At 68.1% G+C, this 53872-nt stretch carries 57 protein-coding genes (2 of these 57 running past the window's edge); 38 read left to right on the top strand and 19 right to left on the bottom strand.

Going from position 1 to position 53872, the window contains the following annotated elements; translation table 11 throughout:
- Positions 1-562, top strand: partial view of a beta-propeller fold lactonase family protein gene (locus tag MRBLWO13_RS04275; RefSeq protein WP_341976566.1) — the 3' portion only. 542 nt of this gene lie to the left of the window's left edge; only the last 562 of its 1104 coding nucleotides appear in the window; the start codon falls outside the window, past its left edge; it ends in the stop codon at positions 560-562.
- A 150-nt stretch (positions 563-712) separates the two neighbouring features.
- Here the strand turns inward: MRBLWO13_RS04275 and soxR are convergent, their stop codons facing one another.
- Entirely contained in the window at positions 713-1258 is a 546-nt protein-coding gene (gene soxR / locus MRBLWO13_RS04270; RefSeq protein WP_341978274.1) for a redox-sensitive transcriptional activator SoxR, read from the bottom strand.
- Positions 1259-1310: 52 nt separating this feature from the next.
- Between soxR and MRBLWO13_RS04265 the strand changes: the two genes are divergently transcribed.
- The 8 genes from MRBLWO13_RS04265 to MRBLWO13_RS04230 all read left to right on the top strand — a co-directional run bounded on the left by MRBLWO13_RS04265 (position 1311) and on the right by MRBLWO13_RS04230 (position 9143).
- Positions 1311-2663 (top strand): MFS transporter, encoded by a 1353-nt coding sequence (locus tag MRBLWO13_RS04265; RefSeq protein ID WP_341978272.1) that lies wholly within the window; start codon positions 1311-1313, stop codon positions 2661-2663.
- A complete protein-coding gene (locus MRBLWO13_RS04260) occupies positions 2660-3682 on the top strand; it encodes a zinc-binding dehydrogenase (RefSeq protein ID WP_341976565.1) in 1023 nt (340 codons plus the stop codon). The genes MRBLWO13_RS04265 and MRBLWO13_RS04260 overlap by 4 nt, the downstream gene beginning before the upstream one ends.
- Positions 3683-3771: 89 nt before the next feature.
- Positions 3772-5196, top strand: coding sequence for an NAD(P)/FAD-dependent oxidoreductase (locus MRBLWO13_RS04255; protein ID WP_341976564.1), 1425 nt, complete (start codon positions 3772-3774; stop codon positions 5194-5196).
- 212 nt (positions 5197-5408) lie between these two features.
- The gene (locus MRBLWO13_RS04250; RefSeq protein WP_341976563.1) at positions 5409-6284 is read left to right on the top strand and encodes an ATP-binding cassette domain-containing protein; all 876 of its coding nucleotides are present in this window, start codon (positions 5409-5411) and stop codon (positions 6282-6284) included.
- The gene (locus MRBLWO13_RS04245) at positions 6281-6970 is read left to right on the top strand and encodes an ABC transporter permease (protein ID WP_341976562.1); all 690 of its coding nucleotides are present in this window, start codon (positions 6281-6283) and stop codon (positions 6968-6970) included. The genes MRBLWO13_RS04250 and MRBLWO13_RS04245 overlap by 4 nt, the downstream gene beginning before the upstream one ends.
- Complete coding sequence (locus MRBLWO13_RS04240) at positions 6967-7698, top strand: ABC transporter permease subunit (RefSeq protein ID WP_341976561.1); 732 nt, start codon at positions 6967-6969, stop codon at positions 7696-7698. The genes MRBLWO13_RS04245 and MRBLWO13_RS04240 overlap by 4 nt, the downstream gene beginning before the upstream one ends.
- Before the next feature lie 55 nt (positions 7699-7753).
- On the top strand, positions 7754-8677 hold the full coding sequence (locus MRBLWO13_RS04235; protein ID WP_341976560.1) for an ABC transporter substrate-binding protein: 924 nt from the start codon (positions 7754-7756) through the stop codon (positions 8675-8677).
- A gap of 100 nt (positions 8678-8777) precedes the next feature.
- Positions 8778-9143, top strand: coding sequence for a hypothetical protein (locus MRBLWO13_RS04230; protein ID WP_341976559.1), 366 nt, complete (start codon positions 8778-8780; stop codon positions 9141-9143).
- On the opposite strand, the gene MRBLWO13_RS04225 is transcribed toward MRBLWO13_RS04230, so the two are convergent.
- Positions 9140-10324, bottom strand: a complete 1185-nt coding sequence (locus MRBLWO13_RS04225) for an AI-2E family transporter (RefSeq protein ID WP_341976558.1) — start codon at positions 10322-10324, stop codon at positions 9140-9142. The two genes, MRBLWO13_RS04230 and MRBLWO13_RS04225, sit on opposite strands and share 4 nt — an antisense overlap.
- A 62-nt stretch (positions 10325-10386) precedes the next feature.
- On the opposite strand from MRBLWO13_RS04225, the gene MRBLWO13_RS04220 reads away from it, so the two are divergent.
- The 4 genes from MRBLWO13_RS04220 to MRBLWO13_RS04205 all read left to right on the top strand — a co-directional run bounded on the left by MRBLWO13_RS04220 (position 10387) and on the right by MRBLWO13_RS04205 (position 12168).
- Positions 10387-10686: a chorismate mutase gene (locus tag MRBLWO13_RS04220; protein ID WP_341976557.1), complete on the top strand. Its 300-nt coding sequence runs from the start codon at positions 10387-10389 to the stop codon at positions 10684-10686.
- A gap of 108 nt (positions 10687-10794) precedes the next feature.
- The gene (locus MRBLWO13_RS04215) at positions 10795-11133 is read left to right on the top strand and encodes a metalloregulator ArsR/SmtB family transcription factor (protein ID WP_341976556.1); all 339 of its coding nucleotides are present in this window, start codon (positions 10795-10797) and stop codon (positions 11131-11133) included.
- Positions 11126-11599 (top strand): SRPBCC domain-containing protein, encoded by a 474-nt coding sequence (locus MRBLWO13_RS04210; RefSeq protein WP_341976555.1) that lies wholly within the window; start codon positions 11126-11128, stop codon positions 11597-11599. Before MRBLWO13_RS04215 ends, MRBLWO13_RS04210 begins: the two co-directional genes overlap by 8 nt.
- On the top strand, positions 11599-12168 hold the full coding sequence (locus MRBLWO13_RS04205) for a dihydrofolate reductase family protein (protein ID WP_341976554.1): 570 nt from the start codon (positions 11599-11601) through the stop codon (positions 12166-12168). The genes MRBLWO13_RS04210 and MRBLWO13_RS04205 overlap by 1 nt, the downstream gene beginning before the upstream one ends.
- Positions 12169-12220: 52 nt before the next feature.
- On the opposite strand, the gene MRBLWO13_RS04200 is transcribed toward MRBLWO13_RS04205, so the two are convergent.
- The 4 genes from MRBLWO13_RS04200 to MRBLWO13_RS04185 are packed head-to-tail and all read right to left on the bottom strand — an operon-like array spanning position 12221 to position 16362.
- On the bottom strand, positions 12221-13135 hold the full coding sequence (locus MRBLWO13_RS04200; RefSeq protein ID WP_341976553.1) for a carbohydrate ABC transporter permease: 915 nt from the start codon (positions 13133-13135) through the stop codon (positions 12221-12223).
- Positions 13132-14151: a sugar ABC transporter permease gene (locus MRBLWO13_RS04195; protein WP_341976552.1), complete on the bottom strand. Its 1020-nt coding sequence runs from the start codon at positions 14149-14151 to the stop codon at positions 13132-13134. The genes MRBLWO13_RS04200 and MRBLWO13_RS04195 overlap by 4 nt, the downstream gene beginning before the upstream one ends.
- Entirely contained in the window at positions 14148-15563 is a 1416-nt protein-coding gene (gene ngcE, locus MRBLWO13_RS04190; RefSeq protein WP_341976551.1) for an N-acetylglucosamine/diacetylchitobiose ABC transporter substrate-binding protein, read from the bottom strand. The genes MRBLWO13_RS04195 and ngcE overlap by 4 nt, the downstream gene beginning before the upstream one ends.
- Positions 15564-15612: 49 nt before the next feature.
- Entirely contained in the window at positions 15613-16362 is a 750-nt protein-coding gene (locus MRBLWO13_RS04185; protein ID WP_341976550.1) for an SIS domain-containing protein, read from the bottom strand.
- A gap of 184 nt (positions 16363-16546) precedes the next feature.
- Here MRBLWO13_RS04185 and MRBLWO13_RS04180 point away from each other — a divergent pair, with 184 nt between their 5' ends.
- The 6 genes from MRBLWO13_RS04180 (at position 16547) to MRBLWO13_RS04155 (ending at position 22184) form a co-directional block, all read left to right on the top strand.
- Positions 16547-17524, top strand: a complete 978-nt coding sequence (locus tag MRBLWO13_RS04180; protein WP_341976549.1) for a BadF/BadG/BcrA/BcrD ATPase family protein — start codon at positions 16547-16549, stop codon at positions 17522-17524.
- Between the two features lie 108 nt (positions 17525-17632).
- Positions 17633-18529 (top strand): sugar isomerase, encoded by an 897-nt coding sequence (locus tag MRBLWO13_RS04175; RefSeq protein ID WP_341976548.1) that lies wholly within the window; start codon positions 17633-17635, stop codon positions 18527-18529.
- Between the two features lie 11 nt (positions 18530-18540).
- On the top strand, positions 18541-19530 hold the full coding sequence (locus MRBLWO13_RS04170; protein WP_341976547.1) for an ROK family protein: 990 nt from the start codon (positions 18541-18543) through the stop codon (positions 19528-19530).
- Positions 19527-20522, top strand: coding sequence for a hexose kinase (locus tag MRBLWO13_RS04165; RefSeq protein ID WP_341976546.1), 996 nt, complete (start codon positions 19527-19529; stop codon positions 20520-20522). The genes MRBLWO13_RS04170 and MRBLWO13_RS04165 overlap by 4 nt, the downstream gene beginning before the upstream one ends.
- Entirely contained in the window at positions 20519-21373 is an 855-nt protein-coding gene (locus MRBLWO13_RS04160; protein ID WP_341976545.1) for a class II fructose-bisphosphate aldolase, read from the top strand. The genes MRBLWO13_RS04165 and MRBLWO13_RS04160 overlap by 4 nt, the downstream gene beginning before the upstream one ends.
- Before the next feature lie 34 nt (positions 21374-21407).
- Entirely contained in the window at positions 21408-22184 is a 777-nt protein-coding gene (locus tag MRBLWO13_RS04155) for a DeoR/GlpR family DNA-binding transcription regulator (protein WP_341976544.1), read from the top strand.
- Positions 22185-22312: 128 nt separating this feature from the next.
- Here MRBLWO13_RS04155 and MRBLWO13_RS04150 read toward each other — a convergent pair whose 3' ends face one another.
- The 3 genes from MRBLWO13_RS04150 to MRBLWO13_RS04140 are packed head-to-tail and all read right to left on the bottom strand — an operon-like array spanning position 22313 to position 24883.
- The gene (locus MRBLWO13_RS04150) at positions 22313-23113 is read right to left on the bottom strand and encodes a MerR family transcriptional regulator (RefSeq protein ID WP_341976543.1); all 801 of its coding nucleotides are present in this window, start codon (positions 23111-23113) and stop codon (positions 22313-22315) included.
- A 33-nt stretch (positions 23114-23146) separates the two neighbouring features.
- Positions 23147-23536 carry a hypothetical protein gene (locus MRBLWO13_RS04145; protein ID WP_341976542.1) on the bottom strand — a complete coding sequence of 130 codons (390 nt, stop codon included), beginning with the start codon at positions 23534-23536 and terminating at the stop codon, positions 23147-23149.
- A gap of 33 nt (positions 23537-23569) precedes the next feature.
- Positions 23570-24883, bottom strand: coding sequence for an MFS transporter (locus MRBLWO13_RS04140; RefSeq protein WP_341976541.1), 1314 nt, complete (start codon positions 24881-24883; stop codon positions 23570-23572).
- A 74-nt stretch (positions 24884-24957) separates the two neighbouring features.
- Here MRBLWO13_RS04140 and MRBLWO13_RS04135 point away from each other — a divergent pair, with 74 nt between their 5' ends.
- Positions 24958-25539, top strand: a complete 582-nt coding sequence (locus tag MRBLWO13_RS04135; protein ID WP_341976540.1) for a helix-turn-helix domain-containing protein — start codon at positions 24958-24960, stop codon at positions 25537-25539.
- Between the two features lie 92 nt (positions 25540-25631).
- Here the strand turns inward: MRBLWO13_RS04135 and MRBLWO13_RS04130 are convergent, their stop codons facing one another.
- From MRBLWO13_RS04130 to MRBLWO13_RS04120, 3 genes are read right to left on the bottom strand one after another with little or no spacing between them, the layout of a single operon-like run.
- Entirely contained in the window at positions 25632-26318 is a 687-nt protein-coding gene (locus MRBLWO13_RS04130) for a hypothetical protein (RefSeq protein WP_341976539.1), read from the bottom strand.
- Positions 26318-27217 (bottom strand): ABC transporter ATP-binding protein, encoded by a 900-nt coding sequence (locus MRBLWO13_RS04125; protein ID WP_341976538.1) that lies wholly within the window; start codon positions 27215-27217, stop codon positions 26318-26320. The genes MRBLWO13_RS04130 and MRBLWO13_RS04125 overlap by 1 nt, the downstream gene beginning before the upstream one ends.
- Positions 27214-27603, bottom strand: coding sequence for a GntR family transcriptional regulator (locus MRBLWO13_RS04120; RefSeq protein ID WP_341976537.1), 390 nt, complete (start codon positions 27601-27603; stop codon positions 27214-27216). The genes MRBLWO13_RS04125 and MRBLWO13_RS04120 overlap by 4 nt, the downstream gene beginning before the upstream one ends.
- 148 nt (positions 27604-27751) lie before the next feature.
- Here MRBLWO13_RS04120 and MRBLWO13_RS04115 point away from each other — a divergent pair, with 148 nt between their 5' ends.
- Together MRBLWO13_RS04115 and MRBLWO13_RS04110 are read left to right on the top strand one after the other, a co-directional pair.
- The gene (locus MRBLWO13_RS04115; protein ID WP_341976536.1) at positions 27752-27991 is read left to right on the top strand and encodes a hypothetical protein; all 240 of its coding nucleotides are present in this window, start codon (positions 27752-27754) and stop codon (positions 27989-27991) included.
- A 37-nt stretch (positions 27992-28028) separates the two neighbouring features.
- Positions 28029-29066: a LacI family DNA-binding transcriptional regulator gene (locus MRBLWO13_RS04110; protein ID WP_341976535.1), complete on the top strand. Its 1038-nt coding sequence runs from the start codon at positions 28029-28031 to the stop codon at positions 29064-29066.
- A gap of 45 nt (positions 29067-29111) precedes the next feature.
- Here MRBLWO13_RS04110 and MRBLWO13_RS04105 read toward each other — a convergent pair whose 3' ends face one another.
- The 3 genes from MRBLWO13_RS04105 to MRBLWO13_RS04095 are packed head-to-tail and all read right to left on the bottom strand — an operon-like array spanning position 29112 to position 32170.
- Positions 29112-29822 (bottom strand): FCD domain-containing protein, encoded by a 711-nt coding sequence (locus MRBLWO13_RS04105; RefSeq protein WP_341976534.1) that lies wholly within the window; start codon positions 29820-29822, stop codon positions 29112-29114.
- Positions 29823-29871: 49 nt separating this feature from the next.
- The gene (locus tag MRBLWO13_RS04100; protein WP_341976533.1) at positions 29872-31341 is read right to left on the bottom strand and encodes an APC family permease; all 1470 of its coding nucleotides are present in this window, start codon (positions 31339-31341) and stop codon (positions 29872-29874) included.
- Between the two features lie 49 nt (positions 31342-31390).
- On the bottom strand, positions 31391-32170 hold the full coding sequence (locus MRBLWO13_RS04095) for a carbon-nitrogen hydrolase family protein (protein WP_341976531.1): 780 nt from the start codon (positions 32168-32170) through the stop codon (positions 31391-31393).
- 213 nt (positions 32171-32383) lie between these two features.
- Here MRBLWO13_RS04095 and MRBLWO13_RS04090 point away from each other — a divergent pair, with 213 nt between their 5' ends.
- The 10 genes from MRBLWO13_RS04090 (at position 32384) to MRBLWO13_RS04045 (ending at position 44742) form a co-directional block, all read left to right on the top strand.
- Positions 32384-33595, top strand: a complete 1212-nt coding sequence (locus MRBLWO13_RS04090) for a methyltransferase (protein WP_341976529.1) — start codon at positions 32384-32386, stop codon at positions 33593-33595.
- 372 nt (positions 33596-33967) lie between these two features.
- Positions 33968-35284, top strand: coding sequence for a glycine betaine/L-proline ABC transporter ATP-binding protein (locus MRBLWO13_RS04085; RefSeq protein ID WP_341976527.1), 1317 nt, complete (start codon positions 33968-33970; stop codon positions 35282-35284).
- A complete protein-coding gene (locus tag MRBLWO13_RS04080) occupies positions 35281-36231 on the top strand; it encodes an ABC transporter permease subunit (protein ID WP_341976526.1) in 951 nt (316 codons plus the stop codon). Before MRBLWO13_RS04085 ends, MRBLWO13_RS04080 begins: the two co-directional genes overlap by 4 nt.
- Positions 36224-37150 (top strand): glycine betaine ABC transporter substrate-binding protein, encoded by a 927-nt coding sequence (locus MRBLWO13_RS04075; RefSeq protein ID WP_341976524.1) that lies wholly within the window; start codon positions 36224-36226, stop codon positions 37148-37150. Before MRBLWO13_RS04080 ends, MRBLWO13_RS04075 begins: the two co-directional genes overlap by 8 nt.
- 91 nt (positions 37151-37241) lie before the next feature.
- Complete coding sequence (locus MRBLWO13_RS04070) at positions 37242-38333, top strand: substrate-binding domain-containing protein (protein ID WP_341976522.1); 1092 nt, start codon at positions 37242-37244, stop codon at positions 38331-38333.
- A gap of 100 nt (positions 38334-38433) precedes the next feature.
- Complete coding sequence (locus tag MRBLWO13_RS04065; protein ID WP_341976521.1) at positions 38434-39738, top strand: sugar ABC transporter substrate-binding protein; 1305 nt, start codon at positions 38434-38436, stop codon at positions 39736-39738.
- A 67-nt stretch (positions 39739-39805) separates the two neighbouring features.
- Entirely contained in the window at positions 39806-40735 is a 930-nt protein-coding gene (locus MRBLWO13_RS04060; protein WP_341976519.1) for a sugar ABC transporter permease, read from the top strand.
- Positions 40732-41646 carry a carbohydrate ABC transporter permease gene (locus MRBLWO13_RS04055; RefSeq protein ID WP_341976518.1) on the top strand — a complete coding sequence of 305 codons (915 nt, stop codon included), beginning with the start codon at positions 40732-40734 and terminating at the stop codon, positions 41644-41646. The genes MRBLWO13_RS04060 and MRBLWO13_RS04055 overlap by 4 nt, the downstream gene beginning before the upstream one ends.
- Positions 41643-42647, top strand: coding sequence for a hydroxyacid dehydrogenase (locus MRBLWO13_RS04050; protein ID WP_341976517.1), 1005 nt, complete (start codon positions 41643-41645; stop codon positions 42645-42647). The genes MRBLWO13_RS04055 and MRBLWO13_RS04050 overlap by 4 nt, the downstream gene beginning before the upstream one ends.
- Before the next feature lie 52 nt (positions 42648-42699).
- Entirely contained in the window at positions 42700-44742 is a 2043-nt protein-coding gene (locus MRBLWO13_RS04045; RefSeq protein WP_341976516.1) for a hypothetical protein, read from the top strand.
- 29 nt (positions 44743-44771) lie between these two features.
- Here the strand turns inward: MRBLWO13_RS04045 and MRBLWO13_RS04040 are convergent, their stop codons facing one another.
- Both MRBLWO13_RS04040 and MRBLWO13_RS04035 read right to left on the bottom strand, forming a co-directional pair.
- Entirely contained in the window at positions 44772-46040 is a 1269-nt protein-coding gene (locus tag MRBLWO13_RS04040; RefSeq protein ID WP_341976515.1) for an ATP-binding protein, read from the bottom strand.
- A 5-nt stretch (positions 46041-46045) separates the two neighbouring features.
- The gene (locus MRBLWO13_RS04035) at positions 46046-46711 is read right to left on the bottom strand and encodes a response regulator transcription factor (RefSeq protein ID WP_341976514.1); all 666 of its coding nucleotides are present in this window, start codon (positions 46709-46711) and stop codon (positions 46046-46048) included.
- A gap of 137 nt (positions 46712-46848) precedes the next feature.
- Here MRBLWO13_RS04035 and MRBLWO13_RS04030 point away from each other — a divergent pair, with 137 nt between their 5' ends.
- Genes MRBLWO13_RS04030 through MRBLWO13_RS04015 form a run of 4 tightly spaced genes read left to right on the top strand, consistent with a single transcriptional unit; the run spans position 46849 to position 50679 of the window.
- The gene (locus tag MRBLWO13_RS04030; protein WP_341976513.1) at positions 46849-47607 is read left to right on the top strand and encodes a hypothetical protein; all 759 of its coding nucleotides are present in this window, start codon (positions 46849-46851) and stop codon (positions 47605-47607) included.
- Complete coding sequence (locus tag MRBLWO13_RS04025) at positions 47604-48662, top strand: peptidoglycan-binding protein (protein ID WP_341976511.1); 1059 nt, start codon at positions 47604-47606, stop codon at positions 48660-48662. The genes MRBLWO13_RS04030 and MRBLWO13_RS04025 overlap by 4 nt, the downstream gene beginning before the upstream one ends.
- Positions 48662-49474 (top strand): ABC transporter ATP-binding protein, encoded by an 813-nt coding sequence (locus tag MRBLWO13_RS04020; protein ID WP_341976510.1) that lies wholly within the window; start codon positions 48662-48664, stop codon positions 49472-49474. The genes MRBLWO13_RS04025 and MRBLWO13_RS04020 overlap by 1 nt, the downstream gene beginning before the upstream one ends.
- The gene (locus tag MRBLWO13_RS04015) at positions 49471-50679 is read left to right on the top strand and encodes an ABC transporter permease (protein ID WP_341976509.1); all 1209 of its coding nucleotides are present in this window, start codon (positions 49471-49473) and stop codon (positions 50677-50679) included. Before MRBLWO13_RS04020 ends, MRBLWO13_RS04015 begins: the two co-directional genes overlap by 4 nt.
- Before the next feature lie 86 nt (positions 50680-50765).
- Here MRBLWO13_RS04015 and MRBLWO13_RS04010 read toward each other — a convergent pair whose 3' ends face one another.
- On the bottom strand, positions 50766-51404 hold the full coding sequence (locus MRBLWO13_RS04010; protein WP_341976508.1) for a response regulator transcription factor: 639 nt from the start codon (positions 51402-51404) through the stop codon (positions 50766-50768).
- Positions 51392-52624 (bottom strand): sensor histidine kinase, encoded by a 1233-nt coding sequence (locus tag MRBLWO13_RS04005; protein WP_341976507.1) that lies wholly within the window; start codon positions 52622-52624, stop codon positions 51392-51394. Before MRBLWO13_RS04005 ends, MRBLWO13_RS04010 begins: the two co-directional genes overlap by 13 nt.
- Before the next feature lie 108 nt (positions 52625-52732).
- Between MRBLWO13_RS04005 and MRBLWO13_RS04000 the strand changes: the two genes are divergently transcribed.
- Both MRBLWO13_RS04000 and MRBLWO13_RS03995 read left to right on the top strand, forming a co-directional pair.
- Complete coding sequence (locus MRBLWO13_RS04000) at positions 52733-53503, top strand: ABC transporter ATP-binding protein (RefSeq protein WP_341976506.1); 771 nt, start codon at positions 52733-52735, stop codon at positions 53501-53503.
- Positions 53503-53872: the 5' portion of an FtsX-like permease family protein gene (locus tag MRBLWO13_RS03995; protein WP_341976505.1), read on the top strand. The gene runs 2138 nt beyond the window's last position; 370 of the gene's 2508 nt are visible here — the first part of the coding sequence; it begins with the start codon at positions 53503-53505; its stop codon lies beyond the right edge, outside the window. The genes MRBLWO13_RS04000 and MRBLWO13_RS03995 overlap by 1 nt, the downstream gene beginning before the upstream one ends.

Raw genomic sequence — 53872 nt, 5'->3', positions numbered from 1 at the left:
CGGCCGCATCGCGACCACCGACCTCGGCTTCGATCTGGTGCGCATCTGGCGTGCCTCAGCGAGCGGGCTCATCCTCGATCACGAGGTCGTGCTGCCGCAGGGCACGGGGCCCCGTCACATGGTGGTGCATCCGAGCGGACACCTGCACGTCGTCACCGAGTACTCGTGCGAGGTGTTCACGCTCGCGGCGTCCCGCGAAGGCCAGTGGGGTGTGGTCTCGTCGACGCTGTCGGCCCCCATCGCCCAGGTCGGATTCGACTTCCCCGCCGAGCTCGCCCGCACTCGCGATGGCGCCTTCCTCTACACGGCGCTGCGCGGCAGCAACACGATCGCGGCGCTTCGAGTCCGTGACGGCGGTGCGGCCCTGGAACCGATCGCCCTCGCCGACTCCGGCGTGGACTGGCCGCGGCACCACCTCGTGCACGAGGGCAAGCTGCTCGTCGCAGGGCAGCGGTCCGACACGATCAGCCTGCTCGACCTCGACGAGCGCACGGGCGCGCCCCTGGGCATCCGCCATCAGGCACCCGCCCCGACGCCGACGCACTTCCTGCCGGTGCGCTGAGGCGCCCCTCCCGCCCTCTCACCCGAGCCCGTCACCCGCTCGGTACGTTCACAACTCAGGAAAAGTGCGGCGAATCAGTCTGGAACGCCCGGGTGCACCGGGTGTCGCTGCCGTTCTTCCTGAATTGTGAACAGTCGGCGGCGGGAGCCGTCACTCCGCGACGGGGTGTCCGCCCTTCGCGAGCCAGCGGATCGGGCCGGCACCGTTGCGTCCGAGCACATCGCCGGGGTTCTGCAGCGCGCAGGAGTTCAGGCTCAGGCAACCGCACCCGATGCATCCGTCGAGGTCGCGCCGCAGGTGCTCCAACTGTCGGATGCGCGCGTCGAGCTCGTCGCGCCAGCGCTGCGAGAGTCGCGCCCAATCCCGCTTGGTGGGTGTGCGGCCTTCGGGAAGGGATTCGAGCGCCGTACGGATGTCCTTGAGCGGGATGCCGACGCGCTGCGAGACCCTGATGAACGCGACGCGACGCAGGGTGTCGCGGCCGTAGCGGCGCTGGTTGCCCGCGGTGCGCTCGGAGAAGATCAGGCCGTTTCGTTCGTAGAAATGAAGGGCGGATGCGGCCACCCCGCTGCGGGCGGAGAGCTCGCCGATCGTGAGCTGACGGTTCTTGTCGCCGACCAATTGGGGCATGCTCTTCTCCTCGCCACGCCGGTCACTTGACCTCAACCATAGTTGAAGTCTTAGCGTCGTCCTCATGACAACGAACACCGAAGAAGTGCGGACGGCGAAGACCTCCGCGCCGGGGATCATGAGCAGCGGGTATCTCTGGATCACCATCGGCGCGTGCGCGCTCGTGTTCCTCGGCGCATTCGAATCCCTGGCCGTGACCACCGTGATGCCCGTTGTGAGTGCCGATCTGAACGGCGAGAGCCTGTACGCGCTGGCGTTCGCAGGCCCGCTCGCCACCGGCGTGATCGGTATGGTCGCAGCGGGCAACTGGGCGGATCGGCGCGGGCCGAAGGGGCCGCTGTACACGGCTGTCACCGTCTTCGTCGTCGGTCTGCTGATCGCCGGACTCGCGCCCAGCATGGAGGTCCTGGTCGCGGGACGCTTCGCCCAGGGTCTGGGAAGCGGAGCGCTGATGGTGGCCCTGTATGTCGTCGTCGCCCGGGTGTACCCGCCCGACCTCCATCCGGCGATCTTCGCTGGGTTCGCAGCCGCCTGGGTCGTGCCCTCGTTGATCGGACCGACGCTCGCTGGCGCGGTGACGGAGCTCTGGAGCTGGCACTGGGTGTTCCTCGGCGTCGTCATCCTCGTCTTGGCGGCACTGCTCATGGTGATCCCCGCGCTCCGAGGACTGTCCGATGACGCCGGCGACCCGTCGACGCCGTGGGCATACGGCCGCCTCGGCTGGTCGGTGCTCGCGGCGCTGGCCGTGCTCGCACTCGACCTCCTGAGCGATGTGCCCGGCCTCGGGCCCGTACTCGCGATCGGCGCGGTGATCATCGCCCTCGTCGCGGTGCGGGCACTGGTTCCGCCGGGAACCCTGCGCGCGCGCCGCGGTCTTCCGGCGGTCATCCTGGTCCGCGGACTCGGTGCCGCCGCCTTCTTCGGCACGCAGGTCTACCTGCCGTATCTGCTGACCGATCGGTACGCCCTGTCACCCACGCTCGCGGGGCTCGCGCTGACCGGTGGTGCGCTGGCATGGTCCACGGCTGCGACGGTGCAGGGGCGGATGGGTGCACGCCTGTCCAGCGTGACGGCGGTGCGGGTCGGCACCCTGCTCGTGCTGGCGGGCATCCTTCTGACGGTGCTGACGGCGGCGTTCCGCTGGGATGCCGCGACGATCGCCGTCGCGTGGATCATCGCGGGCACCGGGATGGGGCTGATGAGCCCGAGGTCGAGTGCGCTGACGCTCGGCATGTCGACCCCGGAGACCCAGGGGTTCAACAGCGCGGCGATGACGGTCGCCGACTCCTTCGGGAGCGCTCTGGCTCTCGCCATCACCGGGGCGTTGTTCGCCGCTGTGGCGACCAGCGGAGATCCCTTCACGGCCGTCTTCGCCCTCGCCGGTGCGCTCGCCGTCGCCGCCGCCGTCCTGGCGCCCAGGGTGCGGGCGGGCATCAGCAGCGCCTCGACGAGCACGGAGGCGAGAGCATGACCACGGATATCGGGAGAGCGGGAACCATGAGAGCGGTCGTCCAGCGTGAACTCGGCTGGCCGGACGTGCTCACCGTTGAAGACGTGCCGATGCCGGAGCCCGGCGAGGGGCAGGTGCGCATCCGGGTCGGCGCGGCGGGGGTGCACGCCGTGGACACCGACATCCGCCGCGGCGAAGGCCCCGCGTCGATGCCGCAGACGCTTCTTCCGATGACGCCCGGCCGTGAAGTCGCAGGCATCGTGGATGCCGTGGCGGCAGACGTCGACGAGAATCTCCTCGGCGCGCGCGTCGTCGCACACGTCGGATTCCTGAACGGCGGGTACGCCGAGTTCGCACTCGCTCCGGCGACCGCCCTTCACGTCATCCCGGAGTCCGTGCCCTTTGCCCAAGCGGTCGCCGCGATCGGCACGGGGCGCACGGCGCAGCTCGTGCTCGAGCACGCGGGGATGCAGGAGGGCGACGTCGTCATCGTCCCCGGAGCATCCGGCGGGCTCGGCAGCCAGCTCGTCCAGCTGGCGCTGTCGGCGGGGTCCACGGTGGTCGCCCTCTTCGGGGGCGAGGCGAAGCGGGCCGTCGTCGAGCGGCTCGATTCCGTGTCTGCGGCTGATCGCGGTCGTTTTCTGCCACTGGATGCCACGGACGAGACATGGCCCGAACGCATGATCGCGGCACTCGGCGAGAGGACGCCGTCGCTGCTGCTCGACGGCGTCGGCGGCGCGATCGGCAGGGCGGCTGTCGAGACACTCGGGCGCGGCGCGCGCATCGTGATCATCGGATGGTCGAGCGGTGCGGCCGTGCGGCTCGACACCGACGACATCGTCGAACGCTCCCTCACGGTCACGGTTCCGCTCGGGCGCCCCGTCACCCAGCTGCGCGTGCTGGAGCGCCGTGCGCTCGATGCGGTCGCGGAGGGGCGAACGGCGCCTCCGGTCGACGAGTTCCCGCTGGAGGATGCCGGCGCCGCGCACGCGGCCATCGAGGAGCGTCGCCAGCGCGGAAAGGTCGTGCTGATTCCCTGAGCGCGTCGGATGCGGAACAAAGTCCGTGACTCGACGTTGCACTTCGGTGAGACTGGGCTCTGCGGCCAGACCCGGAGGAAGAGGCGACGATGGCGACCGAAGAGTATGACCTGATCATCCTGGGCGGAGGACCGGTCGGTGAGAACGTCGCCGATCGCGCCGTGCAGGCCGGGCTCAGCGCGATCATCGTGGAGAGCGAACTCGTGGGCGGCGAATGCTCCTACTGGGCGTGCATGCCGTCGAAGGCTCTGCTGCGTCCGGCGCAGGCGCTCCGCGCGGCTCAACGCGTCGGTGGTGCGGCCGAGGCCGTGACCGGAGCGCTCGACGTGCGCGCGGTGCTCGCCCGCCGCGACGGGTTCGCCAGCAACTGGTCGGATGACGGACAGGTGCAGTGGCTGAACTCCGCCGGCATCGATCTCGCGCGCGGGCACGGCCGTCTCACCGGGGAACGCGAAGTCACCGTCACCGACGCGGACGGGGCGACCCGGGTGCTGAAGGCGCGGCACGCGGTCGCGATCAGCACCGGATCGGATGCGGTCATCCCGCCGATCGATGGATTGCGTGACGCGTCGCCCTGGACGAGCCGAGAGGCGACGAGCGCCCAGGAGGTGCCCGACGCGCTCGCGATCATCGGGGGTGGCGTTGTCGCGGTGGAGATGGCGACCGCCTACGCGAGCCTCGGCTCGACGGTGACGCTGATCGCCCGCGGGGAGCTGCTCGGATCGATGGAGCCGTTCGCAGGGGAGCGGGTCGCCGCAGGCCTTCGCGGGCTCGGCGTCGACCTCCGTACCAGCACCGGCACGACATCGGTGCGTCGAGACCCATCCGGAGTGACCATCGCGCTCGACGACGGCAGCGAGATCACGGCGAACGAGGTGCTGGTCGCGACCGGGCGTCGGGCCCGCAGTGACGACATCGGCCTGGAGACCGTCGGCCTCACCCCCGGCCGATGGATCCAGACGGATGACACGCTGCGCGTACCCGGGATGGATTGGCTCTACGCGGTCGGCGACGTCAACGGCCGTGCGCTGCTCACCCACCAGGGCAAGTACCAGGCGCGGGCCGCCGGCGATGTCATCGCGGCGAGGGCCAAGGGGGAGACCGTGGATGCCGCAGGATGGGGCCGTCATGCCGCCACCGCCGACCACGCGGCCGTGCCTCAGGTCACGTTCTCGGAGCCGGAGGTCGCATCGGTCGGACTCACCGAGCATGCCGCGCGGGAAGCGGGAAACGCCGTGCGGGTTGTCGACTACGACCTGGGGCACGTGGACGGCGCGCGACTGTACGAGGACGGCTTCGAAGGCCAGGCGCGACTCGTCGTCGACACCGAGCGCGACGTGATCCTCGGGGCGACGTTCGTCGGCCCCGGCGTCGCCGAGCTCCTTCAGGCGGCCACCGTCGCCGTCGTCGGCGAAGTGCCGATCTCCCGCCTCTGGCATGCGGTCCCCGCGTATCCGACGATGAGCGAGGTCTGGCTCCGGCTGCTCGAGGCGTACGGACGGGACTCCGCGTGACTCGCTCACCTCGCACCTCCGAGCGCGGTGCACGGTCCAATCCGTCCGTGCTTCGGCTCCGAACAGACCAAGGATCTCCGCGGTAGGCCGCGCGTCCGGGTCAGCGGTGCATCTGTGTGCACATCGAACCCGGTCGGCACAACCCTGCCCAGGATGTCCGTGACCTCTTATACGCTCGAAATCGAGTCGATCGACCGTCTGGAGACCAGCCCATGATCGAGTTCCGTTCCGTCACGAAGCAGTTCCCCGATGGCACCGTGGCCGTCGACGATTTCAGCCTCGTGCTGCCCTCGCGAAAGACGACCGTGTTCGTCGGGTCATCGGGATGCGGCAAGACCACGCTCCTGCGGATGATCAACCGCATGGTCGAGCCGACGTCCGGTGACGTCGAGATCGACGGCGAGAGCGTGCTCGGCGGCGATCCGGTCGCGCTTCGCCGGAGCATCGGTTACGTCATGCAGAACTCCGGACTCATGCCGCACTTCACGGTGATCGACAACGTGGCGACCGTGCTGCGGCTGAACGGGGTGAGCCGGTCGGCCGCGCATCAGCGGGCACGGGAACTTCTCGACACCGTGGGCCTCGCCCAGAGTCTCGCCGATCGGTACCCGAGTCAGCTGTCCGGCGGACAGCAGCAGCGCGTCGGCGTCGCCCGCGGACTCGCCGCCGACCCGAACATCCTGCTCATGGACGAGCCGTTCGGAGCCGTCGATCCGATCGTCCGCGCCGATCTGCAGCAGGAGACCATCCGGCTGCAGCACGAGCTCGACAAGACGGTCGTCTTCGTGACCCACGACATCGACGAGGCATTCCTGCTCGGCGACCAGGTCGTGATCCTCGACAAGGGCGCGCGCATCGTGCAGGTGGGCAGCCCGAGCGAGATCATCGAGAATCCGGCGAATGATTTCGTCTCGGCGTTCATCGGCGTCGAGCGCGGCCGACGCGCACTGCACCTCAAGCAGACGCCACGCGGCACCGTCGTCGTCGACTCAGAGGGGCGCACGCAGGGCGCGATCGTCGAGCAGGCCGAAGTCGCCGACACGGCGGATGCCGTCGCCGGAAGTCGTGCGCAGGACGGCTCGCTGTGACCTGGGTCCTCGACAACCTCGGGCTCATCCTCGAGCTGACCGCGGCGCACCTCCGGCAGAGCGTCGTGCCGATCGTGCTCGGCTTCCTGCTGTCGCTGCCGCTCGGATGGGTGGCGTGGCGCTACCGCCTCGTCCGCGGTCCGATCATCGCGCTCACCGGGCTGCTGTACACGATCCCCTCGTTGGCGCTGCTGATCCTCCTGCCCTCCGTCGTCGGCTATTCGGCGAGGAGCGAGGCCAACCTCATCATCGCGCTGACGATCTACGCCGTCGCGATCCTGGTGCGGGCCGTCGCAGACGGGCTCGATTCGGTGGACGACGGTGTGCGCCAGGCCGCCACCGCCACCGGTTTCGCGCCGTTCCGGCGATTCTGGGCGGTCGAGTTCCCGCTCGCCGGGCCCGTGATCCTCGCGGGTCTCCGGGTGACCGCCGTCAGCACGATCTCCCTCGCCACGGTGGGCATCCTGATCGGCGTCCGAAACCTCGGATACCTGTTCACCGACGGTCTGCAGCGCCGCATCATCGCGGAGGTCCTCGCCGGAGTGATCGCCGTCGTGGTGATCGCGCTGATCGTCGACTTCCTGCTGCTGCTCGCGGGGCGGGCGCTGATGCCCTGGACTCGTGCAGTGGCGAAGACCGCGAAGACCGCGCCGAGCCCGGCGGCGACGATGAGGGCGGCCGCATGAACCTTTTCGCCGATGCTTTCGCCTGGCTGTTCTCGCCTGATCGGTGGCAGGGCACCTACGCTCTTCCGGTCCTGTTCGGCCAGCACATCGCCTACACGCTCATCTCGGTCCTGATCGCCGCGCTCATCGCCCTGCCCGCGGGATGGCTCATCGGGCACACCGGTCGCGGTCGAGAGATCGCCGTCGCGATCTCGGGGGCCGCCAGGGCGATCCCGTCGTTCGGCCTGATGGTGCTGATGGTCCTGCTGCTGGGCGTGCTGCGCGTGCCGGAGGCCGCGATCATCACCTTCGTGCTCCTCGCCATCCCGTCACTCCTCGCGGGCGCCTACACCGGGTTGGAGGCGATCGATCGCCGCGTGCTGGATGCCGCACGGGCGATGGGGATGACCGAGTGGCAGGTGTTCTGGAAAGTGGAGGTGCCACTGGGGTTGCCGCTGCTGGTCGGCGGGCTGCGGTCGGCGCTGCTCCAGGTCATCGCTACGGTCACCATCGCCGCCTACGTGAACCTGGGCGGCCTCGGCTGGCCGATCATCCAGGGCATTCCGCTGCAGAAGTTCGACCAGGTCCTCGGCGGTGCGATCCTCGTCGCGCTGCTCGCTCTGCTCGTCGACCTGCTGCTCGCCCTCGCCCAGCACGCCGCTGTCCCGGCGGGGGTGCGCGCGGTGCCCGCGCGGGAGCGCCGCCGCGCGCGATCCTCATCTGCCCACGCCTCACCGGCGCCCGCCTGACCGCATGCGTCCCCGACCTCAAGACCCCAGAAAGCTCCAGAGAAAGAGAAGCCCCATGTTCACAGCACGTAAGTCTCGACTCGCTCTCGCGGGGGGCCTCGCCCTTGCCGCATCCCTCGTTCTCGCCGGCTGTGCGAGCAGCAACCCGCTCGACGCGCCGTCCGAGGAGACCGGCGCAGGCGGCGGCGGTGACGACACCATCGTCATCGGATCGCAGGCGTACTACTCGAACGAGATCATCGCCGAGATCTACGCCCAGGCCCTCGAGGCGGCCGACTTCACGGTCGACCGCCAGTTCACCATCGGCCAGCGCGACGTGTACATGCCCGACGTGGAGTCCGGCGCGATCGACCTGTTCCCCGAGTACACGGGCAACCTGCTCGAGTATCTCGACGACAGCGCCACCGCGACCAGCCCCGACGACGTGTATGCGGCTCTGCAGGATGCACTGCCCGACGGCCTCACCGCACTCGAGTACGCCGAGGCATCCGATCAGGACACCTACACGGTGCTGAAGAGCTTCGCCGACGCGAACAAGCTGACGAGCATCTCCGACCTGTCGAAGGTCACCACCCCGGTCACGATCGGCGCCGCTCCCGAGTTCGAGGAGCGTCCGTATGGGCCGGCTGCGGCCAAGGAGGTCTACGGCGTCGACCTGGCGTTCTCCGCGACCGGGCCGACCACGCTGGAGTCGCTGCTGGCCGGCGAGATCCAGGTCGCCGACATCTACTCGGCAGACCCGGCTTTCCAGACGGAGGAGATCGTCGCACTCGAAGACCCGGAGAACATCATCCTGGCCTCGAACGTCGTGCCGATCGCCTCGACCGACGTCGCCGACGAGATCGCCGACGTCATCAACGCCATCAGCGCGAAGCTCACCGCCGAGGAACTGGTGGGCCTCAACGTGCAGAGCACGGTCGACCAGAAGTCGGCGGCCGACATCGCGAAGTCCTGGCTGGAGAAGAACGGCCTGCTCTGACCGGACAGACAGGGGGCCTTCCGATGACCATCGGAAGGCCCCCTCTGCATGCGGGCGTGCGGCCTGAGACAATGGAGTCCATGGCAACGGATAGATCGGCATGATCTCGAAGCGAGATCTCGCCCAACGGCTCGACATCTCCCTGGAGATGGCCGACCGCCACGGATTCGGCGACGGGGCGAGCGAATCCGAGCTCGTGGCGCTCGAACAGGATCCGCCCGCGTGGCTCGTCCAGTCGCGGTCGAACCGCAAGAAGGGCGCCCGCCCCGTGTGGGTCACCCTGACCTGCGAAGTGTGCGGCTACACCGAGACGACCAGGCCCAAGAAGTGGTGGCCGGAGTTCACGTACGTCAGTTGCCGCCACCACGCACTCGGCGAACTTCCGAAGCCGGCTGATGGGCACCATCGCGGCCAGTTCGAGGGCGTCGGAAGCCGATTCGTCGGCATCGTCGATCAGGAGCTCTAGACCCTGGCGTCCTGACGCGGCACCCACACCTGCTTGATGATGATCAGGATGGATGCCGCAACCGGCACGGCCACCAGCGCGCCGAGGAGCCCGAGCAGTGTGCCTCCGGCGAGAGCGCCGATCACCACGAGTGAGCCAGGGATCGAGATCGCCCTGTTCATCACGCGGGGGGTGATCACATACGCCTCGACCTGCATGTAGACGAGGTAGATGATCCCGAAGATGAGCGCGGCCACCGGGTCGGTGAACAGGGCGAGTCCGGTGCCGATGACCCAGAACATCACGGAGCCGACCAGCGGGATCAGGGTGACGCAGAACGCGACGGTCGCCATCAGCGGCGGGAAGGGCAGGCCGAGCGCTGTGTACAGCACGAGAGCGATCATCGCGTTGAAGAAGGCCAGTACGACCATCCCCATCACGTAGCCGCCGACCGCATCGGTGATCAGATCGGTGATGTCTGCGGTGCGGGCGCGGTCGCGGGCCGGGGCGAGGCTGAGCATCCCCTTCTTCATCCCGGGAAGCGTGGCGACGAAATAGATCGTGAGCACGAGTACGACGATGGCGCCGGAGATGCCCGTCGCGATCGAGGCACCCACCTGCAGGGCGCCGCCGCCGATCGCGGCGATGTTGCCCGGGTCGGAGAGGAACTTCTGGATATCGGCGACGAGGGTCTGGAACTGGTCGCCGAACTGCCTGTCGAGGGTGGCGTAGAGATCGGTAGCGGTGAACTCCTGGATCATCGCCGGCACCGAGCGGACGAAGCTGGCGATCTGCTCGATCACGATCGGAAGCACCATCCACAGGATCAGCGCGACGACCACGATGAGGCCGAGGATCACGACGGCCACGGCCACGGCGCGGGAGAGGCCGCGCCGCTCGAGGAACCGGACGGCGGGGTCGAGGCCGAGAGCTGCGAAGAGCGCCAACGCGATATAGATGAGCACGGTCGCGAGGTTCGACAGGGCAAGACCCAGCAGAACGGCCGCGAGCCCCCCGAGCGTGACCAGGAACCCGAAGACGAAGGGCCGGTCGATGCGCGTCCAGAAAGAGCGGCTCGGCGTCATCGGCTCGATGACCACGGCGCGCGGCACCGATGCGGAGGAGGGAGCGGGTGACGGCGGCACCTCGACGGGCGGGGTGTCGTCGATGACGTCGGGTGTCGTCGATTCGTCGTTGCTCATGCCCTCACGATATCGGTGTCACAGCTGGGATCGACGGCGGCGGAACCTCCTAGAGTAGGGGCATGACAGCAGCCATGGACCCCCGGGAAGAACTGCTACGGCTGCGTGCCACGATCGACAACATCGATGCCGCCCTCATCTTCATGCTGGCCGAGCGTTTCCGTGCCACCCAACAGGTCGGGCACCTGAAGGCCGAGCATGAGATGCCGGCATCCGACCCGCGGCGCGAAGAGCAGCAGACAGCCCGCCTCCGGGCGCTCGCCGAAGAGGCCCACCTCGACCCCGAGTTCGCCGAGAAGTGGTTCAACTTCGTCGTGGCCGAGGTCATCCGCCATCACACCGAGGCGGCCGAAGGCCGCTGACGAGGGTCCGCCGCGCTCGGGGGAGATCACCGATGCCGCACGGAAGGCTTGACGGCGCCCTCGCACGCGCGCATAGTTAAGGCATCCACTAATTAAGGATTTGCTTACATGGATGCAGCGGATGAACTCAGCCTCGTCTTCCAGGCCCTCGCCGATCCGACCAGGCGTGCGATGATCTCGCGCCTCAGCAGCGGCTCGACGACCGTCGGAGAACTGGCCGAGCCGTTCGCGATGAGCCGCCCCGCGATCTCGCAGCACCTCAAGGTGCTCGAGCGCGCCGGTCTCGTCGAGCGGACCGTCGACGCGCAATGGCGACGGTGCACGCTCCGCACGGAACCCCTCGACGAGGCTGCGGCCTGGGTCGAGCGGCACCGCGCCGAGTGGAACGCGCGCTTCGACGCGCTCAGTGAGCGACTCCAGGAGCTGAAAGGAACGACCGATGCCTGAGCAGACGGCGACGAGCCAGAAGCAGTTCACCATCACACGCGTCTTCGACGCGCCCCGCGACCTGGTGTGGCGCGCCTGGACGGATCCCGAGGAGGCCATCTTCTGGTGGCATCCGCGAGGCGTGAGTCTCCCCCGGGAGAGCGTCGAGATCGATGCGCGACCAGGCGGCCGGTACCGCTACACGATGATCGCGCCGGACGGCACGGAATATCCCACCGCCGGGGTGTACCGCGAGATCACGCCGCCGGAGCGGCTCGTCTTCACCTGGGGATCTCAGGGCGATCCTGACGAATCCGCCCCGGTCATCACCGTCGACTTCGCGACGCACGGCGATGCCGGCGATGAGACGCTGATGACGTTCCATCTGCAGGGTTTCGACGGTGCACCGGGCGATGAGTTCGTCTACGACGGCTGGGACTCGGCGTTCGACATCCTCGTCGAGCATCTAGACGGGGAGGCATCCTGATGGGCCTCCTCACGGTCGAGCAGATCGTGAGCGTCGACGGATACGCCGCAGAGCCCGACGGCGGCATCGGCTTCATGGATGCCGCCGATGTCGGCAACGCCAATGACGACGACCAGCTCGCGTTCCTTCACGGCGTCGACGCGATCCTGCTGGGCGCGAACACCTACCGGATGTTCGCGGGGTACTGGCCGACGGCCGACCCCGACGTCGAGGTCGTCGCCGAACCGATCAACCGCCTGCCGAAGTTCGTCATCTCGAACACGCTCACCGAGGCGCCCTGGGGCGACGGGGCGATCGAGATTCTCCGAGGTGACGCCACACGTGCAGTCACCGATCTCAAGGAGCGGTACGGCCGGATCGTCGTCTGGGGCAGCCTCGAGCTCGCCGACGCGCTGTTCGAGGCTGGTCTGGTCGATGAGCTGCGCCTCCGCGTCGTACCGGTGCTCATCGGCGAGGGGCGCTCGTTCACGCCGACGTCGCTCGGCCAGCGCCGCCTCGACCTGGATCGGGTCGTCTCGCACCCGAGCGGTCATGTCGGAATGACCTACCGGGTCGTGGCATCCGCCTGAGAATGCTGAAGGCCCCGGAACGCGACGGCGTTCCGGGGCCTTCAATGTGAAGCTACTTCGAGGTGCCCTGCGACACCGATCCCTGCAGCTGACGCTGGAAGAAGATGTACACCAGGAGCACCGGCACGATCGTGATGATCACCGCGGCGAACAGAGCGCCCTGGTCGACCTCGTACCCTGCGGCCGACGCGAACGCCGCCATTCCCTGCGACAGCACGTACTGCGATGAGTTCGGGTTCAACGCGACGGGCAGCAGGAACTGATTCCACAGGCCGAGGAAGTTCAGGATGCCGACCGCTGCCAGGCCGGGCTTGGCCATCGGCAGCATCACCTGGAAGAAGGTGCGCCATTCGCTCGCGCCGTCGACGTAGGCCGCTTCCTGGATCTCGTACGGCAACGACTTGAAGAACGAGTAGAGGAAGAACACCGTGAACGGCAGCGCGAACGCCACATAGGTGATGATGAGCCCCGGCAGAGTGCCGAGCAATCCGATCCCCTGCAGGACGAAGAACAGCGGAACGATCGCGAGGAACACCGGGAAGGTGAGACCCGCGAGCATCAGGTAGTAGATCACCCTGCTGCCGGGCACCGAGAACCGCGCGAGCACGTAGGCGCACATCGCGCCGAGCAGCATCACCAGGACCAGCGAGACGCCGACCACGATGATCGTGTTCAGGAACATCTGGCCGAAGTTGTGCTTCGTCCAGGCGTTGATGTAGTTCGTGAAGTCCCACGACGACGGCAGCGTGAACGGCGATTCGAAGATCTCCGACGTGGACTTGAACGAGCTGAACAGCGTCCACAGCAACGGCAGGATCACCACGATCGACCAGATGGCCAGCACGATGTGCGAGATGGTGCCGACGACCTTGTCGCCAGTCGTCGTCCTGGTCTTGCGGACCAGAACCGGATTCTTGCGGGCGCGCTTCGGATCGATCGAGATCAGGGTCTGCGTCTTGTCGCTCATATGCGTCCCCCATCGTCTTTGCCGCCGGTGAGTCTGTTGACCAGGAACACGAGCGCGGCGAACAGCAGCGTGATCACCGCGAGCACGACGCCCATGGCACTCGCCAGGCCGAACTGGCTCTTCTCGAATGCGGTGCGGTACAGGTACTGCGACATCACGAGAGTGGTGTTACCGGGGCCGCCGGTGGCGTTCAGGGCCGCCATGTAGACGAACGCGTCGAGTGCCATGATGCCGATGTAGATGTACGCGGTCTGCACGTTGTCGCGGATCAGCGGGAGGGTGATCGAGATCGTCGTGCGGAATCGGCCGGCGCCGTCGATGCGGGCGGCCTCATAGGTCTCGGCAGGGATGCCCTTGATCGCGGCGATGAACAGCACCATGTAGAAGCCGACCATGCCCCAGACGATCACGAAGATCGACGCACCCATCGCGGTGGTCTCGTCGCCGAGCCAGGCGAAGCCCTTCACATCCAGTCCGGCCGTATCGAGGATGCCGTTGAGCAGCCCCTCCGGCGAGTAGATCAGCGCCCAGAGGATGCCGATCACGATCGCGGGAATGACGTACGGGAAGAACGAGACGACGCGGTAGAAACTCGATCCGCCGAGGCCGCGAACCTGACCACTGCTCGGGCCGCCGACCGTGATCATGCTCGCGAAGACGAGCGCGATCGACAGGGTGATCAGCGGCACGGCGATCGCCAGAAGGATGTTGTTGCCCATGGCCTGGAGGAACGTCGAGTCGGAGAAGAGTCGACCGAAGTTCTTGAGCCCGACGAAGTCCATCTCCGGCGAGAAGCCGGTCCAGTTCGTCATCGAGTAATACACGGCCTGCACGAACGGCGAGATCACGAAGATCAGGAAGATCGCCACCGGCAGGACGAGGAACACCAGCAGGAAGGAGACGTAATCGAAGGTCAGCGGGCGCTGCCCAAGACGGGGCGGCTTGCGCCGCCCCGTCTTGGGAGTGATGACTGCGGCGGTGTTCGTCGCCGAGTCAAGACCGGGAAGTGAGGTCACTTGATCTCGATCTTGTTGACCGAGTCGTCGTCGCGGACCTTGTCGGTGAGGGCCTGCAGCTGCTGGGTGATCTCAGCGACCGTCATCTTGCCGTCGAGGAACGAGTTCCAGATCGGCAGCTGGTCGCTGTTCATGCCGTACAGGTTGAACGACTTGATGGTGAAGACGTTCTCACCGGCGGTCGCCAGCAGTTCCGACTGCGACACGAGTGCGGTCGAGCCGAAACCGTCTTCGGGAACGGTGCCCTTGACGATCGTCGGAGCGAGCTTCTCCTTCGCGAAGGCGGTCGCCGACTCCTTGGAGAGCATCGTGCGCAGCAGCTCCTTGCCACCGGCCGGGTTCTTCGCCTTGGTCGGAACGACGAACGGCTCGCCGGCCTCGGCGCGCATCGTGCCGGCCGGGGTCGTCTGGCTGGTGTTGAGGGGCAGCTCGGCGAGGCCCTTCATCGCGAAGCCCTCCTTCGTCTGCGACTTCATCTCGTTCTCGATCCACGAGCCCGACGGGTACAGCAGCGCCTCCTGCTTGTTGCTCCACTGCGCCTGCGCCTCGGTGAACTGCGTGCCCGAACCGCCCGGCTTCACGTAACCCGAAGCGATCAGGTCGTGGAAGATCGTCAGGATGTCCTGGATGACCGGGTTGGACCAGCATCCCTCTTCGAGGTTCTCGAGCGGCAGGCGCACGTCGTCGCCACCCTGGATGACGGCCGAGTCGACGACCATCGTCTGGTAGTAGGTCGCCGCTTCCTTGCCCCAGAGGAACAGGAACTTGCCCTGTGCCTTTGCGGCCTCGCCGAGAGCCTTGAGGTCCTGCCAGCTCGTCGGCACCTTCCAGCCGTTCTCCTCGAACAGGCTCGACGAGTACCACAGGCCGTACACGGTCATGACGTAGTTCAGTGCGACGAACTTGCCGTCGAACGTACCGGGAGCCTCGACGCCGCCGTACAGCGTGTCGCGGATCTTCTCGCCCTCGAGGTTCTCGGAGTCGATCACCGAGGTGAGGTCTTCGAGCTGGTCGATGATCGTGTTCCAGCCGATCGAGTTCGCGCCGGAGTTGTCGATGAGGTCCGGCGGGTTGCCGCCGACGAAGCGCGGCTGCAGTTCGGTGGCGATCTTGGTCGAGGGCGAGACCTTGACGGTGACGCCGTCGAGACCCTTGCTCTTCTCCATCAGCTTCGCGGCGTTCTCGACGTAGTCGACGCCGTAGCCACCGTTGAAGATGACCGCGTCGACGGTCGTGTTGGCTGCGACACCGAACGGGTTGTCGGATGTCACCTCGCCCTTGGGTCCGGTGCTTCCGCCGCCGCCGGGTGCGGCGCAGGATGCGAGGGACATGCCAAAGGGCAGCAGCAGCGCCGTCGCGGCTGCACCGCGCAGCAGGTTGCGGCGGCTGATGGACTGGTTGTTGAGTTCCATCTTCGTACCTTTCGTTGTGGTGTGATCGGTGAGGGTGTGTCGGGTGCGCTCAGGCGCCCCGTCGGATGCGGCCGCGGTAGCGGTCTTCGAGGACTGAGTTGTGGTCGTCGCCGCCGGGAATGTTGGCGGAGATGTACATCGGGGGCGTCTCGCCGCGGTCGGCGATCGTGCGCGCCACCCCGAGCGTGAGCAGCTGAGCGATGTACGCGGCGGTGATCGACGAGATCGCGCCGGCTCCGATGCCGTCGGCGACCTCGAGAGTCGTGTCGCCGTAGGGGGCGAGGTTGTCGATGACGATGTCGGCGACCTCGCTGAGACGCTGGCCGGACGGATGCTTCGGCTGCACGCGTGCGGTGTGCTCCAGGCTGGTCACCGCGATCACGCTGTGCCCGTGCTCTTTCGCCCACAGCGCTGCGCCGACGATGGATCCGTTCACGCCGGAGTTCGAGGCGATCACGAAGATGTCGTTCTCGCCCACCGGGACGGTTGCCATGAGCTCCTCGACGACCCACGGTTCGCGCTCCAACGCGCCGGTGAGCACCTCGACGTCGCGATCTCCGTGCATCACGATGTCGCGGAGCGCGAAGCGGTTGGTCGGGATGAGTCCGCCTGCGCGCCCGGAGATCTCCATGGCGAAGGCTTCGGAGTGTCCGGTGCCGAAGGCGTGGATGACGCCGCCGCCGTCGAGAGCGCCGACCAGCAGTCCGATCGCACCGTCGAAGGCACCGGATTCGGCTCGAGCGGTCAGTTCCGCGAGTCGGGTCTGCGCCTCGCGGAACAGGTCTGACGCATCGGTCATCGCGGGTCTCCTTGCTGGAACTGCTTCACTGACAGGTCGTCGGGTTGCCGGCCTCGCCATTGCCGAGGCCCATGCTGCGTGGCACCATTGCCTCCAGAATCCGACCCCGGGATTTCCCTTGGGTTGAAGCTATGCTCACGGCGCATCAAGGTCAAGTTAGGACGCATAACAAATGGGTCACGACATGTTGATGTTGGGCGTGGACGCCGGTGGAACATCGACCAGGGCGGTGCTGACGAACGCCGGCGGGGCGTGTCTCGGCTACGGCGTCGGCGGGCGCGGCAACCCGATCTCTGCGGGTCCTGAGCGGGCGGCGGACGGCGTGCTGGAGGCCGTTCAGGGGGCGGTCGCGTCGGCCGGCTGTGCGGTGGGCGACATTGCCGTGATCACCGCGGCCATGGCCGGACAGCGAGCGTCCGGCGCCGGGGCGGAGCGGCTTCGCGACCGGCTGACCGCTGCCGGCTTCACCGGACGACTCGCCTTCGAGTCCGATCTGCTGGCGACGTATTTCAGCGGGGCGGCGGAGGAGTTCGGGTACGCGATCGTGTCCGGCACCGGGGCAAGCGTCATCCGCATCTCGGGCGGTCGGATCGACGTGGCGAGCGACGGTCTGGGCTGGCTGCTGGGCGACCGCGGCAGCGGCTTCTGGATCGGTCGCCGCGTCGCCAGGGCCGTGGTGCAGGATCTCGACGCCACGGGACCGGAGACGGCGCTGACGCGCGGGGTGCTCGATCATCTCGGCATCCCCTCGGAGTCCACGCGCGGCGACGGCCGCTCGGTCATGCTGGAGCGGATCGTCGACGCGCTGTACGCCCGGCCGCCGATCGAGCTCGCCTCGCTGGCGCCGCTCGCGTTCGCGACCGAAGGAGATCCGGTGGCCGAGCGCATTCTGCGACGGGCGGGCGAGCATCTCGCCGACTCGCTGATCGCCGTCCTGACCGGACCGGGGCCGCTCGTCGCGGGAGGTGGCGTGCTGTCGCGCCCCGGAGCGGTGCGGGATGCTTTCATGAGGCGCCTCGGAGCTGCCGCGGTCGGCCTGGATCTGCGTCCGGTCGTCGACGGGGTCATCGGAGCGGGCGTGCTCGCGCTGCGCGCCGGCGGGGTGCCGACGACGGACGAAACGCTCGCGACGCTCACCGCGACGCTCGCCCGCTTTCGGTGACGCCCGGCGAATCTCGAACCCCATGTTGTTCTCATCGAGCGATACTCTATGATCGAAACCGGCTTAAAACAATCACAAATATGCATCTTTGATGAAAGGGTCCCATCGATGACCGATTCCCTGCCTGGCGCACACATGCGTGAAGAGCTCACTTCGCAGCCCGATATGTGGGCGCAGGCCGCCGATCTGCGTGAGGGGCAGCAAGCCCTTCCCGCCAAGGGCGCACGCGTCGCGGTCGTCGGATGCGGCACCTCCTGGTTCATGGCGCAGTCCTACGCCGTGCTGCGCGAGACCGCCGGCTTCGGCGAGACCGATGCGTTCGCGGCATCCGAGTCGTTCGTCGACCGCGGCTACGACGCCGTCGTCGCACTCACCCGCTCCGGCACGACGACCGAGGTGCTCGAGCTCGTCGAAGGCCTCCGAGGACGCGTCCGGACGATCGGCGTGATCGGAGACCCGGAGTCGCCGCTCGTCTCGCTCGTCGACGACGCCGTGCTGCTGCCGTTCGCCGACGAGAAGTCGGTCGTGCAGACGCGGTTCGCGACCACCGCGCTGGCTCTCTTCCGCGCCTCGCTCGGAGAAGACCTCAGCCAGGCGATCGCCGACGCTCGCGCCGTTCTGGATTCGACGGATGACGCCGAACTCCTCGATGCCGAGCAGTACTCGTTCCTCGGCCGTGGCTGGACCGTCGGTCTCGCACACGAGGCCGCGCTGAAGATGCGCGAATCCTCGCAGTCCTGGACCGAGTCGTACCCCTCGATGGAATACCGCCACGGTCCGATCGCGATCGCCGCGCCCGGCCGCGTGACCTGGCAGTTCGGAGAGGCGCCCGAGGGTCTCGCCGCGCAGGTCGAAGCCACCGGCGCGCGCTTCGAGCAGAACTCGATCGACCCGATGGCCGACCTCGTTCGGCTGCACCGCGTCGCACTCGATCGCGCCGTCGCCCGCGGCCTCGACCCCGACCAGCCGCGGAACCTCAGCCGTTCCGTCATCCTGGACGCCTGAACGGATCGGTGATGGCCACGCCTGAGGATGCGGCGGTGCCGGACGTCGAGCGCGACGCCTCCGGCGAGACCCTCGCCGAGGTCCGTTCGCTCGGCGCCGGCGCCCCCGTGCTGGCCTTCGACGTGGGCGGCACCGACATCAAGTCGGCGCTGTTCGATGCCGACGGCACCGCGTGGGGTCTGCGGCGCACCCCGACCCCGGTGGCTCAGGGCGACCGCACCGAGGTTCTGATCGAGCGACTCGGCGTGCTCGCGGCCGAGCTGCGCGCCGCGTATCCGAATGTGGTGCCGCAGGCGGCGGGGCTGGTCGTTCCGGGCATCGTCGACGCGGATGCCGGGCTCGGCGTCTTCGCGAGCAATCTCGGCTGGCATGACTCGCCCCTGCGTGACCTCGCTGCAGCGCGGCTCGGACTCCCGGTCGCATTCGATCACGATGTGCGCGCCGCCAGCTGGGCCGAGCACCGGCTCGGCGGAGCGCGTGCGTACCAGAACTCGGTCGTCCTCGTCATCGGCACCGGGATCGCGGGTGCTCTGCTCGTGGGCGGAGTGCCGTACACCGCCGGCGGTTACGCGGGCGAGATCGGGCATTCGCCGATCGCCGACGGGCCGCTGTGCGCATGCGGTGCGCGCGGCTGCCTGGAGGCGGTCGCGTCGGCCGGTGCCATCGCGCGGCGTTACCGCGAAGCCACCGGCGTCACGCCGGACGGTGCGAAGGACGTCATCGCCCGCGCGGCGGCCGGTGATGAGGTCGCCGCCGAGATCTGGAGTTCCGCGTTGGATGCCCTCACGATGTCGCTCGCGCAGATCACGGCGGTCGTCGCACCGGAGGCGATCGTGATCGGCGGAGGCCTTTCCCGGGCCGGCGGCGCGCTGTTCGACGAACTGCGGGCCCGTCTCGCCGCGCGTCTCAGCTTCCATCGCATCCCCGAACTGGTGCCGGCCGAGCTCTCCGGCAACGCCGGCATCCTCGGAGCCGCCCTCCGCGCACGGGAGATCGCATGATCCTCACGGTCACACCGAACCCGGCGCTCGATCTCACCTGGCACCTCGACAGCATCCGGGTCGCCGAGACGCACCGTGCGGATGCCGCAGTGGCCCGCGCCGGCGGCAAGGGCCTCAACGTCGCCAGGGTCGCGCATGCGCAGGGTGCCGGTGCGCGAGCGATCACCACCGTCGGCGGGCGCACCGGCGAGGAGTTCGCGGCCGAGCTGCAGGCGAGTGGCGTTCCGCATCGGCTGGTACCGGTCGCCGGCTCCACCAGGCGCAGCATCGCGCTCGTGGACGAGAGTCTCGGCGACACGACGGTCGTCAACGAGCGCGGGCTCAACCCGACAGACGCGGAATGGGCGATGCTCGTCGGCGAGGTCGCCGACGGGCTGCCTGGTGCCGGGGTGCTCGTGATCTCGGGCAGCCTCCCGCCCGGTGCCCCTGACACTCTGCTGCCCCTCCTGATCGGAATCGGCCGCGATGCCGGCGTTCCGGTCATCGTCGATACCTCCGGCCCCGCCCTGCTGCAGGCGGCGGATGCCGGAGCATCCGTCCTCAAGCCCAATGCCGCCGAACTCGCTGAGGCCACCGGCCTCGACGATCCGATCGAGGGCGCCAGGGTGCTGCTGGATCGCGGAGCATCCATGGTGCTGCTGTCTCGAGGAGCCGACGGGATGCTGGCGATCAGCGCGGCCGGGTCAGCGGACGGCGCCGCCGAATCGCTGCATATCCTCCACGCTCGCCTCCCCGCATCGCTCGCGGGCAATCCGACCGGAGCCGGCGACGCAGCCGTCGCCGCGTGTGCGGTGCTGCTGGATGCAGGAGTGGACGACCCCGAGCAGATCCTCCGCCGGGCGACCGCGTGGTCGGCGGCGGCCGTGCTGATGCCGCTCGCCGGCGAGATCCACAGCAGCTGGCCCGACCTGGAGCGCGCGGTCGAGATCCGTTCACTGCCTGCCGAGCCCGCGTCTCCCTCGCACGACTACGACCCGAAGGACCCCGAATGACTCTTGCCAGCGCCCGCGACCTCATCGCCGCCGCATCCGCCGCCGGCACCGGGATCGGCGCGTTCAACGTCATCCATCTCGAGACCGCGGAGGGGCTGGTGCGGGCATCGGAGCGATCGCAGCTGCCGGTGATCCTGCAGATCTCGCAGAACTGCGCCGACTATCACGGCGGACTCGAGCCGATCGCACTGGCGACGCTCGCTGTCGCGCGCCGAGCCACGACTCCGGTGGCGGTGCATCTCGACCATGCAGAGCGGCCCGACCTCGTCGACGAGGCGATCGCGCTGGGCTTCGGTTCGGTGATGTTCGACGGCGGAGCCCTGCCGTACGACGACAACGTCGCCCTGACCGCCGCGGTCGCCGAGCGAGCGCATGCCGCCGGCGTCTACATCGAGGGTGAATTGGGCGAGGTCGGCGGCAAGGACGGCGCACATGCACCCGGCGTGCGCACCGACCCCGACGAGGCCCGCGCGTTCGTCGCCGCCACCGGCGTGGATGCCCTCGCCGTGGCGGTCGGCTCCTCGCACGCGATGACGGCGAGGACGGCCTCTCTCGACCTCGAGCTCATCGCACGTTTGCATGCCGCGTTGGTGGTGCCCCTGGTGCTGCACGGCTCCTCCGGGGTCGCTGATGCCGTGATCGCCGACGCCGTGCGCGCCGGAATGACGAAGATCAACGTGTCGACGCACCTGAACGGTTTCTTCACCAGGGCGGTCAGAGAACGGCTCTCGGCCGATGAGCGTCTCGTCGACTCGCGCAAGTACCTCGCACCCGCGCGGGACGCCTTGGCGGCAGAGGCGAGCCGGATGCTGCAGCTGTTCACGCTGCAAGACGTCGCGGTGCGCTCATGACCCGCGCTGCGCACCCGTTCCGCGGAGCGTCGGCATGAAGCGGGCAGCCCGCCTGAACGGCATCCTCGACCTGCTGGCGGTCGCCGGCGAGGTCACGGTGGACGACCTCGTCGAGCAGTTCGGGGCCTCTCCGGCAACGACGCGACGCGACCTCGACAGCCTCGCCGAGCAGCGCCTGCTCACCCGCACGCATGGCGGAGCGGTGGCGCAGACCGTCGCCTACGAGCTGCCGATCCGGTACAAGAGCCACTTGCGCACACACGAGAAGGAGAGCATCGCCCAGGCCGCGGCCGCTCTCGTCGCGCCAGGCACCGTGGTCGGCCTGTCCGGAGGCACGACCACCACGGCGATCGCCGCAGCGCTCGCCGCGAGAGACGACCTTGCGGTCCGCGGCATCACCGTGGTGACGAACGCGGTGAACATCGCCGCTCAGCTCGCCACCCGTCCCGACATCAAGGTCGTCGTCACCGGCGGCGTCATCCACTCCCGCAGCTACGAACTCGTCGGCCCGTTCGTCGAGCAGCTGCTGCGCGGAGTGCGGCTCGATATCGCGTTCATCGGGGTCAACGGGCTGGATGCCGAAGGCGGAGCGACCACGCAGGACGAGCGCGAAGCCGCGGTGAACCGGCTGATGGCCGAGCGCGCGCGCCGCGCCGTGGTCGTCACCGACGGCAGCAAACTCGGCATCACGGCCTTCACGGCGGTCGGCGGGGCTGACCTGTTCCCCACCGTGATCACGGATGTCGGAGCGGATGCGGCGGAGGTCGCGGCGCTGCGCGCCGCCGGCTACGAGGTGCTGCTCGCGGAGTAGCCGGCGGGCACAGGCGGTCGGGCCGTACGACCTGCATGATCAGATCACGGTTGTCGGAGCATCCGACGGCGTGTCGTCCTGCAGGTGTGCATCGGTCCTGCAGGTCGCACCGGAATGCGGATGCCGGGTCAGGGCCGCGCGACGGGTTGCTGCAGTTCGGTGACCCAGTCAGATTGGTCCTCCGACACCGCGCGCACGTAAAGCTCGCGGCACGGGCCGTTGGGCACGTAGCCGCGCGCGAGGATCTCGGAGTGCACGGCATCCCAGCTCTCCCGGATGCCGTCCATGGCGCCGAGGTGCACGCCGCAGATCGCAACCTCGACCGCGGGCAGATCGACGAACTCGAAGTCCGCGCGACGGTCGCCGTTGTAGGCGTATCCGGCGGTGATCTCCATGCCGTCCTCGGTGAGCCGGTACTGGGCGATCGGGGTCGACAGTGCTCCGTACTCGTCGCCGAGCACGTCCTCGATGCTTGCGAACAGCGGGCCGACCGCGTCTCCGACCTCGGCCTGCGGGACGGATGCCGTGTGCGCGGCGAGCCGCACTGCGGGCAGCGGCTTCTCGATGATCTCGATGGGTGACATGCGTTTCTCCTTCTCGATGAGGTGGAGCCTGCGTTCCACGTCGATGAGCCGGTTCGCGGCGACCCTGTGCTCCTCCTCGACCTCCGCCTGACGGACGCGCAGCAGCACCGCGATCCGGTCGGCGTCGATCCCCTGCTCGAGGATCAGCGCGATGTCGTCGAGGCCGAAGCCCAGGTGACGCAGCGCGACGATCCGGTGCAGTCTTTCCAGCTGCGAGGGGTCGTAGGAGCGGTAGCCGGTGAACTCGTCGACATGGACCGGAACGAGCAGGCCGGCGGTGTCCCAGTGTCGGAGCATCCGGTGGGTGACCTGTCCGATCTGCGCGAAGGCTCCGATTGACAACATGTCTCAGTTCTCCCGTCTTCCACAGTGTCAGAGTCAAGTCTCGCGTGAATGAGCCTTGCGTCTGGCATCGAGTGCACGCGTGATCCTCGGTCGGAGCAGCGCGATGAGAGCGCCGACGACGAGCCAGAGGATGACCGCCGTGACGAGGACATCGCCGGTCAGGGCGAACACGTCGACCGTCGTGGGAAGCGGATCGACCCGGTCCCCGACGATGTACATGTCGTCGGGGAACGTGGCGGGCTCATAGCGGCTGAGATCCTGGTGATACCAGGGGAACGGCCACCCGAATGCCACGTCGCGCAGCTGCGCAGGCGTGTGCACGGTCGTCGGGACGACGTGTACGATGGTCCAGGTCAGGATGAGCGCCGTCACCAGCGCGCAGAAGACCTCCAGCACCGTGCTCGACCACTTCGACCTGTGCATCGAGCCCCTCCCGAGATCTGCTCTCACGCCACCCTAGGGGAGTGTCTCGTACTGCTTCGCGTGCTCGACCCACCGTGACTCGACGGGAAGGGCGCGCAGTGCTTTGTTGGAGACCGCGAGGACGACGGCTGCGGCGCACAGTGCCGCACACACCAGAAGCGTCATCTCGCGGCCGAGCCAGGTGAGACCGAATCCGGCGATGAGCGGGGCGAGGGGCATCGCCCCCATACCGAGGATGCCGGCTGCGCTGTTCGCCCGACCCAACAGGTGTGTCGGGGTGGCGACCATGAAGTACCCCATCATCGACGCGTTCAAGGCGGGAAGCAGGAACACGGCGGCACCGAGGACGACGGCGATCGTCCACGGCTCTGTGACCATCGAGACCACGGCGGCGCCCGCGGTGGTGCCGATGATTCCGAAGATGGCCAGCGGGCCGGCGCCGATGCGCGGAACGAGCAGGGGAGCGATCAGCGCGCCCGCCAGCATCACCGCGCCCACCGCCGCCGAGAGCGCGCCGATCAGTGCTTCCGAGTGCCCTGCCTGCTGCAACGCGTAGACGACGGTGGTGGTCGCGGCGTTGAACCCGAGGTTCACGATGGTGATGATGAGCAGCACACCGCCGAGGTCCGGGCGCGACATCAGCCACTCGAATCCCTCCCGGATCTCGGCCCACGCGCTGGGTCTGACCGGCGTGACATCGTCCTTCTCGGCGGTCGGCCGCGCGTCGTCGGCGTCGGCTCCTGCGCTGCGGTCGCGTCTGATCGCGCGCTGCAGCATCCATGCCGTCCCCGCGGCGACGAGGTGGCAGAGGGTCATCGCGGCCCCGACGGCCCACCCACCGATACCGAGCAGCAGACCGCCCAACGGCCCGCCCGCGAGCTGGAGGGCCGCATCCCGACCTTGATTGGCCGCCTGCGCGCGTCCCATCGCCGCATCCGGCACGATCTCCTTGATCGCGCTCTCGCCGGCGACGTCGAAGAGCCCGCTGCGCGCGGCGAGCAGCATGTCGGCGAGCAGCAGCGTGAAGAAGGTGAGCCCTCCGCCGAGCGCGATCACCGTGAAGGCCGCAGCGAGAACGATGCCGATGAGTGATCCGAGCAGCATCAGCGCGATCCGCCGATGCCGGTCGGCGAGCACGCCGCCCGCAAGCGTGGTGAGCAGGCGTGTGACCACGCCGGCGCCGGCGATGATGCCCGCTTGCGCCGGGTCTCCGGTCACGATGAGCGCCAGCAGCGGGATGGCGAAGCCGAACAGGGAGGCCGCCAAACCCTTGCTGGTGTCGCTGATCAGCCAGACGAGGTAGCGCCGGTTACGGGAGAGGCGGTGCAGGGGCGGCGCGATCGTCATGGTTCGAGAGTAGATCCGCAAGAGAAATTGCGCAACGCCTATTGCGCGATTTCCGTTGCGGGTACACTCTCGATATGTCGGAGCAGCGAATCAAGCCGGATCCTGTCTGGATGACGTCGGCCATGATGAAGGCGTACAGTCACCCGCTCCGTCGGCAGATCATCCGGCTGTTCGGCCGCCGCGAGCACCTGCGTGCTGCCGACATCGCCGCCGACCTGTCGGTTCCGGCCAACAGCGTGAGCTTCCATCTGCGCGTCCTGGCCGACGCCGGTCTCATCGCAGAGGCCCCGGAGCACGCCCGCGACCGACGCGACCGGGTGTGGGCGGCGAAGAAGCTCGCGCTCAACGTCGGCGGCCCGGAGAGTCCCGTGCCCGATGAGGAGCTCAGCGGGGTCATGATCCGGGCGCTCGCCGAGGAGCATCACGCGATGATGCAGCGGGTCATCGCCTGGACGCCGGAGTATGTCTCGGGCCGGGACACCGATGTGCACGGCGCGTTCACTCAGCGGACGCTGCGGCTGACCGTGGCCGAGTTCGACGCCCTGCTCGAGCGGATCAACGAGGCGATGGACGAGGCTGCCGAGTCGCATGACGGCAGCGCTCCGGACGCCCGTTTCTGGGATCTCGACCTGCTCGCGGCCGACGACCGGATCTGACCGCGACCGACGGGCGGCGCGGGAATCCAGACGAGGATGCCGCGACCGCACGAGCGTGCGATCGCGGCATCCGGGCCGAGCTGAGCCTGCGCTCAGGGAATCGCCCTCCGGAAGGCGAGGAACGAGACCCCGGCCATGATCGCGATGGCGACGAGCCCCCACAGCGCGAGGCCGAGGGCACCGAGGTCGAGGATGCCGGTCCAGACATTCCCCCAGAGCTCGAGGCTGGTTGCCAGGTACACCAGGCCGACCATGACCAGTCCGAGGCCCAGCCCGATGATGGTGAGCACCATCGTTCCCCAGCTCTTGTAGATCGTGGCGCAGGTGAATCCGATGATGAAGATGAACAGGGCCAGGGTGAAGTACACGAACCCGGCCGCGAGCGGGCCCGCTTCCCAGACCCAGGGCAGGTGGAAGAACCACCCGTTCACGCCCCAGCCGTTCGTTGCCAGCTCGATCAGCCCGCCGACGATGAAGATCGCGCCCAGGATCGCGCTGGTCAGCGCCGCCGTGATCAGCGTGCCGAGATAGAACTCCCGGCGCGTGACGCTCAGCGCCTGCGAGAACGGGAACGTCATCGTCAGCGCTTGGATGCCGACGAACAGGAAGTACCACAGCGGAGCCTGGCTGCCGCCACCGTACTTGGGCTCGTCGATCGGGATCATCGCGGAGATGAGGATCGAGATGAGCAGAGAGCCGCCGACGATCATCAGCGGAACCCAGATGTATGTCTGCTTGTTGATGAGCTGCAGACGGATGACCTTCAGAGTGCGAAGCATCAGCGGACCTCCTCGAGGATGTTCGCGCCCGATTCCTTCTGGGTCAGGCGCACGATCAGTTGCTGGAGCGAGACGGGTGCGAGATCGAGACCCTCGGCGTTCAGCGCTGCGCGATCTTCGGCCGACAGCGTGCCGAGGATGGTGACGGATGCCACCCGGCCGAGCGATTCGCGGTGCAGCACCTCGCGCCCGGTCGTCCAGGCGTCGACCTTCGCGGCCTCGCCGACGATCGTGACGGCGCGGTCGCGCACGGCATCCGTGTCCTCGTCGAGGATGATGCGTCCGTTGTCGATGACGATCACCTTCTCGATGAGGTTGGAGACCTCGTCGATCAGATGCGACGACAGGATGATCGTGCGCGGATGCTCGGAGTAATCCGCCAGCAGGCGATCGTAGAAGATCTGCCGAGCGACCGCGTCGAGGCCGAGGTAGGGCTCGTCGAAGAAGGTGATCTCGGCGCGGGAAGCGAGGCCGATGATCACGCCGACGGCGGAGAGCTGCCCCCGAGAGAGCTTCTTGATCCGCTGCTTCATCGGCAGCTGGAAGTCCTCGATGAGCTGGTCGGCGAGGTCCTGATCCCAGTTCGGGAAGAACAGCGCCGCCGAACGGAGCGCGACCTTGGGAGTCGCATCCTCGGGGTACTTCTGGCTTTCCCTCACGAAGCACAGCCGGCTCAGAACGTGGGTGTTCTCGTACGGGTGCTCGCCGAACACCCGTACCGAACCTTCGCTGGCGAAGTTCTGCGCGGTGAGGATCGACATCAGAGTCGTCTTGCCGGCGCCGTTGCGACCCAGGAGGCCGTAGATGGCGCCGCCCTCGACGGTGAGCGAGACGTTGTCGAGCGCGCGCTTGTTCTTGTAGCGCTTGGTGAGGTTGTGCACCTCGATGACGGTGGTCATGCGGGGTTCTTCCCTTCTGCGTTGGTGATCTGGGCGGCGCGCTCGGTGAGCAGCGCCGCAAGGTCGGAGGCGTCGAGGCCGAGCGTGCGGGCTTCGGCGAGGAGCGGGTCGATGTAGCGGTCGGCGAAGACCTCGCGCCGTTCGCCGAGCAGCAGAGTTCGTGCTCCCTCGGAGACGAACATGCCGATGCCTCGGCGCTTGTAGATCACTCCCTTGTCGGTGAGCACGGCGACTCCCTTCGCTGCGGTTGCGGGGTTGATGCGGTAGAACGCGGCGAGCTCGTTGGTCGAGGGCGCCTGGGCCTCCTCGGCGAGCGAACCCTCGAGGATCGAGTCCTCGATCTGCTCGGCGATCTGGAGGAAGAGGGGTTTGCCTTCTTCGATCACGTGTCCTCCGCGGTTAGTGGGTTAGTTACTCGACTAAGTAACCATAGAACCCGGGAGCGTGTCAACCCGATTCGAGATCGAGTTTTCTCTTGACTCGTCTGTACCGGTACAGTAACGTCTTTCTGTACCGATACAGAAAGGAAGCATCATGGACCACTCGACGATCTCCGCGCTTGTCTCGGCGGAGTACATCGCGGGGACACTCGACCCCCACGATCAGCGGCGACGGGAGGCATTGAGCGCCCGCGATCGCCACTACGCGGCGCAGCGCCGCGCGGTCGCGATACGGCGAGTCCGAGAGGCGCTCGCTCGCGGACTGCGACGTGCCGCCGAGGTCATCGAGCCGCCTCGCCCGAGGTGCGCCGCCGTCGCCTCCGAACGCGCATAGGACTCGGTCGGGCAGAATGATGACGGAGGTGGACGGGATGGCGCGCGTGACGCTGCAGACCATAGCCGAGCATGTCGGTGTGAGCCGGATGACGGTTTCGAATGCGTTCTCGCGCCCGGATCAGCTGTCCGCCGATCTTCGGACCAGGATCATGGATGCCGCGCAGGCGCTGGGCTACTCCGGCCCCGACCCTGCAGCGCGCGCGCTGGCCTCGGGCCGCACGGGAGTCGTCGGCATGGTGCTGACGAACTCGCCTCGCGATGCGTTCACAGATGAAGTCGCGGTCGGGTTCGTCCGCGCAGTGGCGGGATCACTCGCCGATGCGGGCTACTCGCTCGTCCTCCTGCACTCCTCGTCTCACGACGGGGTCGTTCCTGCGCGCGACGTCGCGATGGACGGCGCGATCATCTACTCCTGCACGCCGCGGACCAAGGCCGTCACGGCGTTGACGGAGCGCCGTCTGCCGGTCGTGACGGTCGAAGGAGCGCCGATTCCCGGAATGCCGAGCATCTCGCTCGACAACAGCACAGGCGCCCATGAAGCGGCGCAGCACCTGATCGACCTGGGGCATTCCGATATCGCGCTCGTCGTGCCGACGGTCGATGCGGACGACGAGCCGCCCTCCGAGAGCGTGCTGGCCTCTGCGACATCGACCACCGCCGAGCGTCTGGGCGGCTGGATTCGGGCGCTGACGGAGAGCGGCATCGTGCCGCGCATCGTCGGAACGCCGGGCCTGGCGATCGACGAGATCCTGAAGACGCGGATCGGTCGGATGCTCGACGCTCCGCCGACCGCTGTCCTGGCGTGGTCCGACCTCGCCGCGCTGGAAGTGATCGAGCAGGCCAGAGCCAGAAGCATCCGTGTGCCCGAGGACTTGTCGGTCGTCGGATTCGATGACAGCCCGCTGGCCGCCCGCGTTTCGCCCGCTCTGACAACGGTCCGTCAGGACATCGACGCGAAAGGCGAAGCGGCGGCGGCCGCCCTGCTCACGATGATGCGGAACGAGCCCACGCCTGGTTCTCAGGTGCTCACCACCGGACTCGTGATCCGGGAGTCCACGCGCTCTCCGTCGTAGCTCGGGAGGTCGAGGAGGCGGCGCGCGCGGGGCGGGTCCGGTGCCTCAGACGGGTGGATGACCGACGTACATGGACGTGTGCAGCTCGGCGACGTGATCGAACGCCAGCCGACTGGCGGCCCCGGCATCTCCGGAGCGAAGCGCGTCGACCAGCCGAGCATGTTCCTCGTTCGACGCCCGCAGGTAGTCGATCCGATAGGGGATGAAGTAGGTGTACAGCTCGTGCGTGACCCGGCGATGCAGCTCCACGGCGCCCTCGGCCGGGCTCATCGATGCGAGGGCGCCGTGGAACGCGGCGTCCGCCGTGCGGAACCCGGTCCAGTCCGGTGCGACGCGCATCTCGTCGACCAGCGCATCGAGCCGGCCGAGCGCGTCATCGTCGACAGATCCGATCGCGGTCGCGGCGAGCCCCGCCTCGAGCACCGCGCGCTGGTCGATGAGCGCGTGCACGTGGGCGGCGTCCGCGCGGTAAGCGTCGATCTCGGCGACGGTGCCGATCGCGGGGGAATCGGCGATGAAGGTGCCGCCCGCACGACCAGGTCGCCGCACCACGACGTGCTCCTCGCTGAGCGCGCGGTAGGCACGACGCACCGTCATCTCGCTCACGTCGAACGCGCGAGCGGTGTCGAGCGTCCCCGGCAGCCGCTGTCCTGGGGAGAGCATGCCGAGCTCGACGGCCAGTGAGATGCGGGCGCGGACGGTGTCGACGGCGGTCGTGCGGCGGATGGCACCGAGTGCCGGGGAGGTCAGGTCCATCGTGCGTCTCATCTCGAGGTGGGCACCTGCCGCGACCCGGTGCCCCGGCTCAGCGTGCCGCGCGCTCCTCCGCGTGGTCCGATGCGGCGGCGTCGTCGACGAGTTCCGCGTCGAGCGAGAACCGCTTCCCCCACACGATACCGATCACCGTCGCGATCACGGGAATGAGCGCGAGCACTGTGCTCACCGCCGCGCTCCCGCCGGTGACGAGTGTGAAGTTCGAGAGCACGAGCCAGAGAGCGAAGGCGAGGCCGCCGATCGAGAGCAGCGGAAACACCCTGGCTCTCGCAAAGCGTCCGGCGGCGAGCTGAGGACGACGGGCGAAGAACACGACGACGGCGACCGAGGTGGTGAGCATCAGCAGCACCATGCCGACCGTGGCCACGCCCGCCATCGATCCGAACACACCCACGAGCGGATCGAGACCAAGCAGAGCGAGGACGGCGAGGATGATCGCGGCCGTGACCGTCTGCACGACCGACGAGAATGCCGGCGAGTGGTGGGCCGGGTGCCGGTGACCGAGCCGTGCGGGCAGCACGGCCTTGTGCGCGAGCGTGAACTGGTAACGCGCGATCACATTGTGGAAGGACAGCACGCACGCGAACAGGCTCGTGATGAGGAGGACCTGCACGACGTCGCGCACGATCGGGCCGAGGTATTCGGTGGTGGTGTCGAGCAGTAGATTGCCTTCACCGGCGAGCGTCTGCTGGGCGGCGGCCACAGCGTTGCCGGCGCCGACGCCCGTCACGAGCGCCCAGCACGAGACGGCGTAGAACACGCCGATGATCACCACGGCGAGGTACGTCGCCCGCGGGATGGTGCGCTCCGGCGAACGCGCCTCGTCGCGGAACACGGCGGTGGCCTCGAAGCCGATGAATCCGGTGAGCGCGAACAGCACCGCCACGCCGATTCCGCCCGAGAAGACGTAGGCCGGATCGAAGGTCTCGAGCGCGATGCCTTCCGCCCCGCCCGTCGCGAAGATCACGACGTCGAGCACGACAACCACCAGGATCTCGAGCGCCAGCGCGATGCCGAGCACCTTGGCGCTCAGGTCGATGTGCCGGTAGCCGAGCACCGCGACGATCGCCATCGTCGCGAACGAGTACAGCCACCATGGCAGGCTCGGACCCCCGAAGAAGGTCACGAGGTCGTCGACCGCCCACCCCATGTATCCGTAGATGCCGACCTGGATCGCGGTATACGCGACCAAGGCCGTGAAGGCCGAGCCCAGCCCCAGTCGAGAGCCGAGTCCCGCTGTCACGTACGAGAAGAACGCACCGGCCTCCTTCACGAACGGCGTCATCGTGACGAAACCGACCGAGAAGACGAGCAGGATGACGGCGGCGAGGGCGAAGCCGATCGGTGCGCCAGGGCCGTTGCCGGCGCCGATCGCGATCGGGACGTTGCCGCCGATCACCGTGAGCGGTGCCGCGGCTGCGATCACCATGAAGACGATGGCGCCGGTGCCGAGCTGGCCGTCGAGACGCTGATGCGGCTCGGTGGGAGGGGAGACGGTCATGAGATCACTTTCGACAGAGCATCCGGTGCCGGATGCGGGACAGGGAGGTTCAGTACAGGTCCGTGCGGCGGTCTGCCAGATACGGGTTCTTCCGGCGGGCGCGTTCGACAGCTTCGGGATCGATCGTGGCGATCATGAGTCCGGTCTCTGTGGGGCCGAGAGCGGCGAGGCTCACGCCCTCGGGCGACACGATGCTGCTGCGCCCGACGTAGGTCAGATCCTCTTCGGCGCCGACCCGATTCACGTACACGATGTAGAGCTGGTTCTCCCAGGCGCGCACGGGGATGAGGCGCTCGGCGATGTGCGCGTAGGGCACCATCTGCGCGGTGGGCACGATGACGGCATCCGCTCCTGCCAGTGCCGCGGCGCGGACCGCCTCGGGGAACTCGACGTCGTAGCAGATGAGTACCGAGAGCGTCACGTCGTCGAGCACGAAGGTCGGCGGGAGGGTGTCGCCTGGCACGAACAGGTTGCGATCGAGGTCGCCGAACAGATGCGCCTTGCGGTAGCGGAGCAGTTCAGTGCCGTCGCGGTCGATCGCGACGAGAGAGTTGGTGATCCCGCCGTCGGGGTGCGGCTCGGGCAGGCCGGCGATGATCGCGATGTCGGCCTCGACGGCGATGCGGGCGACGCGGTCGACCAGCTCGGCGACGGCGAGGGGCGCGAGGCGGGCGCCGATGTTGTACCCGGTCACGAACATCTCGGGGGTCACGAGAAGGCGGGCCCCCTGCTCGACGGCGTGATGCGCGGCCTCCGTGATGATGGCGAGGTTCGCGTCCACATCGCCGGGTGCCCCGTGATGCTGCAGTCCGGCAACTCTCAGTGTCATACAGACATCTCCCTCAGATGCGACATTGCATCCATCAAACAGCTCAATTTGATCTATTAGATGACCATTGTGTATCGGTCGTGTTTCTTCTGCAAGGGGCAGTCCGAGCGAGCGGTGTCGGCTGGCGCGATCGCGCGAGTCGGATCGGGTCGGCTCACGCGACGGAATACGTGATCGGTCCGCGTCGCGAACTCGCACTCCTAGGCTGGGAGGATGGACTTCCCCTACCGCCGTTTGCGCCGCTGGCCCGACGTCGAGGCCGATAATCTGCAGGCATGGGATGCCACTGATGAGGTGCTCGTCACGAGGACGCTTGCGCTCGCCGAAGAGCGCGACATCGCCGGCCCGGAGATCGCGGTGATCGGCGACGAGTACGGGGCGATCACCCTGGCGCTGACGGATGCCGGATTCCGAGGCATCCGCGTGCATCAAGATCTGGCCACCGGTCGGCGTGCGCTCGCACGTAACGCGCGCGAGATGGGCCTCGACGGTTTCCGCGAACACGAACTCGAGCGCGACCTGCTCGTCGGTGCCCGGCTCGTGCTGCTGCAGCTGCCGAAGGCGCTCGCCGAACTCGAGGAGATCGCAGACGCCGTCGCCCGATGGGCTGCGCCCGACGTCGTGCTCGTCTCCGGCGGGCGCGTCAAGCACATGACCCTCGCGCAGAACGAGGTGCTCGGTCGCAGTTTCGCGCGGGTACAGGCCGAGCGTGCGGAGCGGAAGTCTCGACTGATCGTGGCGAGCGAGCCGCGCGAGGTTCCGGCCGAACCGCCGTTCCCGGTGCGGGCGGAGCATGACGGGCTCATCCTCGTTGCGCATGGCGGCGCCTTCGCCGGGGCGCGCCTCGACATCGGCACCCGGGTGCTGCTCGATCAGTTGCCCCTGCTCGGGCGTTCACAACTCCGGAAAAATGACCCTAATCCGGCCGAAATCACCCCGGAATCGGCCGGATCGGCGCATTCTTCCGGAGTTATGGACGCCCCACAGGACGCGCCGACCGTCATCGACCTCGGCTGCGGCACCGGCGCGCTCGCCGTGGCCTATGCCCTCGCGCACCCCGACGCCCGCGTAGTCGCGACCGACCGCTCTGCCGCGGCCGTTGCGTCGGCGCGCGCGACCGTCGCCGCGAACGGAGTCGCCGATCGCGTCACGGTGACCCACGACGACGCCGGGTCAGACCTCGCAGACGCGAGCGCCGACATCGTGCTGCTCAACCCGCCGTTCCACCTCGGTAACAGCGTGCACACCGGCGCAGCGACCCGCCTGTTCGAGGCATCCGCTCGCCTGCTCCGGCCCGGTGGTGAGCTCTGGACCGTCTACAACTCGTCCCTCGGATACAAGGGCGAGCTGACGAGGATCGTCGGCCCGACCGAGCAGGTGCACCGCACTCCGAAGTTCACGGTCACGCGGAGCGTTCGCGGCTGAGGAATCCCCTGCTCACGATTCGCGCATGAGCGTCAGGGCGGCTCGGCGCGCGGGGGGTGACCTCGTTTCGCACATCCGTCCAATCCCCCGGTCAGCCGACGAAACCCGGCACTCCGTCGATATGCGGATTTGCCCCTGATCGGCCATTTAGTTACGTTGGAATGCGGGCCGGAAGGCCCGAGACCAGTCCGCGGCCGCGTCCTTCCTTCGAAATCTGCACTACGAAGAGGCGCGGGCGTACGGTCGATGTTCTTTGCGGTGGATCCGAAATCCGCCGCCCGCGCCGTCAGTGCAGCATGTCGAGACGGCCACGTGAACGTCACCCGGGCGTGACCGAAGCAGGCGCGCATCACTGCGCGCCGCAGGGGAAACGTGTCCGAAACCGCACTTGAAGCGCGCCATCTGTACAAAGTGTTCGGGAGGAATCCGAACCAAGCCGTCCGTCGGCTGAAATCCGGCGAGAGCCGAACCGACATCGCGGATGCCGGAACCGCAGCCGTCATCGACGCGAGTTTCACCGTCAATCGCGGTGAGATCTTCGTGATCATGGGTCTGTCCGGCTCCGGTAAGTCCACCATCATCCGCATGCTCAACGGCCTGCATGAGGCCACCGACGGATCCGTCACCGTGAACGGCGACACCATCACCGGCATCCCGACATCGCGCCTGCGCGAGATCCGTCGCGACCGCATCTCGATGGTCTTCCAGCACTTCGCCCTGCTGCCCCATCGCACCGTGGCAGCCAACGTCGCCTATCCGCTCGAGCTCAAGGGCACGCCCCGGGCCGAGCGGCTCGCCAAGGCCGAGGAGATCCTGACTCTCGTCGGACTCGCCGGCCAGGGCGACAAACTGCCTAGTGAGCTCTCCGGCGGCATGCAGCAGCGCGTCGGCATCGCCCGCGCTCTCGCGGCCGACAGCGACATCCTGCTCATGGACGAGGCATTCAGCGCTCTCGACCCGCTCATCCGTCGTGAGATGCAGGAGCAGCTGCTCGAACTGCAGCAGAAACTGCAGAAGACGATCGTGTTCATCACGCACGACCTCAACGAGGCGATGTTCCTCGGCGACCGGATCGCCGTGATGCGCGATGGCCGCATCGTGCAGATCGGCACCCCGGAGGACATCCTGACCGACCCGGCGAACGACTACGTCGAGCAGTTCGTGCAGGACGTCGATCGTGCCCGTGTGCTCACCGCCGCGAACGTCATGGAGCGCCCTCGCCCTGTCGTCGCCGCGACCGCCGGCCCGCGTACGGCGCTGCGTCAGATGCGGGACGCCTACATGTCGGCGACGTACGTCGTGGATCGCGACCGTCAGCTGGTCGGCATCGTCACCGATCGGGATGCCGTCAAGCTCGTCCGTAAGGGAGTGACGACGCTCGAATCGATCATCAAGCCTGTTCCGCAGGCGGTGAACGAGGACGAGGTGCTGATGAACCTGTTCGTCCCGTCGGTCGAGTCGCCCGTGCCGCTGGCGGTGACGAACGCCGATGGACGCCTGGTGGGTGTCATTCCTCGCGTCACCCTGCTCGCAGCCCTCGGCCCCGGGCCCGGCGCGACCGGCGAGCTCACGCTCCCGCTCTTCCCGATGCCGCAGGCCGAGATCGACGCCGTGCTCGATGACGGCTGGACTGCTGAGGCGGCGACCGCCTCAGGAGCCCAGGCCGCGAACGAGGGGGCGACGCGATGAACTTCCATCTCCCCATCGGAACGTGGGTCGAATCCGGCGTCGACTGGATCAAGGACAACCTCGACGGCCTGCTCGACGTCATCTCCTTCGTCGTGACCTTCCTCGTCGAGGGACTCACTTTCCTGCTCCTGCTGCCGTACTTCTACGTCGTCATCGTCGCCGCAGCGCTGATCGCGTGGCTGGTGCGATCGTGGCAGCTCGCCATCGGCACGGTGATCTCCTTCGGGCTGATCGTCGCAATGGGCCTCTGGGTTCCGGCGATGCAGACGCTCGCCCTGGTGCTCGTCGCCGCGGTGGTCGCGGTACTCATCGCGATACCGCTCGGCATCTGGTCCGCGCGCAATTCGACGGTGCGCACCGTGCTGAAGCCGATCCTCGACTTCATGCAGACGATGCCCGCCTTCGTGTATCTGATTCCCGCGATCGTGTTCTTCAGCATCGGTGTGGTTCCCGGGCTCGTCGCGACGGTCATCTTCGCGCTGCCTCCTGGCGTCCGCCTCACCGAACTCGGCATCCGCGGAGTGGACTCGGAGACCGTCGAAGCAGGTCAGGCGTTCGGCGCGAAGCCGGGTCAGATCCTGCGGGGCATTCAGCTCCCGCTCGCGATGCCGACGATCCTCGCCGGCGTCAACCAGGTCATCATGCTCGCCCTGTCGATGGCCGTGATCGCCGGCATGGCCGGCGCCGACGGCCTCGGGAAGATGGTCGTCGAGGCGATCTCGACCGTGAACATCGCCAAGGGCGTCGAGGCGGGGCTGGGTGTCGTGCTCATCGCCGTCTTCCTCGATCGCGTCACGGCGGCACTCGGATCGCTGGGCAAGAACCCGGCGTCGCTGCTCGGAATGCTCGCACAGCGTCGCTCGGCGCAGCGCGCGGCCGCGGCATCCGCTCTGCTGGCGGATGCGACCCCGGTGCACGTCGAAGAGAAGGAGCTGCAGAATGCGTAAGAACAGACTCATGAGCATCGCGGCGCTCGGCGCCGTCGCATCCCTCGCTCTCGCCGGCTGCGCGACCGACGGGGCGGGCGGTACCAGCGACCTGACCGGAGGCGGCACCAGTGGTGCGACCGGCGCCAAGGGCACGATCACCCTGGGCTATCTGCCGAGCTGGACCGATGGTCTCAGCACGGCCTACCTGATGCAGGATCAGCTCGAGAAGCTCGGCTACGACGTCGAGATGAAGACGCTCACCGAAGCCGGCCCGCTGTATGCGGGCCTGGCACAGGGCGACGTCGACCTCTACCCTTCGGCGTGGCCAGAGCTCACCCATGCCGAGTACATCGAGAAGTACGGTGACGACATCGAGGATCTCGGCACGTACTACGCCAACGCCAAGCTCACGATCGCGGTTCCGGAGTACTCGGACATCGACTCGATCGAGGATCTCGCCGGCCGCGGGGGCGACGTCGGCGGCAAGGTCATCGGTATCGAACCGGGGGCCGGGCTGACGGCGCAGGCAGGCGAGATGCTCTCGGCGTACGGCCTCGACGGCGAGTACACCCTGGTGACATCGTCGACCGCGGCCATGCTCACCGAGCTGAAGGCGGCGACGGAGAAGCAGGAGGACATCGTCGTCACACTGTGGCGGCCGTTCTGGGCCAACGATGCCTTCCCGGTGAAGGACCTCGAAGACCCGAAGGGCGCGATGGGCGAGGCCGAGGGGCTGCACTTCCTCGGTGCCAAGGGCTTCGCGGCAGAGTTCCCCGAGGCGGCCGAGCTGATCGAGCAGATCAAGCTCGACGATGAGCAGTACGGTGCGCTCGAGGATCTCGTGGTCAACGAGTTCGGCGAGGGCAAGGAAGCGGATGCCGTCGACGCGTGGCTCGAAGAGCACGGCGACCAGTTCGACTGGGTCGTCAGCGACTGAGGGTTGCTGCTGGGTGACGCGTGAGGCACGGTGATCCGGACCGGGCTATGTTGGGTTCTGTTGTAATCGAAAGATCCTGACGGAGGAGCGGATGACCGCAGCTGCACGCCACGATGCGATCCTCCGAGAACTCGAACTCCGTGGCTCGGTGCAGAGTTCGTCGCTGGCGCCACGCCTCGGCGTCACGCCCATGACGCTCTGGCGCGATCTGGTCGTGCTGGAGGAACGAGGTCTGCTGGCGCGCGTGCACGGCGGAGCGATCTCGCTCGCCGTGGCCCAGCAGCAGGCGGCGCATACGCAGGGCTCGGTGGCCAGGGCGCGGCCCGTCGCGACCATCGGCATGATCGTCCCGACGACGAACTACTACTTCCCCGAAGTGATCCGCGGAGCGAGCCAGGCCGCCAGGGAATTGAACTGCCGCCTCGTCGTGGGCGCGACGAACTACTCGCCGGAAGAGGAGTACCGCCAGGCCGAGCGTCTCATCGCCAGCGGCGTCGACGCGCTCATGATCACTCCGCATGATGTGATCGTCGACCGATCGCCGCTGCAGCGGATACTCGAACAGGCCGATGTGCCCGTCGTCATGGTCGAGCGGTCGGTGGATGAACACATCGCGGGCCGGCTCGAGTGGGTGCGCACGGATCACGCGCACGGCGCCGAAGTGGCGGTTCGGCATCTCGCCGAACAGGGGCACACGGGCATCGCGCTCGCGGCGAGACCTTCGGCCACGGTCGCGGGCCTCGACGCGGGATTCCGGCGTGCCATGGGCGAGATCGATCAGGAGTCCGCCGTTGCGCTGCGTCATGACCTGGCGCGACCGCCCTTCGGTGAGAGCGCCGAGATCGCGGAGTTGGACGCTCTTCTCAGCACGTGCGTCGAGCAGGGTGTGACGGCGGCCATTCTCCTCGGTGACTCCGATGCCATGGCGTTCGTGGATCTGGTGCTGGAGCGGGGTCTCCGCGTGCCAGAGGACTTCGCGGTCATCGCGTACGACGACGAGGTCTCGGCGTTCGCGGCTGTGCCGCTGACGGCCGTCGCCCCACCGAAGCACGAACTCGGCCACGCGGCTCTGCGGCTCTGTGTCGACCGTCTGAAGCAGGTTGCTGGCACGCCGCACACGATCGTGCGCATGGCCTTGCTTCCCTCGCTGGTGGTCAGGGAATCCACCGTCCGCGCCATCTGAATGTTAGGTTTTGTTAGAAAGTTAGCAATCGTCTAGGTTAATCTCCGCGGGTGTCGAATGATCGAAGGGCACGGTCAACGATTCAAAGGAGAACCCGCCGATGTCCCTGCGTCGCACCCTTACCGCCACTGGCGCCCTTGTGGTCGCCTCCGCCCTGCTCGCCGGCTGCGCCGGCAGCGCCACCCCGGTCGAGACCGAGAAGACCGAGAGCGCTCCTCCCGCCACCGGTGAGGTGACCTTCTGGTCCTCGCTGAGCGGCATGGCCGATGTCGCCGCCGCGTTCAACGCGAGCCAGGATGACATCACGGTCAACTTCGAGGAGATCCCCAACGGCGCCAACGGAGGCTACACCAAGCTCTCCGCCGCCATCGAGTCCGGCAGCGGCCCCGACGTCGTCGGCATCGAGTACGACCGTCTCCCCGGCTTCGTCGCGGCGGAGCAGCTGAAGTCGGTCGACGAGCTCGTCTCGTCTGACATCCTCGGCGAGTACGACGAGCAGGTCCGCTCGCTCGTCTCCTTCGGAGACGCGGCCTACGCGCTGCCGTACGACGCGCCGCCCATGGTCATCTGGTACCGCCAGGACGTCCTCGAAGCCGCCGGCGTCGAGGTCCCCACCACCTGGGACGAGTTCGAGGATGCTGCACGCGCCGTCAAGGCCGTGAACCCGAACGCCTACCTCACCAGCTTCTTCACCAACGAGCCACAGCTGGCTCCGATGTCGTGGCAGGCCGGTGCCGAATGGTTCGGCGTCGACAGCGATCACTGGAACGTCGCGATCGACGACAAGAAGTCGAACAAGGTCGCCGAGTACTGGCAGCGCCTCATCGACGAGGGCCTCGTCAAGAAGCAGCTCGGATTCAGCGACGAGTGGACCGCTGACCTCAACAGCGGCGTGGTCAACGCGTGGGTCGGCGGCTCCTGGAGCGCCTCCGGTCTGAAGACCCGCACCGAGGCGGCCGGCCAGGCCGGAAAGTGGATCGCAGCGGCCCCTCCCACCTGGGACGGCAAGCCCAGCGGCGCGCTGAGCGGCGGCACCGGCTTCGCCATCCCCGCCGACTCCGACAACGAGGCAGCCGCAGCGGTGTTCCTCACGTGGCTCAGCACCTCCAAGGATGCGGTCGAGGCGCGTGGCGCCGTCGGCACCGCGTACCTCGCGTACCCGGGCTTGAACGAGACCGCAGCAGCAGTCGCCCCGACCGACTACTACGCGAACGACATCTACGAGGTGTTCGACGAGGCCTCCGCGAACCTGGGCTCGTGGGCCTGGGGTCCGAAGTACGACCTCACCAGCACCGCGCTCAAGGACTCCGTCACGAGCGCCGCCACCCTGAGTGACGCGCTGGCCGCGACGCAGACCAGCACCGTGGACGGGCTCGAGAAGCTCGGCCTCGACATCACGGAGTAACCGGATCGATCGTGCGGTGGGCCTCTTGACGCACCCACCCCACGATCCCGATCGAAGGGCATCGACGATGACCAGCCAGATCCGTGCGCCGCGGCGCACAATGCGAAAGACGATCCCGGGCACGGGAGGGCGCACCGCCTCGATCTTCCTGATTCCGTTCTTCGCCCTGTTCGCCCTGACGATGATCGCCCCGGTGATCTACGCGATCGGGATGAGCCTGTTCGCGGAGAAGCGCAGCGGCCTCGGCTTCGGCGGCGCGACCGTCGAGTTCGTCGGTATCGGGAACTACCTCGACGTCCTCGCCGACCGCACCTTCACGGATGGCTTCGGCCGGCTCGCGATCTACTGCATCCTCTACGTTCCCTCACTGCTCGCCGTCGCCCTCGTGCTCGCCCTGCTGCTCGACGCGACCGTCGCCTACGCCAAGCGCGCCTTCCAGCTGCTCCTGTTCCTCCCGCACGCCGTACCCGGCGTGATCGCCGCCCTCATCTGGGCCTACCTGTACACGCCGGGCGTGAGCCCGATCGTGAAGGCACTCGAATCCGGCGGCATCGCCCTCGATTTCCTTTCGGTGCAGCTGGTCCTCCCCTCGATGGTCAACATCGCGGTGTGGGAGTGGGCCGGCTACAACGTGATCATCCTGTTCACCGCCCTGCAGGCGGTTCCCCGCGAAGTGCTCGAGGCCGCGAAGGTCGACGGCGCCGGCGAGATCCGTACCGCGCTCTCGATCAAGACCCCTCTCGTCTGGCCGGCCATCGGCGTCGCCCTGCTGTTCACCGTCATCGGCTCGCTGCAACTGTTCACCGAGCCGAAGATCCTGTCGTCCGCGACGACCGCCGTCACCAGTACCTGGGTGCCCAACATGTGGGCCTATGACGCGGCGTTCAACCGGAACGACCTGCCCCAGGCGGCAGCGGCATCCATCCTGCTCGCCCTGCTCGCCGGCGTCCTGTCCTGGGTCGTCACCCGATTCACCTCGAAGGAGCCGACGCGATGACCACCGTGACCGACCGTCCGAAGACGCGTGCCGCGGTATCCGTGAAGACAGCGCGGAGCCCGCGCCGATCGCGCAGTTCTCGGCACCTGCCCTCCGTCTTCGGAGTCAACGCGCTCCTGATCATCGGCTCCGCCTACATGGTGCTGCCGCTGCTGTGGCTCGTCTTCGCCTCGACCAAGAACGCGGGTGAGCTCTATTCGGGCGACGCCTTCGCCTTCGGCAGCGACTTCCTCGTCAACATCCAGCGGCTGCTCGTCCAGGACGACGGCATCTTCCTGCGGTGGCTCGGCAACAGCATCCTCTACGCCGGCGGCGGCGCGATCGTCGGCGGCTTCATCTCCCTGATGGCCGGCTACGCCTTCGACAAATTCGAGTTCCGCGGCAAGGGGGGACTGTACTCCGCCGTGCTCATCGGCGTGCTCATCCCGAACACGGCGACCGTCATCCCGCTGTACCTCCTCGCGGCGTCCGCCGGACTGACCAACACGATCTGGGCGGTGCTGATCCCGACGCTGTGCAACCCGTTCAGCGTGTACCTCGCCCGGGTGTTCTCCTCCGGTTACCTCCCCGCGGAGACGCTCGAGGCCGCCCGGGTCGACGGTGCGGGGCCGATACGCAGCTTCCTCCAGGTCGGGATGCCGATGCTGATGCCCGGATTCGTGACGATCGCCCTCTTCCAGTTCGTCGGCATCTGGAACAACTTCATGTTGCCGCTGATCATGCTGCAGAACCGCGATCTGTTCCCGTCGAGCGTCGGCATCGCCCTGTGGCAGAGCCAGGTGCAGCAGAACCCCGAGTTCTCCACCCTCGTCATCGCCGGATCGTTCATCTCGGTGCTCCCCCTCATCCTCGCCTTCGTGATGCTGCAGCGCTTCTGGCGCTCCGGCCTGTCCGCAGGGAGCGTCAAGTGAGCCGTCGTCCCCGCATCGCATTCGCGATGGGAGCATCCGTCCGCCAGCGCGTGTTCCCCCCGCATCGCATCGTCGAGTTCGAGCAGATCGCCGACATCGCCGGGTACCTCACGGAGTACGGGTCGGATGCCGCGCGCGACGTGCTGTCGGACGTCGAGGTGCTCGTCACCGGGTGGGGCGCACCTCGCGTCGACGCCGGTGTCCTGGCTGCCGCTCCGAAGCTGGAGGCGATCCTGCACGCGGCCGGGTCGGTGAAGGGCTATCTCGGGCCGGAGGTCATCGATCGCGGCATCGCCGTGAGCAGTGCCGCCGCGGTGAACGCCGTGCCCGTAGCGGAATACACCGTCGCGATGATCGTCCTGGCCGGCAAGCGGGTGCTGCCGATCGCGGCGCGCTACCAGGCGGAACAGCAGGAGTTCGATGTGGAGGCGGCGTTCCCCGGCATGGGGAACTACGGCCTGCGGATCGGGATCGTCGGTGCGTCGAAGATCGGCCGCATCGTCATCGAGATGCTCCACGGCTACGCCTACGAGGTGGTCGTCTACGATCCCTACCTCTCCGCCGCCGAGGCAGGAGAACTGGGCGTCTCGTCCGTCTCGCTCGATGAGCTCCTCTCCACCAGCGACGTCGTCTCGATCCACGCGCCGTCCCTGCCGTCGACGCTGAACCTCGTCGACGCGCGGGGCATCGGCCTGATGCGCCGCGGTGCGACGCTGGTGAACACCGCGCGCGGCGAGCTCCTCGACCAGGATGCGCTCACCCGCCGGGTCCTTGCCGGAGAGTTGTTCGCGATCCTCGACGTCACTGTTCCGTGGGTGCTGGAGCCGGAGCATCCGCTCTACCACTCCGACAACGCCCTGCTGACTCCGCACATCGCGGGGTCGCTGGGGCGAGAACTGGGCAGACTCTCGGGCGCCGTGCTCGACGAGCTCCGCCGCCTCGCCGCCGGAGAGCCGCTCGAATACGAAGTCGAAGCGGGTCTCCTCTCCATCACGGCCTGAAGGCCGGAAGAACCGTAATCATCCCCGTTCAATGAAGACCGAAGGAGTTCACATGTCCCCCTCACAGAACGTCTCCCGCCGCACCGCGCTGCAGCTCGGGCTGTCCGGCATCCTCGCCGCGGGTATGACGGCTGCCACCGTCTCACCGGCGTTCGCGGCCGCGCCGCGCCCTGCCGGGCCGAAGCGTCCGGCGACAGCGCATTCCACCCGGATCACCGACATCGGTCCCGGCGTCATGCAGTACGCGCTGATGAGCGGCGTGATGCTCGACGGCGTCTGCTACATCGGCTCGCGCAACCTGGAGCCGACCGGTCTGATCGCGCTCGACGTCGCCGCTCGCCGCGTCATCCGTTCCACCACGCTGCAGACCGGCCACAGCGTGCAGGCGCTCGCCGTAGACCCGGTCCGCCGGGTGCTCTACGCCGGCATCCTGCAGAAGTCCGGCGGCCCGCAGCCGAACCTCTACCGCTGGGACCTGAACTCCCCGGACTCCGCCGCCGTCGCGATCGGCCGCATCGGCGACCGCGATGTGCGCGACCTCGCAGTATCCCCCGACGGCACGCTGTTCGCCGTGGGCGGCGGCGGCACGGGTGCGCCCGCGCTCTGGCAGTACGACCCGGCGAGCGGGGCGGTCACGAGCCTCGGCGTCCCCAGTGCAGCGGTCACGCTGGCCCGTGCCGTCGCGGCGACCGACACCACCGTGTACTTCGGTGCGGGCAGCACGCTGGGCGGCGGAGGAGCAACCGGCCGGGCGGCGCTGTACGCCTACGACCGGGTGAGTCGCGTCTACACCGACATCACGCCGTCCGAGATGATGCCGGATCCGAGCATCCGCGAGCTCGCCGTGGACGGCGACCGGCTGCTGGTGTCGACGGCGGGCTCCACGCAGCCGACCAAGCTCGCCGCGATCTCGCTCGATGACCACGCCTCGTACAGTGTCGCCACCTCGGTGGGCAAGACGGCGAAGAACTTCGCGGTCCTGGGAGAAGACGTCTTCTGCGCCAACGAGACAGGACTGATCCGCTGGAATCCGGCGCAGGGCTCGCTCGACGCGGTCACCCCCGGCGTCGACCTCGGCGAGATCTGGGGCGTCGACCCGTGGGAGGGCGGCCTCGCCGTCACCTCCGGTTACGGTGTCGTCGTCCACCTCGACGTCGATGGCTCAGTCATCGAGCAGATCGACCTCGGCGAGGCCGGAGCGCCCGTCAGCGCGCAGACGTGCATGGGCATCGCGGTCGGTGCCGGATTCGCGTACGTCGGCGGCAACGGCACCATCGCGCGACACGACCTTGCCGGTGGCGGCGTCACGAATCTGCGGGTGCCGGGGGAGGCGAAGGATGCCGAGGTCCTTGACGGCGTCCTGTACACCGGTCAGTACAGCTCCCAGGGGATCTGGGCGTACGACCCGCGTTCGGGTGAGCCGTTCCGCCGGGCGGCGTCGTTCCCCTCGGCGCAGAACCGTCCGTTGGACACGAACTGGGATGCGGACAACGGACTGCTCCTCGTCGCAGCTCAGGCGGACACCGAGGGCGGCGGTTCGTTGTGGACCTACGACCCGGCGACCGGCGCCAGCACCTGTGCGGTCAATCCGATCGACGCGGTTCAGCTCGTGCGTGCGGTGATCGCTGTCGACGGCGTCGCCTATCTCGGCGGCGACAACGCGCAGAAGACCGGCCCCCGCGGCACGGTCGTCGCGTGGGATCCGGTGGAGGCCCGCGAGCTCTGGCGCATCGAGACCGGGTTGCCGAACGGGATCGCCGCGCTGGAGAGCCACGGCCGCCACCTCTTCGCCCTCACGATCAAGGGCGGGCTCGTCGTGATCGACCGGTCGCGTCAGAAGATCGTGCACACCGCCGACCACGGCGCGCTGGTCAAGGGCTTCGCGGCGCTCAAGGCGGCACGCGGAGTGATCTACGGCGTGTCCGACTCGACCCTTTTCCGGATCGACCCGAAGACGTTCGCGGTGACAGTCGTCGTGGCGGACATCAACGGCGGCTGGTACAGCGGCCCGCACCTCAACGTCGACGAGGAGGGTGTCATCTACACGCTCCGCGGCCGCACGCTCGTCAAGGTCGAGGACTGGCCGCAGTCCTGATCTAGCGGCCGAGGCCTGCGGCGGTGTCTTCAGACGGTCGCCGCGGGTACGCGGAGGGCGGCGATCAGTCCGCCGCCCTTCCGAGCGGTCAGTTGCACCTCGCCGCCGTGGGTCGTCGCGATGCTCTGCACGATGGCGAGGCCGAGGCCGGTGCCGTCCGGCCCCGCGGAGGTGCGACTCGCATCTCCGCGGTAGAACGGCTCGGTGAGCAGCGACAGGGTCGATGCGGCGATGGGCGCTCCGGTGTTCTCCACCTCGATCACCGCGTGGTCGCCCTCACGGCGGCACCGCACCCACAATTCGCCGTCGGGCACGTTGTGACGTACGCCGTTCTCGAGAAGATTGCGCACGGCTCGTGCGAGGAGCACGCCGTCGCCCTCGACCGATATCGCTGCGATGTCGGTGTGCACGAGCACGTCCTGCCGGGCGAGTTCGTCGACCTCGGCCTCGATCACCTCGCCGAGTTCGACGGTCTCGGTGCTCTCCAGACCTGTCCGTGAACGGGCGAGTGTGAGGAGTGCGGTGATGAGGCGCTCGCTCTGTTCGGTGGCGCGGAGCGCACGGCGCATGTTGGGTTCGAGCTCTGCGGGCACGCTGCCCTGCTCCAGGGGGATCTCCAGTGCGGTGCGCGTCGTGGTGAGGGGCGTGCGCAGCTCGTGCGAGGCGTTCGCGACGAATCGGTCCTGTGCGGTGAAGGCCGTCTGCAGTCGGTCGAGCATGCCGTCGATCGTGTCGCCGAGCTCTTTGATCTCGTCGTCCGGTCCTGGCAGGTCGAGGCGACGGCCCAGATCGCGCTCGGAGATGTCGCGCGCGGTGGCGGTGACCTCTCCGATGCGATCGAGCGAACGCTGGGCGAGCCAGAACGCGATGGCGGCGGCGACCCCGGTGAAGGCCACGAGTGTCACGATCGACCACAGCAGCAGCCCGCCGCCGACCTCGTCGGCGAGGAACGTGGACTGCTGCAGCACCGCTCCGCCGATCGTGTCGATCTGCGCGCCCTCGAGGGGAGCCGCCGTCTCCGCTGCGATCGACACCGTGTCGAAGTAGGTGCAACCGGTCGCCGTCGTGCCGTCGATCGTCGTGGCATCCGGGATCGCCGTGTTCTCGACGAGACCGTTCACGTCGGTGAATCCCGGGGTGCCGGAGATCGAGGTCGCCGGCACACAGCTCTGGGCGGTGAACGTGATCGCCGAGGCGAACAACCCCTGCACGACCAGGTACTGCACGGCGAGCAGAGCGGCTCCGGCCGCGATGAACACACCGGTGATGATGATCACCAGCCGCGTGCGAAAACTCATGCGTCTCATGTCGTCCCCATCCGATAGCCGTGGCCGGCGGCGGATTGGATCACCGCTGGTGCCCCGAGTTTGCGGCGCAGCGTGTGCACCACGATCTTGACCACGCCGCGGGTGCGCTCCAGCGGTTCGTCCCACACGTCGTCGAGCAGGTCATCCGAGCTCACGTAGCCGCCCTCGGCCGCGAGCAGCGCCTCCAGCACACCGAACTCCTTGAGGGTAAGCCTCATCGGCACGCCGTCTCGCTCGACGACGCGTCTCATCACATCGAGACGTACTCCGGCGAATTCGAGGACCGCGTTCGGCCTGGCCGAGTTGCTGCGGCGGCTGAGGGCTCGGATCCGGGCGAGCAGCTCCACATAGGCGAACGGCTTGGCGAGGTAGTCATCCGCACCGAGATCGAGCCCCTCGACCCGGTCATTGAGCGTACCGGCGGCGGTGAGCATCAGGATGCGGGCCGGATACTGCTGCGCGACCAGCGTGCGGCACACCGCATCGCCGTTCAGCACAGGCAGATCGCGGTCGAGCACGATCACGTCGATGTCGGACGACGCGGCCGCGCTCAACGCGCTCGAGCCGTCGCGCGCGACATCCACGAGGTACCCCTCGCGGCGCAGGCCATCGGCCAGCGTGTCGGCCAGATCGGCCTCGTCCTCGACCAGCAGCAGCCGCATGGCACCTCCCTCATCCGAGGGTGCATGCGCCGCGGTTAGTTTCCGGTTAGGCGGGCTCATACCGCTAGCAAACCACCGCCTCCATAGAACTGACTGCAGGGTTGCGGACGAGCTGCGACCGCGAGAGAGGGAATGACATGTTCACCGTGAAAGCACGCCGCTCGCTAGCAGCGATCCCCGTCATCCTGACGGTCGTCGCACTCGCCGCCTGCGCGGCACCGGCAGCAGACAAGAAGGACGACGCGGCCAACGACGCCGCTGCCGCCCGATTCGTGACCTGCCTGACCGGCGAAGGTCAGACGGCGAAGATCATCGAAGGCGGTCAGGTCGGCATGCTCATGCCGGACGCCCCGGAAGACAGTCCCCTGGGAACTGTGGATGGCGGTTCCATGGCGTTCGGCGAAGGGGACGGCGAAGACAAGGGCATGACGATGATCTCCACAGACGACGACGGCACGTGGATGGCTTCGACGACGGCCAACGGCTACCCCGAGGAAGGCGGTCAGCGCGAGGCATGGGCGACCTGCGAGGAGAAGGTCCCCGAGTTCGCACAGCCCGAACCCGACATGTCGGGTGCGGAGGCGACGGAGGCGCTCAAGTTCGATGCGGAGGCCATGATCAAGGCGAGCCTGGCGTTCGCCGGCTGTGCACGCGAGAACGGCTTCGCTGACTTCGCCGACCCCGACGCCGACGGGATGCTCCAGCTGCCCGCAGGGATCACTGAAGACGAAGCCCGCGCTCTGCTCACGGCCTGCGAGGACGAGCTGGGGGAGATGCCGCCGTTCATCGATCAGAAGAGCATCGAATCGCTCGACTTCGACTGGTTCGCGGTGATCGGCGAGTTCTTCGAAGGCGGCTTCATGCAGGCGACCGTGATCCCCGAGGGTGAGAAATGAGTCGCCGAGCAGCCTGGATCCTCTCCCCGATCGCGCTCGTGCTGGTGGCGGCGGGAATAGCGCTGGCCGTGCTGCAGCCGTGGCAATCGGCCGCCGAGGCCGCGGACAAGGGTGATGACGGACCCGTCACGGCGCTCGCCGAGCTCACCACTCTCACCTCCGACCTGCGCCTCAACGGCAGCCTCAGCTACGGCGCATCCATTCCTCTCCCCGGTCGTGGCGGAACGATCACGAGGCTGCCGAAGGCCGGGGATGTCATCGGCGTCGGCCAAGCGGTCTACGAAGTCGACGGCAGGCCGGTGATCGCCGTTCGGGGTGAGCGGCCCTTCTGGCGCGACCTGGGTGCCGAGGTGGAGGACGGCCCCGATGTCCGCCAGCTGGAGCAGGCCCTCGCCGACCTCGGATTCGGCACCGATCTCACCGTCGATGACGAGTTCACGAAGGTCACGACAGCGTCGATCAAAGCGTGGCAGAAGTCGCTCGGCGTTCCTCAGACCGGGGTCGTCGCGCTGGGTGACATCGTGGCCATCACGGCCGCGTCGGTGCGCGTCGAAGCGGTCAAGGCGAAGCTGGGGGATCCGGCGAGTTCGAGCCCTCTCACGTACACGAGCACCGGCCTGCGCGTGATCGCCAAGCTCACCGATGCGCAGGCACGAGAGATCCTGCCCGGTACCCCGGTGACGGTCATCCTTCCGGACGGCACGGAGGTGCCGTCGACGATCACCGCTGTCGACGTCGGTGGCCAGCCGACCGAGAAGGAGGGCGAGACCACCCCGCCGACGGCCACTGTCGACTTCACCGACCCGGCGGCGGGGCAGGGGATCGGTCTGCGCGCGGTGAAGGTCGTGTTCGCGACCTCGGAGGTGAAGGATGCCCTCGTCGTGCCGGTCACCGCTCTCGTGGCGACCACAGACGGAGGCTACGCCGTGGACGTGCTGCACAAGAAGGGGAAGGTCGAGCGCGTGGCCGTGGAGGTCGGGCTCATCGCCGACTCCCGGGTGCAGATCGTCGGTGGAGACCTCGCCGAAGGTGATGCCGTGGTGGTGGCGCAGTGATGCCGGGTACCACCGTGTCCACTCCGGCGGTGTCGGGCTCGGTGATGTCGGAGGCGGCGCTCGCGGACATCGTGATTCCGGCTGCCGTCGAGTCGGACACGGTCGACACCGACACCGTGGTGGAGCTCATCGACGTGGTCAAGGAGTACCCGGGCAGCCCGCCGCTTCGAGTGCTGCACGATGTGAGCCTGGCCATCGGGAGCGGCGAGCTGGTCTCGGTGGTCGGGGCATCGGGATCGGGAAAGAGCACCATGCTCTCGATCATGGGCACCCTCGACGATCCCACCAGCGGCACGGTGCTGATCGACGGGACCGATGTCGCCGCCCTCGGCGAACGGGAACGGGCCGCCTTGCGCGCTCGCCGGATCGGTTTCGTGTTCCAGCAGTTCTTCCTGCTGCCGGCGCTCAGCGCGCTGGAGAACGTCGCCCTCGGCTTGCTGTACTCGGGCGTGCCCGCCGCGGAGCGTCTCTCTCGTGCCGCTGTGGCCCTCGAACGGGTGGGGCTCGGCGCTCGCATGAAGCACCGGCCAGGACAACTGTCCGGCGGCGAGCAGCAACGCGTGGCGATCGCGAGGGCGGTGGTCGGAGAGCCGTCGGTGCTGTTCGCCGATGAACCGACGGGAGCTCTCGACTCGAGCACCGGGGAACGCATCCTCGAGCTGCTCACCTCCATCTCGGATGCGGGCACGGCCGTCGTGATCATCACCCACGACTCCCATATCGCGTCATGCACGCAGCGGCGGCTGAACATCCATGACGGCCGGTTGGTGAGCGATACGGCGCTGGTCGATCTCGTGGGGAGCGGACGATGAGGCGCCGAGGCGATCGGATGCCGCGGCTGAGCGTCGCCGACAGCATCCGCACGGCGCTGATCGGCCCGCGCAGCCGCAAGATGCGGACGGCGCTCTCGGCTCTCGGTGTCGCGGTCGGTATCGCCGCGCTCACCGCGATCACCGGCATCGCAGCATCCAACCAGGCCGAACTGCTCGCCGAACTCGACTCGCTCGGAGCCAACATGCTCGTCGTCGAGCCGGGATACGGCCCGGACAACAAGCCGGTTCCGCTGCCGGACACCTCTCCGGGAATGATCGGCCGCGTCGACGGTGTGGAAGAGGTCGGGGTGCTCGAGAAGGTGCCGGAGGGCACCGGCGTCTACCGCAACGACCTCATCCCGGAGAGCCAGGGCAACGGATTGACCGCGTACGCGGCCAGCCCGGACTTCCTCTCGTCGGTCGAGGGTTCCGTGGCGCAGGGCACCTGGTTCGACGATGCCAACCGCTCGCTGCCGGTGACGGTGCTCGGAGCGTCCGCCGCGGCGCGCATGGGCGTCACGGCGCCGGGGGTGCGGGTCTGGATCGGCGAGCAGTGGTACACCGTCATCGGCATCCTCGATGCCGCCGGGCTCGCGGAGAGCATCGACGCGAGCGCGTTCCTCGGCGATCGCTGGGCAGCCGAGCACGTATCGGGCAAGGATGACGACACCATCGCGTCCATCTATGTGCGCATGGCCGACGGCAAGACCAGCGAGGCCGTGCGGGAAGCGGTCGCCCGCGCCGCCAACCCCTCCTCTGAATATGTTCAGGTGAGCGGGCTCGGTGACCTCGCCGGTGCGCGCGAGACGGCGAACGATTCGCTCTCAGGACTCGCGGTCGGCCTCGCAGCGATCGCACTGCTCGTCGGTGGCATCGGCATCGCGAACACCATGGTGGTGGCGGTGCTGGAGCGCCGTGGTGAGATCGGACTCCGGCGCGCGCTGGGTGCGCGGTCGGGCCAGATCGCCGGACAGTTCGTCGCGGAGGCGATCGTGCTGGGGGGCCTCGGCGGCCTCGCCGGGGTCCTGCTGGGAGGTATCGGGGTCTTCGTCTATGCGGCGATCCAGTCGCAGGTCGCGACGATTCCGGTCGCCGTGCTGGTCGGCGGACCGATCGTCGCGCTCGCGGTCGGTGTGATCGCCGGGCTGTACCCGGCAGTCAGTGCGGCGCGGCTGTCGCCGACGGCTGCGCTGCGCACCGTGTGACGGGCGCGACGAAACGCTCCGCCGGAGGGGGGAACACCGGGCGGAGCGTTTCGTCGCGCCCGACGACAGGTGGTGGATGCCGAGGGTCAGCTGCGCAGATACGCCAGCACGGCGAGCACCCGGCGATGCCCGCTGTCGCTGGAGGCGAGGCCGAGCTTCGCGAAGATGTTGCCGATGTGCTTGCTCACCGCGGTCTCGGTGACGAAGAGGCGCCCGGCGATCGTGGTGTTGTCGAGGCCTTCGGCCATGAGATCGAGCACTTCGCGTTCACGCGGGGTGAGGCTCTGCACTGGGTCGTCGGCGCGGCGTCGGCTCATCAGCTGGGAGATCACCTCCGGGTCCATCACGGTGCCGCCGGCGGCCACGCGGCGCAGCGCATCCACGAACGACGCCACCTTGCCGACGCGCTCCTTGAGCAGGTAGCCGAGCCCATCGGCTCCGGCCGCGAGCAGCTCACCGGCGTACCGGTCCTCGACATAGGCCGAGAGCACCAGCACGGGGAACCCGGGACGACGCGATCGTGCCTCGGCAGCAGCCTTCAAGCCCTCGCTGGTGAAGGTCGGCGGCATCCGCACGTCGAGCACCGCGGCATCCGCGTCGTCGAGGTGGGTGAGGAAGTCGATCCCGTTGTCGACGGTGGCGATGACATCGAAACCTTCGCTGCGCAGCAGGAGAGCGAGCCCCTCGCGCAGCAGGGTGTCGTCTTCGGCGATCACGATCCGCACAGCAGCTCCGCTCTCATCTGAGTCGGGCCGCCGGCCGGACTCGTCACTGTCAGGGTGCCCTCGAAGGCCTCGACGCGCCGTCGAATGCCGGCGATCCCCCCACCGGGGCGCTCGGTGGCACCGCCGCCCCCGTCGTCTTCGACGTCGATCAGCAGACGGTCGTCGTCGCGCGAGACCCGCACCACCACGTGGGCGGCCTCACTGTACTTGTTCACATTGGTGAGCGCTTCGGCGACGACGAAGTAGCTCGCCGACTCGACCGCGGCCGGTACCCGACGCACATCGTCGATCTCGAGGGTGCACGGAACGACGCTCCGCCCGGCCAATGACGCCAATGCTCCTTCGAGCCCCAGTTCGTCAAGGATCGGGGGGTAGATGTCGTGCACGGTGCGACGCAGACCCGCCAGCGCGTCGGTCGCGGCATCCTGCGCTCGTCGGAGCGGAGCGAGGGCGTCGCCCGCGCCGGTCTCGAGTGCGCGCTCCGCGAGGCCCAGCATCATCACCACGCTGACCAGCCGGTTCTGTGCGCCGTCGTGCAGGTCGCGTTCGATGCGACGCAGTTCTGACGCGTGCGCGTCGAGGGCCGCCGCGCGGCTGAGGGTCAGCGCATCCACTCGTTCGGCGAGGAGCGTCTTCGGGGGAGCGGCGAGCAGCCGCGCCGAGATCCAGGTGAGCAGCTGCGCGACGGCGGGGATGAGCCACCACGAGACGACCGCGTAGGCGAGCGAGACGAGCGGCATGGTCGCCGCGAGCTCCCACGATGTCACTGGGTACGGCGCTGTGATGGGATCATCGGCCGGTGCGAACTGCCAATAGAACATGACGGCGAGCGAGTTGACAACGCCGAACGGGATCAGCACCGTCGTGAGCGTGATGAACAGCACCGGCAGCGCATGAACGGTGAGCCACAGCGCATCGCGGCCGGCTGAGCGCGAGAACGCGAAGCGCAGTCGCTCGTCGATGGTCGACCTGTTCGGCAGCACACTGGCGGATCCGAAGATCTGCTCGCCGCGGCGTTTGCCGATGCGGTCGCGGGCGATGTCGCTCCACCAGCGCAGAGCCTTCACCGCCTCCGGCATCAACAGCACTCCACCGGTGATGAGCATGATCGGCAGCAATGCGAGACCGAGGCAGAACAGGATCACGGAGACGACGGACGCCCCCGCCTCGACGGCGACGAATCGCCAGTCGCGCAGCCAGCGCCGCATCCGTTCACCCATCCTGCAAGTCTGCCGCAGCGGACGTCCTCGCACGGTATAGCCAGCACCACCATCGATGCGGTGTTCTGCTGGATGGGGCCGCCGTTCGAACCTTTCTATCGTCGAAGCATGACTTCACTTCTTCCCGGTGCCGCCCCAGCGATGCCGCAATCCACCGAGGCCCTGCGTCTTGAATCCGTCGTCAAGAAGTACGGTTCCGGCGCCAACGCCGTCACCGCACTCCGCGGCGTCAACCTCACTCTCGGGCGCGGCACCTTCACCGCGATCATGGGACCGTCCGGCTCCGGCAAGAGCACGCTGCTGCACTGCGCGGCCGGTCTCGACACTCCCAGCACGGGAACGGTCCGTCTCGGCGGAACCGAGATCTCGGGGATGCGGCGCAAGGCGCTCACCGCGTTCCGACGGGACCACGTGGGCTTCGTCTTCCAGGCGTACAACCTTCTTCCGGCGCTGTCGGTGGAGGAGAACATCACATTGCCGCTGCTGCTCGCTGGCCGTTCCGTCGAGCGAGCATGGCTGGACTTCCTCCTCGAATCCGTCGGCCTCGCCGATCGCCGTGACCGTCGGCCCTCCGAGCTCTCCGGCGGTCAGCAGCAGCGGGTCGCGATCGCCCGTGCGCTCGTCACCCGTCCCTACGTCGTCTTCGGCGATGAACCCACTGGCGCCCTCGACTCGCGCTCCGGCAAGCAGGTGCTCGACCTTCTCGCGCACACCGCACGCGAACTGGATCAGACGGTCGTCGTCGTCACCCACGACCCGGTGGTCGCCTCGCACGCCGATCGGGTGATCTTCCTCGCCGACGGCGCCTTCGCCGGTCACCTCGACGGAGCGAGCCCCGCGCAGATCACCGACCGCATGAGCGCGCTCGGGGAGTGGTGATGGCGACCACTCACCTCGGCTTCGGCCGACTCGTCCGCGCCGATCTGCGCCACAACCCGGGCAGCTTCGTCGGCGTCGCCGTGTCTGTGCTCGTGGCCACGGCCCTCATCACGGGTCTCGGCGTTCTCGTCGAATCCGGCATGCGCGGGGGACTCGCCCCCGAGCGCTACACGAACGCCGATGTCATCGTCGGCGGCAGCCAGGCCGTCGATGTCCCGGAAGACCTCCCGGTACCGCTCGTCGAGCGGGCATCGCTTCCGGACGACGCGGCCGACGCCATCGCCGCGCTCCCCGGTGTCGAGGCGGTCGTCGCCGACGTCACGGTCACGCTCGCCTCGGATGCAGGTCCCATCGAGGCGCATCCGTGGT

Source organism: Microbacterium sp. LWO13-1.2 (genome assembly GCF_038397725.1).
In the GTDB taxonomy this organism is placed as follows: domain Bacteria; phylum Actinomycetota; class Actinomycetes; order Actinomycetales; family Microbacteriaceae; genus Microbacterium.
Note: the sequence above shows the minus strand (reverse complement) of the source record. Positions and strands in the feature narration are given on the sequence as shown.

What these genes read in the sequence shown, in the direction of transcription:
- MRBLWO13_RS04105 (WP_341976534.1), bottom strand. Translation starts at nt 29,822, where the DNA reads ATGGACCTGACCTCCCCGGCACTCGGTGCCATCCGCCGCACGACCGCC.
- MRBLWO13_RS04110 (WP_341976535.1), top strand. Translation starts at nt 28,029, where the DNA reads ATGGCGCGCGTGACGCTGCAGACCATAGCCGAGCATGTCGGTGTGAGC.
- MRBLWO13_RS04205 (WP_341976554.1), top strand. Translation starts at nt 11,599, where the DNA reads ATGGGCCTCCTCACGGTCGAGCAGATCGTGAGCGTCGACGGATACGCC.
- MRBLWO13_RS04070 (WP_341976522.1), top strand. Translation starts at nt 37,242, where the DNA reads ATGACCGCAGCTGCACGCCACGATGCGATCCTCCGAGAACTCGAACTC.
- soxR (WP_341978274.1), bottom strand. Translation starts at nt 1,258, where the DNA reads ATGAGGACGACGCTAAGACTTCAACTATGGTTGAGGTCAAGTGACCGG.
- MRBLWO13_RS04095 (WP_341976531.1), bottom strand. Translation starts at nt 32,170, where the DNA reads ATGACACTGAGAGTTGCCGGACTGCAGCATCACGGGGCACCCGGCGAT.
- MRBLWO13_RS04020 (WP_341976510.1), top strand. Translation starts at nt 48,662, where the DNA reads ATGCCGGGTACCACCGTGTCCACTCCGGCGGTGTCGGGCTCGGTGATG.
- MRBLWO13_RS04145 (WP_341976542.1), bottom strand. Translation starts at nt 23,536, where the DNA reads ATGCACAGGTCGAAGTGGTCGAGCACGGTGCTGGAGGTCTTCTGCGCG.
- MRBLWO13_RS04005 (WP_341976507.1), bottom strand. Translation starts at nt 52,624, where the DNA reads ATGGGTGAACGGATGCGGCGCTGGCTGCGCGACTGGCGATTCGTCGCC.
- MRBLWO13_RS04035 (WP_341976514.1), bottom strand. Translation starts at nt 46,711, where the DNA reads ATGCGGCTGCTGCTGGTCGAGGACGAGGCCGATCTGGCCGACACGCTG.
- MRBLWO13_RS04225 (WP_341976558.1), bottom strand. Translation starts at nt 10,324, where the DNA reads ATGAGCAACGACGAATCGACGACACCCGACGTCATCGACGACACCCCG.
- MRBLWO13_RS04210 (WP_341976555.1), top strand. Translation starts at nt 11,126, where the DNA reads ATGCCTGAGCAGACGGCGACGAGCCAGAAGCAGTTCACCATCACACGC.
- MRBLWO13_RS04045 (WP_341976516.1), top strand. Translation starts at nt 42,700, where the DNA reads ATGTCCCCCTCACAGAACGTCTCCCGCCGCACCGCGCTGCAGCTCGGG.
- MRBLWO13_RS04130 (WP_341976539.1), bottom strand. Translation starts at nt 26,318, where the DNA reads ATGCTTCGCACTCTGAAGGTCATCCGTCTGCAGCTCATCAACAAGCAG.
- MRBLWO13_RS04030 (WP_341976513.1), top strand. Translation starts at nt 46,849, where the DNA reads ATGTTCACCGTGAAAGCACGCCGCTCGCTAGCAGCGATCCCCGTCATC.
- MRBLWO13_RS04255 (WP_341976564.1), top strand. Translation starts at nt 3,772, where the DNA reads ATGGCGACCGAAGAGTATGACCTGATCATCCTGGGCGGAGGACCGGTC.
- MRBLWO13_RS04240 (WP_341976561.1), top strand. Translation starts at nt 6,967, where the DNA reads ATGAACCTTTTCGCCGATGCTTTCGCCTGGCTGTTCTCGCCTGATCGG.
- MRBLWO13_RS04155 (WP_341976544.1), top strand. Translation starts at nt 21,408, where the DNA reads ATGAAGCGGGCAGCCCGCCTGAACGGCATCCTCGACCTGCTGGCGGTC.
- MRBLWO13_RS04135 (WP_341976540.1), top strand. Translation starts at nt 24,958, where the DNA reads ATGTCGGAGCAGCGAATCAAGCCGGATCCTGTCTGGATGACGTCGGCC.
- MRBLWO13_RS04000 (WP_341976506.1), top strand. Translation starts at nt 52,733, where the DNA reads ATGACTTCACTTCTTCCCGGTGCCGCCCCAGCGATGCCGCAATCCACC.
- MRBLWO13_RS04065 (WP_341976521.1), top strand. Translation starts at nt 38,434, where the DNA reads ATGTCCCTGCGTCGCACCCTTACCGCCACTGGCGCCCTTGTGGTCGCC.
- MRBLWO13_RS04265 (WP_341978272.1), top strand. Translation starts at nt 1,311, where the DNA reads ATGAGCAGCGGGTATCTCTGGATCACCATCGGCGCGTGCGCGCTCGTG.
- ngcE (WP_341976551.1), bottom strand. Translation starts at nt 15,563, where the DNA reads ATGGAACTCAACAACCAGTCCATCAGCCGCCGCAACCTGCTGCGCGGT.
- MRBLWO13_RS04215 (WP_341976556.1), top strand. Translation starts at nt 10,795, where the DNA reads ATGGATGCAGCGGATGAACTCAGCCTCGTCTTCCAGGCCCTCGCCGAT.
- MRBLWO13_RS04060 (WP_341976519.1), top strand. Translation starts at nt 39,806, where the DNA reads ATGACCAGCCAGATCCGTGCGCCGCGGCGCACAATGCGAAAGACGATC.
- MRBLWO13_RS04160 (WP_341976545.1), top strand. Translation starts at nt 20,519, where the DNA reads ATGACTCTTGCCAGCGCCCGCGACCTCATCGCCGCCGCATCCGCCGCC.
- MRBLWO13_RS04055 (WP_341976518.1), top strand. Translation starts at nt 40,732, where the DNA reads ATGACCACCGTGACCGACCGTCCGAAGACGCGTGCCGCGGTATCCGTG.
- MRBLWO13_RS04100 (WP_341976533.1), bottom strand. Translation starts at nt 31,341, where the DNA reads ATGACCGTCTCCCCTCCCACCGAGCCGCATCAGCGTCTCGACGGCCAG.
- MRBLWO13_RS04140 (WP_341976541.1), bottom strand. Translation starts at nt 24,883, where the DNA reads ATGACGATCGCGCCGCCCCTGCACCGCCTCTCCCGTAACCGGCGCTAC.
- MRBLWO13_RS04090 (WP_341976529.1), top strand. Translation starts at nt 32,384, where the DNA reads ATGGACTTCCCCTACCGCCGTTTGCGCCGCTGGCCCGACGTCGAGGCC.
- MRBLWO13_RS04025 (WP_341976511.1), top strand. Translation starts at nt 47,604, where the DNA reads ATGAGTCGCCGAGCAGCCTGGATCCTCTCCCCGATCGCGCTCGTGCTG.
- MRBLWO13_RS04220 (WP_341976557.1), top strand. Translation starts at nt 10,387, where the DNA reads ATGACAGCAGCCATGGACCCCCGGGAAGAACTGCTACGGCTGCGTGCC.
- MRBLWO13_RS04075 (WP_341976524.1), top strand. Translation starts at nt 36,224, where the DNA reads ATGCGTAAGAACAGACTCATGAGCATCGCGGCGCTCGGCGCCGTCGCA.
- MRBLWO13_RS04230 (WP_341976559.1), top strand. Translation starts at nt 8,778, where the DNA reads ATGATCTCGAAGCGAGATCTCGCCCAACGGCTCGACATCTCCCTGGAG.
- MRBLWO13_RS04185 (WP_341976550.1), bottom strand. Translation starts at nt 16,362, where the DNA reads ATGACCGATGCGTCAGACCTGTTCCGCGAGGCGCAGACCCGACTCGCG.
- MRBLWO13_RS04170 (WP_341976547.1), top strand. Translation starts at nt 18,541, where the DNA reads ATGGCCACGCCTGAGGATGCGGCGGTGCCGGACGTCGAGCGCGACGCC.
- MRBLWO13_RS04200 (WP_341976553.1), bottom strand. Translation starts at nt 13,135, where the DNA reads ATGAGCGACAAGACGCAGACCCTGATCTCGATCGATCCGAAGCGCGCC.
- MRBLWO13_RS04040 (WP_341976515.1), bottom strand. Translation starts at nt 46,040, where the DNA reads ATGAGTTTTCGCACGCGGCTGGTGATCATCATCACCGGTGTGTTCATC.
- MRBLWO13_RS04015 (WP_341976509.1), top strand. Translation starts at nt 49,471, where the DNA reads ATGAGGCGCCGAGGCGATCGGATGCCGCGGCTGAGCGTCGCCGACAGC.
- MRBLWO13_RS04175 (WP_341976548.1), top strand. Translation starts at nt 17,633, where the DNA reads ATGACCGATTCCCTGCCTGGCGCACACATGCGTGAAGAGCTCACTTCG.
- MRBLWO13_RS04235 (WP_341976560.1), top strand. Translation starts at nt 7,754, where the DNA reads ATGTTCACAGCACGTAAGTCTCGACTCGCTCTCGCGGGGGGCCTCGCC.
- MRBLWO13_RS04180 (WP_341976549.1), top strand. Translation starts at nt 16,547, where the DNA reads ATGTTGATGTTGGGCGTGGACGCCGGTGGAACATCGACCAGGGCGGTG.
- MRBLWO13_RS04250 (WP_341976563.1), top strand. Translation starts at nt 5,409, where the DNA reads ATGATCGAGTTCCGTTCCGTCACGAAGCAGTTCCCCGATGGCACCGTG.
- MRBLWO13_RS04165 (WP_341976546.1), top strand. Translation starts at nt 19,527, where the DNA reads ATGATCCTCACGGTCACACCGAACCCGGCGCTCGATCTCACCTGGCAC.
- MRBLWO13_RS04115 (WP_341976536.1), top strand. Translation starts at nt 27,752, where the DNA reads ATGGACCACTCGACGATCTCCGCGCTTGTCTCGGCGGAGTACATCGCG.
- MRBLWO13_RS04125 (WP_341976538.1), bottom strand. Translation starts at nt 27,217, where the DNA reads ATGACCACCGTCATCGAGGTGCACAACCTCACCAAGCGCTACAAGAAC.
- MRBLWO13_RS04150 (WP_341976543.1), bottom strand. Translation starts at nt 23,113, where the DNA reads ATGTTGTCAATCGGAGCCTTCGCGCAGATCGGACAGGTCACCCACCGG.
- MRBLWO13_RS04080 (WP_341976526.1), top strand. Translation starts at nt 35,281, where the DNA reads ATGAACTTCCATCTCCCCATCGGAACGTGGGTCGAATCCGGCGTCGAC.
- MRBLWO13_RS04260 (WP_341976565.1), top strand. Translation starts at nt 2,660, where the DNA reads ATGACCACGGATATCGGGAGAGCGGGAACCATGAGAGCGGTCGTCCAG.